Annotated in this window: 54 protein-coding genes and 1 pseudogene (1 of these 55 cut by a window edge); 16 read left to right on the top strand and 39 right to left on the bottom strand. The window is 32.0% G+C overall.

Annotated features, from left to right (window positions below):
* Positions 1 to 1,018, bottom strand: the 5' portion of a protein-coding gene (locus ACTPNM_RS13080; RefSeq protein WP_440122253.1) for an N-6 DNA methylase. The gene continues 440 nt to the left of window position 1, outside the view; only the first 1,018 of its 1,458 coding nucleotides appear in the window; the start codon lies at positions 1,016 to 1,018; its stop codon lies beyond the left edge, outside the window.
* Between the two features lie 277 nt (positions 1,019 to 1,295).
* On the opposite strand from ACTPNM_RS13080, the gene ACTPNM_RS13075 reads away from it, so the two are divergent.
* A complete protein-coding gene (locus ACTPNM_RS13075; RefSeq protein ID WP_440122252.1) occupies positions 1,296 to 1,985 on the top strand; it encodes an SMI1/KNR4 family protein in 690 nt (229 codons plus the stop codon).
* A 1,440-nt stretch (positions 1,986 to 3,425) separates the two neighbouring features.
* Entirely contained in the window at positions 3,426 to 4,184 is a 759-nt protein-coding gene (locus ACTPNM_RS13070) for a diphthine--ammonia ligase (protein ID WP_425659348.1), read from the top strand.
* Here the strand turns inward: ACTPNM_RS13070 and ACTPNM_RS13065 are convergent.
* The 6 genes from ACTPNM_RS13065 to ACTPNM_RS13040 all read right to left on the bottom strand — a co-directional run bounded on the left by ACTPNM_RS13065 (position 4,173) and on the right by ACTPNM_RS13040 (position 9,809).
* Positions 4,173 to 4,556, bottom strand: coding sequence for a DUF6122 family protein (locus tag ACTPNM_RS13065; RefSeq protein ID WP_440122251.1), 384 nt, complete (start codon positions 4,554 to 4,556; stop codon positions 4,173 to 4,175). The genes ACTPNM_RS13070 and ACTPNM_RS13065 overlap by 12 nt on opposite strands.
* Positions 4,557 to 4,567: 11 nt before the next feature.
* Positions 4,568 to 5,128, bottom strand: coding sequence for a PAS domain-containing protein (locus ACTPNM_RS13060; protein ID WP_440122249.1), 561 nt, complete (start codon positions 5,126 to 5,128; stop codon positions 4,568 to 4,570).
* 31 nt (positions 5,129 to 5,159) lie between these two features.
* A complete protein-coding gene (locus ACTPNM_RS13055) occupies positions 5,160 to 5,924 on the bottom strand; it encodes a TIGR02757 family protein (RefSeq protein WP_121147039.1) in 765 nt (254 codons plus the stop codon).
* Between the two features lies 1 nt (position 5,925).
* On the bottom strand, positions 5,926 to 6,477 hold the full coding sequence (locus ACTPNM_RS13050) for a CPBP family intramembrane glutamic endopeptidase (protein WP_121147040.1): 552 nt from the start codon (positions 6,475 to 6,477) through the stop codon (positions 5,926 to 5,928).
* 45 nt (positions 6,478 to 6,522) lie between these two features.
* Positions 6,523 to 7,185, bottom strand: a complete 663-nt coding sequence (locus ACTPNM_RS13045) for an ABC transporter ATP-binding protein (RefSeq protein ID WP_440122247.1) — start codon at positions 7,183 to 7,185, stop codon at positions 6,523 to 6,525.
* An 89-nt stretch (positions 7,186 to 7,274) separates the two neighbouring features.
* Positions 7,275 to 9,809 carry a DUF5916 domain-containing protein gene (locus ACTPNM_RS13040; RefSeq protein WP_440122246.1) on the bottom strand — a complete coding sequence of 845 codons (2,535 nt, stop codon included), beginning with the start codon at positions 9,807 to 9,809 and terminating at the stop codon, positions 7,275 to 7,277.
* A 243-nt stretch (positions 9,810 to 10,052) separates the two neighbouring features.
* Here ACTPNM_RS13040 and sucC point away from each other — a divergent pair, with 243 nt between their 5' ends.
* The gene (gene sucC / locus ACTPNM_RS13035; protein ID WP_440122245.1) at positions 10,053 to 11,249 is read left to right on the top strand and encodes an ADP-forming succinate--CoA ligase subunit beta; all 1,197 of its coding nucleotides are present in this window, start codon (positions 10,053 to 10,055) and stop codon (positions 11,247 to 11,249) included.
* Between the two features lie 143 nt (positions 11,250 to 11,392).
* On the opposite strand, the gene ACTPNM_RS13030 is transcribed toward sucC, so the two are convergent.
* The 15 genes from ACTPNM_RS13030 to ACTPNM_RS12960 form a co-directional block, all read right to left on the bottom strand.
* Positions 11,393 to 11,845 (bottom strand): carboxymuconolactone decarboxylase family protein, encoded by a 453-nt coding sequence (locus tag ACTPNM_RS13030; RefSeq protein ID WP_440122244.1) that lies wholly within the window; start codon positions 11,843 to 11,845, stop codon positions 11,393 to 11,395.
* A 75-nt stretch (positions 11,846 to 11,920) separates the two neighbouring features.
* Positions 11,921 to 12,484 (bottom strand): Crp/Fnr family transcriptional regulator, encoded by a 564-nt coding sequence (locus tag ACTPNM_RS13025; RefSeq protein ID WP_440122242.1) that lies wholly within the window; start codon positions 12,482 to 12,484, stop codon positions 11,921 to 11,923.
* A gap of 194 nt (positions 12,485 to 12,678) precedes the next feature.
* Positions 12,679 to 13,431, bottom strand: a complete 753-nt coding sequence (locus ACTPNM_RS13020; protein WP_440122240.1) for a type IV pili methyl-accepting chemotaxis transducer N-terminal domain-containing protein — start codon at positions 13,429 to 13,431, stop codon at positions 12,679 to 12,681.
* A gap of 99 nt (positions 13,432 to 13,530) precedes the next feature.
* Positions 13,531 to 15,519: an excinuclease ABC subunit UvrB gene (uvrB, locus tag ACTPNM_RS13015; protein ID WP_440122239.1), complete on the bottom strand. Its 1,989-nt coding sequence runs from the start codon at positions 15,517 to 15,519 to the stop codon at positions 13,531 to 13,533.
* A gap of 68 nt (positions 15,520 to 15,587) precedes the next feature.
* Positions 15,588 to 18,437 (bottom strand): T9SS type B sorting domain-containing protein, encoded by a 2,850-nt coding sequence (locus ACTPNM_RS13010; RefSeq protein WP_440122238.1) that lies wholly within the window; start codon positions 18,435 to 18,437, stop codon positions 15,588 to 15,590.
* Between the two features lie 50 nt (positions 18,438 to 18,487).
* Entirely contained in the window at positions 18,488 to 19,336 is an 849-nt protein-coding gene (locus tag ACTPNM_RS13005) for an ABC transporter permease (protein ID WP_440122236.1), read from the bottom strand.
* Between the two features lie 9 nt (positions 19,337 to 19,345).
* Positions 19,346 to 20,242 (bottom strand): ABC transporter ATP-binding protein, encoded by an 897-nt coding sequence (locus tag ACTPNM_RS13000; protein WP_440122235.1) that lies wholly within the window; start codon positions 20,240 to 20,242, stop codon positions 19,346 to 19,348.
* A 126-nt stretch (positions 20,243 to 20,368) separates the two neighbouring features.
* Positions 20,369 to 21,067 (bottom strand): response regulator transcription factor, encoded by a 699-nt coding sequence (locus ACTPNM_RS12995; RefSeq protein ID WP_125068104.1) that lies wholly within the window; start codon positions 21,065 to 21,067, stop codon positions 20,369 to 20,371.
* Positions 21,068 to 21,078: 11 nt separating this feature from the next.
* Positions 21,079 to 22,644, bottom strand: a complete 1,566-nt coding sequence (locus tag ACTPNM_RS12990) for a sensor histidine kinase (protein WP_274641207.1) — start codon at positions 22,642 to 22,644, stop codon at positions 21,079 to 21,081.
* Positions 22,645 to 22,753: 109 nt separating this feature from the next.
* Positions 22,754 to 23,344 carry a dephospho-CoA kinase gene (gene coaE / locus ACTPNM_RS12985; protein WP_440122234.1) on the bottom strand — a complete coding sequence of 197 codons (591 nt, stop codon included), beginning with the start codon at positions 23,342 to 23,344 and terminating at the stop codon, positions 22,754 to 22,756.
* 1 nt (position 23,345) lies between these two features.
* The gene (locus tag ACTPNM_RS12980; protein ID WP_440122232.1) at positions 23,346 to 24,275 is read right to left on the bottom strand and encodes a hypothetical protein; all 930 of its coding nucleotides are present in this window, start codon (positions 24,273 to 24,275) and stop codon (positions 23,346 to 23,348) included.
* 80 nt (positions 24,276 to 24,355) lie between these two features.
* Positions 24,356 to 24,676, bottom strand: a complete 321-nt coding sequence (gene yajC / locus ACTPNM_RS12975; protein WP_099216516.1) for a preprotein translocase subunit YajC — start codon at positions 24,674 to 24,676, stop codon at positions 24,356 to 24,358.
* Complete coding sequence (locus ACTPNM_RS12970) at positions 24,676 to 25,143, bottom strand: DUF1573 domain-containing protein (protein WP_124590302.1); 468 nt, start codon at positions 25,141 to 25,143, stop codon at positions 24,676 to 24,678. Before ACTPNM_RS12970 ends, yajC begins: the two co-directional genes overlap by 1 nt.
* Before the next feature lie 39 nt (positions 25,144 to 25,182).
* A complete protein-coding gene (gene nusB / locus ACTPNM_RS12965) occupies positions 25,183 to 26,121 on the bottom strand; it encodes a transcription antitermination factor NusB (protein ID WP_440122231.1) in 939 nt (312 codons plus the stop codon).
* 77 nt (positions 26,122 to 26,198) lie between these two features.
* Positions 26,199 to 27,299, bottom strand: coding sequence for a Glu/Leu/Phe/Val family dehydrogenase (locus ACTPNM_RS12960; RefSeq protein WP_440122230.1), 1,101 nt, complete (start codon positions 27,297 to 27,299; stop codon positions 26,199 to 26,201).
* Positions 27,300 to 27,453: 154 nt separating this feature from the next.
* On the opposite strand from ACTPNM_RS12960, the gene ACTPNM_RS12955 reads away from it, so the two are divergent.
* Complete coding sequence (locus tag ACTPNM_RS12955) at positions 27,454 to 29,208, top strand: ABC transporter ATP-binding protein (protein ID WP_440122229.1); 1,755 nt, start codon at positions 27,454 to 27,456, stop codon at positions 29,206 to 29,208.
* 82 nt (positions 29,209 to 29,290) lie between these two features.
* Positions 29,291 to 29,653: a PUR family DNA/RNA-binding protein gene (locus tag ACTPNM_RS12950; RefSeq protein ID WP_274641213.1), complete on the top strand. Its 363-nt coding sequence runs from the start codon at positions 29,291 to 29,293 to the stop codon at positions 29,651 to 29,653.
* 382 nt (positions 29,654 to 30,035) lie between these two features.
* On the opposite strand, the gene ACTPNM_RS12945 is transcribed toward ACTPNM_RS12950, so the two are convergent.
* The 3 genes from ACTPNM_RS12945 to ACTPNM_RS12935 are packed head-to-tail and all read right to left on the bottom strand — an operon-like array spanning position 30,036 to position 32,339.
* Positions 30,036 to 31,073 carry a chorismate-binding protein gene (locus ACTPNM_RS12945; protein ID WP_440122227.1) on the bottom strand — a complete coding sequence of 346 codons (1,038 nt, stop codon included), beginning with the start codon at positions 31,071 to 31,073 and terminating at the stop codon, positions 30,036 to 30,038.
* The gene (locus ACTPNM_RS12940) at positions 31,070 to 31,921 is read right to left on the bottom strand and encodes an alpha/beta fold hydrolase (protein WP_440122225.1); all 852 of its coding nucleotides are present in this window, start codon (positions 31,919 to 31,921) and stop codon (positions 31,070 to 31,072) included. The genes ACTPNM_RS12945 and ACTPNM_RS12940 overlap by 4 nt, the downstream gene beginning before the upstream one ends.
* Before the next feature lies 1 nt (position 31,922).
* On the bottom strand, positions 31,923 to 32,339 hold the full coding sequence (locus ACTPNM_RS12935) for a PaaI family thioesterase (RefSeq protein ID WP_440122224.1): 417 nt from the start codon (positions 32,337 to 32,339) through the stop codon (positions 31,923 to 31,925).
* A gap of 58 nt (positions 32,340 to 32,397) precedes the next feature.
* Here ACTPNM_RS12935 and ACTPNM_RS12930 point away from each other — a divergent pair, with 58 nt between their 5' ends.
* The 3 genes from ACTPNM_RS12930 (at position 32,398) to ACTPNM_RS12920 (ending at position 34,276) form a co-directional block, all read left to right on the top strand.
* Positions 32,398 to 32,898: an IS1096 element passenger TnpR family protein gene (locus ACTPNM_RS12930; protein ID WP_440122223.1), complete on the top strand. Its 501-nt coding sequence runs from the start codon at positions 32,398 to 32,400 to the stop codon at positions 32,896 to 32,898.
* A 3-nt stretch (positions 32,899 to 32,901) separates the two neighbouring features.
* Positions 32,902 to 33,522, top strand: coding sequence for an L-threonylcarbamoyladenylate synthase (locus ACTPNM_RS12925; RefSeq protein WP_440122222.1), 621 nt, complete (start codon positions 32,902 to 32,904; stop codon positions 33,520 to 33,522).
* Between the two features lie 85 nt (positions 33,523 to 33,607).
* Positions 33,608 to 34,276 carry a hypothetical protein gene (locus ACTPNM_RS12920; protein ID WP_099216507.1) on the top strand — a complete coding sequence of 223 codons (669 nt, stop codon included), beginning with the start codon at positions 33,608 to 33,610 and terminating at the stop codon, positions 34,274 to 34,276.
* Here ACTPNM_RS12920 and ACTPNM_RS12915 read toward each other — a convergent pair.
* From ACTPNM_RS12915 to ACTPNM_RS12900, 4 genes are all read right to left on the bottom strand, one after another.
* The gene (locus tag ACTPNM_RS12915; RefSeq protein ID WP_440122220.1) at positions 34,268 to 35,266 is read right to left on the bottom strand and encodes a glycosyltransferase family 2 protein; all 999 of its coding nucleotides are present in this window, start codon (positions 35,264 to 35,266) and stop codon (positions 34,268 to 34,270) included. The genes ACTPNM_RS12920 and ACTPNM_RS12915 overlap by 9 nt on opposite strands.
* 289 nt (positions 35,267 to 35,555) lie before the next feature.
* Positions 35,556 to 36,185 carry a hypothetical protein gene (locus tag ACTPNM_RS12910; RefSeq protein ID WP_440122218.1) on the bottom strand — a complete coding sequence of 210 codons (630 nt, stop codon included), beginning with the start codon at positions 36,183 to 36,185 and terminating at the stop codon, positions 35,556 to 35,558.
* Positions 36,186 to 36,564: 379 nt separating this feature from the next.
* On the bottom strand, positions 36,565 to 37,113 hold the full coding sequence (locus tag ACTPNM_RS12905; RefSeq protein WP_440122217.1) for a nucleotidyltransferase family protein: 549 nt from the start codon (positions 37,111 to 37,113) through the stop codon (positions 36,565 to 36,567).
* 5 nt (positions 37,114 to 37,118) lie between these two features.
* A complete protein-coding gene (locus ACTPNM_RS12900) occupies positions 37,119 to 37,562 on the bottom strand; it encodes a type I restriction enzyme HsdR N-terminal domain-containing protein (RefSeq protein ID WP_440122215.1) in 444 nt (147 codons plus the stop codon).
* Between the two features lie 352 nt (positions 37,563 to 37,914).
* Here ACTPNM_RS12900 and holA point away from each other — a divergent pair, with 352 nt between their 5' ends.
* The 5 genes and pseudogenes from holA to ACTPNM_RS12875 all read left to right on the top strand — a co-directional run.
* Positions 37,915 to 38,916 (top strand): DNA polymerase III subunit delta, encoded by a 1,002-nt coding sequence (gene holA, locus ACTPNM_RS12895; protein ID WP_440122214.1) that lies wholly within the window; start codon positions 37,915 to 37,917, stop codon positions 38,914 to 38,916.
* Positions 38,917 to 39,287: 371 nt separating this feature from the next.
* A complete protein-coding gene (gene tssD / locus ACTPNM_RS12890) occupies positions 39,288 to 41,174 on the top strand; it encodes a type VI secretion system tube protein TssD (protein WP_440122213.1) in 1,887 nt (628 codons plus the stop codon).
* Positions 41,116 to 41,730 carry a hypothetical protein gene (locus tag ACTPNM_RS12885; RefSeq protein WP_440122212.1) on the top strand — a complete coding sequence of 205 codons (615 nt, stop codon included), beginning with the start codon at positions 41,116 to 41,118 and terminating at the stop codon, positions 41,728 to 41,730. Before tssD ends, ACTPNM_RS12885 begins: the two co-directional genes overlap by 59 nt.
* A gap of 83 nt (positions 41,731 to 41,813) precedes the next feature.
* A complete protein-coding gene (locus ACTPNM_RS12880; protein WP_274641226.1) occupies positions 41,814 to 42,458 on the top strand; it encodes a hypothetical protein in 645 nt (214 codons plus the stop codon).
* 501 nt (positions 42,459 to 42,959) lie between these two features.
* Positions 42,960 to 43,184 (top strand): annotated as a pseudogene (locus ACTPNM_RS12875) (DNA polymerase III subunit delta); the annotation flags it as partial.
* A gap of 134 nt (positions 43,185 to 43,318) precedes the next feature.
* Here the strand turns inward: ACTPNM_RS12875 and ACTPNM_RS12870 are convergent.
* From ACTPNM_RS12870 to ACTPNM_RS12840, 7 genes are all read right to left on the bottom strand, one after another.
* Entirely contained in the window at positions 43,319 to 43,633 is a 315-nt protein-coding gene (locus tag ACTPNM_RS12870) for a hypothetical protein (RefSeq protein WP_440122210.1), read from the bottom strand.
* Between the two features lie 222 nt (positions 43,634 to 43,855).
* Entirely contained in the window at positions 43,856 to 44,341 is a 486-nt protein-coding gene (locus tag ACTPNM_RS12865) for a GNAT family N-acetyltransferase (protein ID WP_440122208.1), read from the bottom strand.
* A gap of 2 nt (positions 44,342 to 44,343) precedes the next feature.
* On the bottom strand, positions 44,344 to 44,565 hold the full coding sequence (locus tag ACTPNM_RS12860; RefSeq protein WP_440122206.1) for a hypothetical protein: 222 nt from the start codon (positions 44,563 to 44,565) through the stop codon (positions 44,344 to 44,346).
* A 179-nt stretch (positions 44,566 to 44,744) separates the two neighbouring features.
* Complete coding sequence (locus tag ACTPNM_RS12855; protein WP_440122205.1) at positions 44,745 to 45,146, bottom strand: hypothetical protein; 402 nt, start codon at positions 45,144 to 45,146, stop codon at positions 44,745 to 44,747.
* A 247-nt stretch (positions 45,147 to 45,393) separates the two neighbouring features.
* The gene (locus tag ACTPNM_RS12850; protein WP_440122204.1) at positions 45,394 to 46,641 is read right to left on the bottom strand and encodes a hypothetical protein; all 1,248 of its coding nucleotides are present in this window, start codon (positions 46,639 to 46,641) and stop codon (positions 45,394 to 45,396) included.
* 763 nt (positions 46,642 to 47,404) lie between these two features.
* Entirely contained in the window at positions 47,405 to 48,139 is a 735-nt protein-coding gene (locus ACTPNM_RS12845; protein ID WP_440122203.1) for a YARHG domain-containing protein, read from the bottom strand.
* A gap of 38 nt (positions 48,140 to 48,177) precedes the next feature.
* Positions 48,178 to 48,528, bottom strand: a complete 351-nt coding sequence (locus tag ACTPNM_RS12840) for a hypothetical protein (protein WP_440122202.1) — start codon at positions 48,526 to 48,528, stop codon at positions 48,178 to 48,180.
* Between the two features lie 208 nt (positions 48,529 to 48,736).
* On the opposite strand from ACTPNM_RS12840, the gene ACTPNM_RS12835 reads away from it, so the two are divergent.
* On the top strand, positions 48,737 to 50,368 hold the full coding sequence (locus ACTPNM_RS12835) for an ABC-F family ATP-binding cassette domain-containing protein (protein WP_440122201.1): 1,632 nt from the start codon (positions 48,737 to 48,739) through the stop codon (positions 50,366 to 50,368).
* A gap of 299 nt (positions 50,369 to 50,667) precedes the next feature.
* On the opposite strand, the gene ACTPNM_RS12830 is transcribed toward ACTPNM_RS12835, so the two are convergent.
* Entirely contained in the window at positions 50,668 to 51,045 is a 378-nt protein-coding gene (locus ACTPNM_RS12830; RefSeq protein WP_440122199.1) for a DoxX family protein, read from the bottom strand.
* 655 nt (positions 51,046 to 51,700) lie between these two features.
* Complete coding sequence (locus ACTPNM_RS12825; protein WP_440122198.1) at positions 51,701 to 52,570, bottom strand: zinc-dependent peptidase; 870 nt, start codon at positions 52,568 to 52,570, stop codon at positions 51,701 to 51,703.
* An 866-nt stretch (positions 52,571 to 53,436) separates the two neighbouring features.
* Here ACTPNM_RS12825 and ACTPNM_RS12820 point away from each other — a divergent pair.
* Complete coding sequence (locus tag ACTPNM_RS12820; RefSeq protein WP_099216293.1) at positions 53,437 to 53,724, top strand: hypothetical protein; 288 nt, start codon at positions 53,437 to 53,439, stop codon at positions 53,722 to 53,724.
* A 51-nt stretch (positions 53,725 to 53,775) separates the two neighbouring features.
* Here ACTPNM_RS12820 and gcvP read toward each other — a convergent pair whose 3' ends face one another.
* Positions 53,776 to 56,631 carry an aminomethyl-transferring glycine dehydrogenase gene (gcvP, locus tag ACTPNM_RS12815; protein ID WP_440122196.1) on the bottom strand — a complete coding sequence of 952 codons (2,856 nt, stop codon included), beginning with the start codon at positions 56,629 to 56,631 and terminating at the stop codon, positions 53,776 to 53,778.
* 131 nt (positions 56,632 to 56,762) lie between these two features.
* Between gcvP and ACTPNM_RS12810 the strand changes: the two genes are divergently transcribed.
* Complete coding sequence (locus tag ACTPNM_RS12810; protein WP_440122194.1) at positions 56,763 to 57,572, top strand: hypothetical protein; 810 nt, start codon at positions 56,763 to 56,765, stop codon at positions 57,570 to 57,572.
* Positions 57,573 to 57,671 lie beyond the last annotated feature (99 nt).

Below are 57,671 nucleotides of genomic sequence, written 5' to 3'. Positions count from 1 at the left end.
TTAGCACCGTGTTTTTGATAACGATGGCTGCTCGTCCGCCCGCTTTTAAGCTTTTAATAAAGTGCTGCATAAACAGGAATGCGGTTTCTCCTGTTTTAATATCAAAGTTTTGCTGCACTTCTTTACGTTCTTTTCCTCCAAAAGGTGGGTTCGCCAATATAACGTTGTAGCGGTCTTTTTCTTGGATGTCGCGTATGTTTTCACCCAAGGTATTGGTGTGTATAATATTGGGAGCTTCGATACCGTGCAGTATCATGTTCATAATACCAATGACGTATGCCAAGTTCTTTTTTTCTTTACCATAAAAAGTAGCTTCTTGTAAGGTTTTCAAGTTATCGGTATTTTTTTCCATGCGTTCGTACATGTACTCGTAGGCTTCACATAAAAAACCACAAGAACCCGCTGCACCATCATAAACCGTTTCACCCATTTGTGGATTAATTACTTGAATCATAGCCCTAATTAATGGGCGAGGGGTGTAGTATTGTCCGCCATTACGTCCTGCATTCCCCATGTTTTTAATTTTGGTTTCATACAGGTGGCTCAGCTCATGTTTGTCTTTAGAGGTCCTAAACGGTAATTCATCGGCATACTCTAAAATTTCACGTAGGTTGTATCCCGATTGTATTTTGTTTTTGAGTTCAGAGAAAATTTCTCCAATTTTATATTCAATGGTCTGCGGATGTTCGGCAGTATTTTTAAATTCTGCTAAGTAAGGAAACAATTCACCATCCACAAACTGTACTAAATCTTTACCTGTTAAAGCTATATGATGGTCTAGTTTTCCATCAGTATCTTTAGGCATTGCCCAATTATTCCAGCGATATTCTTCTTTTAAAATAAAAGTGTAATCTTTGCCTTCTAAGGCAGCTTCATCAGCTTTATCTTGTTCTAATTCATCTAAGTAACGTAAGAATAGTACCCAAGAGGTTTGCCCTATATAATCTAATTCACTGTCTGCTCCAGAGTCTTTGTAAAGGAGGTCGTCTATGTTTTTAAAAGTTTGTTCGAAACTCATTTATATGTATTACTTGTTTTTTGTGGGTGCTATTTTTTTGAAGCCCTAAAATAACAAAACCCGTACAATTACCCTACGGAAAACCATAAGAAACTGTAAAAATGTGATAAACGTTTAAAAAATGTACGTACCGTAATAGAAAAATGTTTGTTTTTAGAATTTTGTTAGTTTTAAAAAAGTAATAACAAACAAAGTAGAGGTTTCTGTATGTGGTTTTGAAGTATATGTAAAATATAGATTTTTGGTAGATTGCAGCTTACATAAAAACATACATACTATGAAAAATAAGATAGAAGAATTGTTAGCGGTAATTTCAACAAAGTTTCCAGAAATAAGAGAAACATTACCACCAGGAGCTAGTGATACAGCAATAGCGCGTATAGAAAAAGAAACGAACTTACCTATACCGCAATCGTTAAAAGACTTATTAAAAATAACCAATGGAGACGAGAAGTGGGGTGAAAGCCCACACGGATTTTTTAGCTATTTTTTATATAGTTGTAATCGTGTTATTGGTGAGTATAATTTTTTTAAAGAACACGAAAACCAAGCATATCCCGATAGTGTTTATCAAAAGGACTTGGTAAAAAATATTTTGTACAGTGCCAAAAGGTTACCCTTTGCTACAGACGGTTCTGGTCAATACTTGTGTATTGACTATGATCCAGCAGAAAAAGGAACTTACGGACAAATTATTTACTTGCCTTGCGCAGAGCCAGAACCTGTTTCGGTTATTGCTGATAGTTTTGATGATTTTGTAGATTTCCTCATTGAAGAATACAAAAATGATCGATTTTATATTGATGATGAAAGAACCGAATGGGATGAGGAAGAATGGACAGAATGGAAAGAAGACCAACAAAGTGATTATAGCAAAGTAGAAATTATTTTTGAACATAATCATAGAGACGATTGGACGGATATTGCTGATAAATACAATAAAAAGAAAGGAATAGTAAGTAATTAATTATTGTCGTCATTGCGAGGAGGTAGGACGAAGCAATCTTTTTTTCGTTTCCCGTCATTTCGAAGGAAGTTATGACTGAGAAATCTTAATGTTATGAGTTACTCTGATTCATGAGATTACGTCACTTTCCACTTCGACTTCGCTCAGTGTCCGTTCGTAATGACGTTGTTGTTGGTTTCCGTCATTGCGAGGAACGAAGCAATCTTTTTCTCTACTACTGTCATTTCGACTAGGCTCATTATTCGTTTGTATGATATTGTTCTTTTTCCATTGATGAAACAGCACCAAAAAATCTAGTCTTTCGAAACCTTCACTCGAAAATTAACATCCTCGAAACTAAATGAAAAGAACTCACTGTCGCTCAAACAGCTTTTCATTTTTGACGTTTCTTGTGGTGTAATTTTCGGTTTGTTTTCTAAGGACGCTTTTATTACTGTCATTGCGAGGAGGTAGGACGAAGCAATCTGTTTATCGGTTACTGTCACTTCGAATATATGTGTGAGATCTTAAGGTTATGAGTAGCTCACATTCATAAGATTACGTCACTTCACTACGTTTCGTTCGTAATGACGTTATAGGAGGCAGAGAAGAGTATGAATAACCGACCTATTTTTATTTTGCTAGAATTCAAGGTTATGGAGTAGAAGAGAATCCAAAGAGTTTACGGTCTGGATTCGAATACGGAATACAACGTAGAATTCAAAAAAGGAAAAATAAGTCTTAATTTTTTGTTTCGTTTTGTATCAAGACAAAATGAAAGTATATGTTTGTGAGTAACTCATATTCATGGGGTTTAATCACACTTCGCTACAGCTCAGTTCGAAATGACCGTTTTGTTTATAGTAGTATTATTCTTTTTCCATTGATGAAAAAGAACCAAAAAATCTAGTCTTTCGAAACCTTCACTCGAAAATTAACATCCTCGAAACTAAATGAAAAGAACTCACTGTCGCTCAAACAGCTTTTCATTTTTGACGTTTCTTGTGGTGTAATTTTCGGTTTGTTTTCTAAGGACGCTTTTATTACTGTCATTGCGAGGAGGAAGGACGAAGCAATCTTTTTCTCGACTACCGTCACCTCGAATATATGTGTGAGGTCTTAAAGTTATGAGTAACTCACATTCATGAGATTACGTCACTTCACTACGTTTCGTTCGTAATGACGTTATTGTTGGTTTCCGTCATTGCGAGAAACGAAGCAATCTTTTTCTCGATTACCATCACTTCGAATGGATATTTTGTTTCGTTTTGTATCAAGACAAAATGAAAGTATATGTTTGTGAGTAACTCCTGTTCATGAGATTGTTTCATTTTTTACTTCGATTATCGTTTGTCTTGAGTTACAGTTGTAAGGTTTAGTATCCGTTTGTAATAGTGTTACATTATAATAATGAAATAAATGAATTTTACTTTTAGAGTTTTTTTTATGCATATTTGCTGTATGAAAAAAGCCTATTTTAACTGGAGCTCTGGAAAAGACTCTTCATTAGCATTATACAAAATATTACAGCAAAAAGAATACGATGTGCAAAAGTTGATAACGAATGTAAATCAAGATTATCAACGTGTTTCAATGCATGGTTTGCATGAAGATTTGTTAGATGCACAGGCTGAAAGTATTGGGATTCCTTTAGAAAAAATATATTTTCCTGCTGAAGTTACAATGGATTTGTACAATCAGAGAATGAAGGAGAAAACGGCTGAGTTAAAAGATGCAGGGCTTGTAAATGGTATTTTTGGAGATATTTTTTTGGAGGATTTAAGAGCATATCGCGATTCGAAGCTACAAGAGGTCGGAATTACAGGTGTGTATCCGTTATGGAAACAAGATACAAAAGAGTTACTTCGTGAGTTTTTAGCCTTAGGTTTTAAAACAATAACTGTTTGTGTGAATGCCAAATTGTTAGGAGAAGAGTTTGTAGGGAGAGTTATTGATGAAGATTTTATTAATGAACTTCCTGAAGGGGTAGATGTTTGCGGAGAAAATGGTGAGTTTCATACCTTTTGTTATGACGGACCTATTTTTAAGAAACCTGTGGAGTTTGAAATAGGAGAGAAGGTGTTGAAATCGTATACTTTGCATAAAAGTGATGATGACAATTGTTATCAAGATTCAAAGAAAACTAAGAAAAAAGAGGAAAGCACCACTAAAAACTATGATAGAAGTTTTTGGTACTGTGATTTACTGTTAAAAAAGTAATTTGCTTATTGGTTCTAATAAATTTTTTGCTGGGGAATTTTCTAAGCAAGAGCTACAGGCGTTATACATAAATAAACAATCGATAAAATCGGTTAGCATGTGTAGTAGTAACCCTAAACCGATAATGTTATAAGGTCTTTTTAAAAAAAGTAAGATAACATACATTCCTATTGCATAGTAGGAATGGAATATGTGAAAACCAAAACTACATCGGTTAGGATCAAATATAGGACTTGCTAATAAGTGATCTACATCTACCAACATGGTAGCAAGTAGTAATAGTGCAATTTTTTTCCAGTTATTTTTAAAAAATAGATAGGCTATAATTACAGGGAAACCAAAATGTAAAAAGTAGTTAATAAATGTTTGCATTTGCTTAAAGCTTAAACCACTTCTTTTTCTAAAGCTAAAAAATGTGTGATTTCCGAGTTGTTATTGTTATGTAGCGGGATTATATATAGTTCACATTTATAGGTAGATTTATCTTTTCTGTAATTAATGATTACATCTTTAAATGGTTTTCCCTTTAAAAGTTTTGTTTGAATCCTTTTTCTAGTAGTTTCCTTTGTTTTTTCTCCTTGTAAAAAGCGTGGGGTTTTGTTTAATGCAAATTCTTTTTTGTAGCCCGTCATTTTGGTAAAACCATCACTTACCCAAATTATTTTCTTTTGTATATCGGTAAGAACTAACGATTCATAATCGTTTTCTTTTATAATAGATGTAATGTTATTTTTCCAGTTGAAGCTTTTTGAAAATGTTTTTATAAGTTTTAAGTCACTGTATAGTTCTTTTTCAATAAATAAGTCTTGAATTCCCCAACTTAAAAGGTTTACACTTTTTTTAGATGAAGGATTAAGGTTATCAGCAATTTTAATGTATTCTTCTTTGTCTAAATTTGATACATAAATATCTAAAGACATCATTTTATCAAAACTATTTTTCATACCTACTAAATAACTACTTTTTTTAGTAAAACTAAAATTTTTCAAAAACACCTAGGCCAAATAAGGCAAAATCATACTTAACAGGGTCTTTCTTATCAAACTTTCTTAAAGTTACATCAAGTTCTTGAATGGCTTTCCAATCGTTTTGTTTTCTAGTAAGAATTTTTAATTTTCGAGCAATATTTCCTGTATGTACATCTAGCGGACAGTGTAAATGCGCTGGTGAGTGTGTTTTCCAAATACCTAAATCGACTCCAGTTGTATTATCACGAACCATCCAACGTAAAAACATGTTAATTCTTTTGGATGCAGAACCTTTTAAAGGGTCAGAAACATGTTTTAAAGTTCTTGATTGGTGTGGAATTTCAAAAAATACTTGTTTAAAGTTATGAATAGCATGCTGATAATTATCGGCATTATCTTTTGGTTGTAACACAGCTTCTAATCCGCCATGATTTTGGTAGATGTTTTTTAACGATTGAACAAAGAGCTTAAAATCATCAGCATTAAACGTTCGGTGTACAAATCCGTCAAAATCAGCTAAGTCTTCTTCAGAATGATTGAGAACAAAATCGTACGGAGAATTCCCCATTAAATCCATCATTTTATGGGAGTTGTTAATAATCATTTTACGGTTTCCCCAAGCAATAGTTGCAGCTAAAAAACCAGCAATTTCAATATCCTCTTTTACCGAAAATTGGTGTGGAATTTGAATGGGGTCACTATCAATAAAATCTGGATTATTGTATTGTGTTACTTTTTCGTCTAAAAATTCTTTGAGCTCCTTTTTGTTCATTTTATGCTAAATCTCCTGCAAAACTAAGCAAAACAAAGAAAGCATTGTAACAAGCGTGTAATAAGATACTCCATTGTAAACCAAAACGAACCCTGATAAACCCTAAATAACCACCTAATATAGTTTGTGGAGCTACTAGTATTGGTGCTAATAAAAGTACGTTGGTGGTAATATTAAAGTTAGTTAAATGTACCAAACCAAAAAGTAGTGCGAATACATAAAAGGCTATTTTAAAAGTTTTTTTACCATGAAATAAGGTGATTGGTGCTCTAAAAAATAACTCTTCAAATAAAGGAGCTAAAATGATTGTAAGAAAAGCGATAAACCATTTGGTATGCGCTTTTAGTAATTCCTCCATAGCATGTTCATTCATGTTTATCAAACCTAATTCTTGAACAAGAAGAAAAAGAGGCGATAATATTGCACCTGTAATAATGCTTATGAAAAGGAGGTGAAAGAATTTTTGGAATCGATACGAAATATCTTGGTTGGTATCTTCTTCTAAAACAGGTTTTTTTAAATAAGTAACAAGTTCTTGAAAAGTTTCTTTCATGTGAGTGATTTATTAATTAGTAGCAAGAAACTTTAAATAGTTACATTATTCAACAATAATTCCGTCTTTCATTGTAAGCGTTCTATCAGCCATTTTTGCTAATTCTTTGTTGTGTGTAACTAATACAAACGTTTGTCCAAACTCATCACGTAATTTAAAAAACAATTCATGTAAGTTTTTTGCTGAGGTAGAATCAAGGTTTCCTGAAGGTTCGTCAGCAAAAATAACAGAAGGTTCATTAATTAAAGCTCTGGCAACAGCAACACGTTGTTGTTCTCCTCCAGAAAGCTCGTTAGGTTTGTGATTTTCTCTATGTGATAATCCTAAAAAGGCTAGTAATTCTTTGGCTCTTTTTTCGGTTTCTACTTTTCCTTTTCCTCCTATAAATGCAGGAATACAAACGTTTTCTAAGGCTGTAAACTCTGGTAATAACTGATGAAATTGAAAAATGAATCCGATGTGTTTATTTCGGAACGCAGAAACTTTTGTGTCGTTTAAACCTTTGATAGAAACACCATCTACCAATAATTCGTAGCTCTGATCTTTTAATGGTTTATCTAAGGTTCCTAAAATTTGTAGTAAGGTTGTTTTTCCTGCTCCTGAAGGACCAACAATAGCTACAATTTCTCCTTTTTTTATATGAAGATCAACACCTTTTAATATTTCTACCTCTCCGTAATGTTTGTGGATGTTTTTAGCAACAATCATAGTATTATTTTCTAAGTAACGAAAGTATAAAAAAGAAATCAGATACGCTTTAATGCTTATCTGATTTCAAACAATACATAAACGTGTATTTAAATTATGTTTTTAATGTTGTTGTAATCGATAAAATAAACTAATCGAACTGAAAATCTATGCTGCATACTTTGATCAAAAAGTTTTGAGATGTTGTTTTTAAAATCAATGTTTGCAGGAGCAAAATCATGATCTGGCCTTATAGAATTTCTGTAGAAAAAGATTAATTGGCTACCTGGAGCAAATTGCCATTGATAGTTTAGATCTAAGTTCCAACTATTAAAGTTTTTATCGTGCTCTCCTTGGTAATTATTCTTTGTAAGTTCTCCGTTATCTTCATTTAAACTAAAATACTTTCCTTGATATGGAACTTTACTCCAGTTATGTCTAAATGATAATGATACTGCAGATTTTGTACTAAAGGTATATTTTCCTGTTAAAGAATTGTCGTATGTAGCCCAATCTCGTTGACCAAAAATAATATGATCTTTTAATGGTGCTAAAGAAGGTTTTTCTTGCACATCGTCTTCACTAACTTTTGTAACATATCCTTGATCGTTATTCGTTTTTCCATATCTGAAACCATAAATTAAAGAAAATTTGTTTGTAAAACGATATCTTGGTGAAATTCTGAATCCGTAGTCTTCTTTAGGGTTGTAGTTATAAAAGGTATAATACCAATTATAATCTATTGCAAACTTTTTTCTATAATCGGTAGACCCCCAATGGTTCACATTCAGCCTTTCAGGTTTGTTAAAGTAGATACCACTTGTTGTTCCTTGTCTTGGTTCAAAAAAGTCTTTTCGTTCTGTGCTATAATTTAAGTTTCCTCCAAAGCTGAACCGGTTTTTGGTATCAGCCCAAAAAGATAGACCAGCATTGGTACCAACATAAGTTCCTGGGTTGTGCAAAAAGTTAAAGTTATAGTATATGTTGGCCCCGTAATTATTAAATATTCCTTTAGGTTTTAATAAACGGTAACCAACAAAACCGTAAATAGTTTGTTCATTATTACTAAAAAGAATCCCCATATCATTAGGGTTGTAGTCTTTGTTTTCAAAATTGTATCCAATTTCTCCACGCCAATTTCCAGATTGTTTACCTATACTGGTATCAAAAGCGTATCCTGTATTAGGATAGTCTGCATCATCAGAAATATTACTCATTTTAAAGCTACCATCTATGTTATACTTACTTTCTTTGTCTTCAACATGCCAAATCAATCCAGTAACATTTGCATCTCTAAATCTTCCATCACGAGTTACATTGGTATTGATTAAGGTTATCGCAGAGTTTTGATTAAACTGCTGATCTAGTACCATAATATTGTAGTTAGAAAAAGGGTTTACTGTAGTTTTATAGGTGCTAACATTACTAATAGTGTCTAATCCATTAATTGTTTGCTCAGTTCTTTCAACAGTAGCTTCTGTTTTTTCGGTAATAGCGTTAAAAAAACCTACACCTAAACCTCCTTTGGTTCTTCCAGATATTTTTATGGCGTTTAGCATTTGAACTTTATCAGGAACATTTATAACTTCATCGTTTACTTTTTTTCCATCAGTAAATTCTTCATCGTCTCTTCGTTCACCAGAAAATTGATCTATTGGTCTTCCTCCAATTCTTCTTGAATAAAATAGGCGTCCTTTACTAAATAATTCAGTTCCTTCAGTAAAAAACTGACGTTGTTCTGTAAATTGTTGTTCAAAAGGACCAAGGTTTAAGGTAACATTATCAAAACCTACTTGGCTAAAATCAGGAATTAAAGTAGCGTCTAAAGTAAAGTTTTCGGTAATTCCATATTTTACATCCATACCTACACTCCAGTCAAAATCAGTATTACCATCTTTAGTGGTGGTAGTAGCGGATGCGTATGGGTAAAAGTTTAATCGAGTAGGAGGTTTTATGTTGGTGAAGTTTTCATATAAACCATCATATTGTGTCCAGTTTCCTTGTTGGTTATCAATATGATTCCACGTAAATTGAGCATTTAAATTCAATGCTTTTCTGTGGAAGTTAATTCCCCATGATTGAACTGGAACATTAGCAAAACGTAAAGCTCTATAAGGAATCTTCATTTCTACAACCCAAGAGTCTTCATTAATACTAAAATCGCTATCCCATACAGCACTCCAGTTAAAATCTTCATTTCCGTTTGATACTTTTGAGTCTGCTTGCGCACCAGAACTGGTTACAATAAATTCAAAAGGATTTTGTCCATCATCGTTAGGGTTAATGGTTATTAAAAAGAAATCACTGTTACCAATGTTGTCTCTGTTAGTAAACTCAGCAGGTATTTTAGATGGTTCTGGGTCGTACATTTTAGCGCTGATGTAAATAGCATTATCATCGTAAACTAATTTTACTACTGTTTTATGGGTGTCAGGTTCTGCTTTTCCGTTATCAGGACGCATCATTACAAAGTCTTTTGCGGCAGGGACATTTTTCCAGGCAGCATCGTCTAATTTTCCGTCAATTTTTGGAGGTGAATCTACACGTATCACGTCTAGTTTTTTCCTGTTTTGGTTAATTGTTTGGGCATTTGTAACTCCTATAAAGAAGAAACAGGTTGTAATAAATGCTAAAACTTTAAGCATAGTTGATTGAGATATAGTATTAGTTGTTGGGCTAAATTATTATGATTAGGATAAATAAATCACAAAATCATGTTAATTACGGTAAAGACCTGTTAAAAAAAAGAATGTGACACGTTAAAATGTTAAAAAAATGCAAAAATGAAAATTATAATAAAATTGATTTTAATCATAAATTAAAGTACAATTTATAAGGTATTATAAATTGAATTTGTATTTTTGTTCGACTTTAAAAATTCATATCTAATGAACTTACACGAATATCAAGGTAAAGAAATATTAAGCAGTTTTGGCGTTCGTATTCAACGTGGAATTGTTGCAAATACTCCAGAAGAAGCTGTTGAAGCAGCGAAGAAATTAACAGAAGAAACAGGTACTGGTTGGCATGTAATCAAAGCTCAAGTACACGCAGGTGGTCGTGGAAAAGGTGGTGGTGTTAAGTTAGCTAAAAACTTAGATGAGGTAAAAAGTATTACTGATGACATTTTAGGAATGATGTTAGTAACTCCTCAAACTTCAGCAGAAGGTAAGTTAGTTAACCAAGTGTTAATTGCTGAGGATGTATATTATCCTGGTGATAGTGAGCCAGATGAATTTTATATGTCAGTTTTATTAAACCGTGCTACAGGTAGAAACATGATTATGTACTCTACTGAAGGAGGTATGGATATTGAAACAGTGGCAGAAGAAACTCCACACTTAATTTTTACAGAAGAAATTGACCCAGGAACAGGATTATTACCTTTCCAAGCTCGTAAAATTGCTTTTAACTTAGGTTTAAGCGGTGGGGCTTTAAAAGAAATGGTAAAGTTTGTTACTGCTTTATATACAGCATACATCAAGTCTGATTCTTCGATGTTTGAAATTAACCCAGTATTAAAAACATCTGATGATAAAATTATGGCAGTAGATGCTAAAGTATCGTTAGATGAGAATGCATTATACCGTCATAAAGATTATGCAGCAATGCGTGATTTACGTGAAGAAAACCCAATTGAGGTAGAAGCTAAAGCTGCAGGATTAAACTATGTAGATTTAGATGGTAACGTTGGATGTATGGTAAACGGAGCTGGTTTAGCAATGGGAACTATGGATTTAATTAAGCAAGCAGGTGGTGATCCAGCTAACTTCTTAGATGTTGGTGGTACTGCAGATGCACAACGTGTTGAAACTGCTTTCGGAATTATCTTAAAAGATCCTAACGTAAAAGCTATCTTAGTAAACATTTTTGGAGGAATCGTTCGTTGTGATCGTGTTGCTCAAGGTGTTGTAGATGCTTATAAAAATATGGGAGACAAAATTAATGTGCCTATTATTTGTCGTTTACAAGGAACAAACGCTAAAGAAGCAAAAGAATTAATTGATAACAGCGGAATGGAAATTATCTCAGCTACTGAGTTCCAAGAGGCTGCTGATAAAGTAGGAGAAGTTTTAAGTGCTTAAAACTTTTTTTAATTAATTCTTAGTAATATATTTAAAAAAAACCTCACTGTTACAGTGAGGTTTTTTTGTTGGTGTCATATATGTATACCTTGTTAGCGTCTTGTTGTTATTATCTTAATAATTTACAATTTCAAACCTAGTTATTATTCCCATTCAGCTGTTATTTGTTTTGTAGCTACGTTAATACGTGTAAACATATTCATTGTACAGATAAACATTATCAAGGCTGCTCGTTCTTTTTCATCAAAATGTTTTTCAACTCTGAGCCAAAGTTCGTCTGGTACAGATTGATATTTGTTTTTTAATTCAGTAACTGATTCTGTTAATTCCAATGCCGTTTTCTCTGACTCATTGAACATTTTAGAATGTTTCCATTCCAATACGTGCTCAATTCTGTCTCTTGTAGAAGTATTATTTTTGGCTCTAACTATCGATTCACCGATACATAGTTCACAGTTATTCATTTGCCCTACTCTTAAACCAACGTATTCCAGTAATTCAGAGGAAATACCACTTTGGTATATTGACCCCATTATTGTTTGAATTGGAGGGTTAACGTTTAAAATCATTGCGGGATTTTTCATTCTTGATTCCATAATTTATTATTTTTTTTTGTTATGGAACAAAGATCTCTTGAAAACAGCAAACTTCTTTTTACAAATGATAAAAAATCATTTTTGGGCACGTATTCTATTTAATGAAACTTGTGTTATACCCAAATAGTTGGATAGATCTCCTAGGTTTATTCGTTGTAATAGCCCATTATTTTCATCGATAAAGTTTTGGTAACGATTAGCTGCATTTTCTTCGAGCATTTCACTGATACGTTTCATCATTCCCAAAGTAGCAAATGAAAATAGTTTGCTAAACAGAGCTTCAATAGCGTGATGTTTTCTGCATAGATCTAATATTTCCTTTTTGCTTATAGAATAAACGATAGTTTCCTCTAACGCCATAATCATATATTTTGAAGGCTGTCCTGTGAGATAACTACTAATTTCAGTAAACATCATGCCCTCTTTAAAAAAAGTCATTATAAACTCTTTATCCTCTTTATAAAAATGGGATTTTGTAAGTCCTGATTTTATGTAGTAGTAATGTTTACATGCTTGATCTGCCCTTAAAATTAACTCTCCTTTTGAAAAAGTCTTGAGTTCAAATACATTAAGAAAGTCCTCAAAAGCAATAGTGTCTAGTGGTGAAACTCTATTCGTATATTCCAATATTTCTTTCATCTTCCTGTGTAGTTTTATTAATGACAGCTAACGGTCAAGACATCCGTAGTTTGGTTCTGTAACGAATTTAGTTTTTTAAAAAATATGAGTCAAACTAAATTAACTTGCAGTTTTTCTTTTAAAAACCTCAATTTCATTTCGCATTTGGGTAGCAACTAAAAAAGTTTAAAACTCTTGTAGCTTCTATTAATTGTTTAATTTGTTTTATTTACTATTTCATTAATAACTTGGTCTAATTCGTCTGTTGCTTCAAATAAATAGCTTAAACATTTATTTTTTTCTTCAGCAGACATCGATGTGTTATTTTGTATAGCATTTGAGATTCCTAGTATAGTAGCAATTGGTTTTCGTACTTCATGAGATTGTTTCCAGGCAATTTCTCGTAATCTGTTATTTTGAGATACTATTTTATTATAAGAGGGTTTTATAATCAATTGAAACTCTACAAAGATTATAATTATAGTTATAAGAGCTAATACGATTTCTATTATGATAATATTTGAAAGTTTTTGATCTGTTATTTCTGTTAAATCAACAACAATACTTTCCATTAAAGGTAAAAACTCATCGACATTTTTATTTATAAGTATTAATGAAGCATTATTTAGATTTCCTTTTCTAATAATAGAATCGGTGTTGTTAATTATTTTAAGCCCAGTATTTAATTTTGAATATGTATCTCTATTAGTAATTTTTGAAGTTTTTAAGTCTTCACTTCCATTCATAATAGCTAATTGAGCAGTTTTCCAATTATTTAAAGTTGAAATTAACTGATCACGATTGTTATTTTGTAAGACAACATTTCGAAAAGAAAGTTGATTAATACGTTGGCTTAACATCCTTTGTTTACCACCGATATCTATTAAATGAGAGTCATTTTTTTTATCAAAAAGAAAATACTGTATAATAGCTTGATTAATTAATATAGTTCCAAGCATTATTGCCATTAATGTAAAGTATCGTATTTTATTTTTCATAAATTACACCAAACAGTTTTTGGCTTTTTACAATGTTTTTGAATTATTATGATAATAAATACTTGTAAATTACAAATTTTCTTTCAAAACTTCAATCTCATCACGTAATTGTGCTGCAACTAAAAAGTCTAAAGCTTTGGCAGCTTCTTCCATTTGCTTACGTTTGGTACGAATACGTTTTTCTATTTCTTGCTTAGGTAGGTATTCCAACTCTTGTTCGGCAGCTTTTTGCGCCACATTATCATAATGATAGGAGGTAATTGCATTTTTAGAAAGCGTATTGTCTATCTTTTTATTGATCTGTGTTGGAGTAATTCCATGAGCAGTATTGTAATTAATTTGCTTTTCACGTCTGCGATTGGTCTCATCAATAGTGAGTTGCATGCTATTGGTAATTTTGTCCGCATACATAATTGCCTTACCATTTACGTTACGTGCAGCACGACCTACGGTTTGTGTTAACGAACGGTGTGAACGTAAAAAACCTTCTTTGTCAGCATCTAAAATAGCGACTAAGGAAACTTCTGGTAAGTCTAATCCTTCACGAAGTAGATTTACTCCAATCAATACATCAAACAATCCTTTACGTAAATCTTGCATAATTTCTACGCGTTCTAAGGTGTCTACATCTGAGTGTATATAACGGCAACGTACTTGAATTCTAGTTAAGTATTTAGCTAATTCTTCAGCCATACGTTTTGTTAAGGTTGTAACTAAAGTACGTTCATCTTTTTCTACACGCACTTGAATTTCTTCAATTAAATCATCAATTTGATTTAAACTCGGACGGATTTCAATTTCAGGATCTAATAGTCCTGTTGGTCTAATAATTTGTTCTACAAATAAACCTTCTGTTTTTTGTAACTCGTAGTCTGCTGGTGTTGCAGAAACGTAGATTACTTGGTTTTGTAAAGCTTCGAACTCTTCAAACTTTAATGGACGGTTATCCATTGCAGCAGGTAGTCGGAATCCGTATTCTACTAAGTTTTCTTTACGACTTCTGTCTCCACCATACATCGCGTGAACTTGTGGTACAGTAACATGACTTTCATCAATCACCATCAAGTAGTCATCAGGAAAATAATCTAACAAACAGAAAGGACGGGTACCTGCTTCTCTTCCGTCTAAGTAACGAGAATAATTTTCAATTCCAGAACAATAGCCTAACTCACGAATCATTTCTAAATCAAACTCGGTGCGCTCTTGTAAACGTTTTGCTTCTAAATGTTTTCCTATTTCTTTAAAATAATCTACCTGCTTTACCATATCCTCTTGAATTTGATGAATGGCGTTTTGTAGTATGTCAGGTGAGGTTACAAATAAGTTAGCAGGATAAATATTCAGTTTGTCTAATCGCGTAAGAACTTCGTTGGTTTCAATATCGAATGTTTCAATTTCTTCTATTTCATCTCCAAAAAAGTGAACTCTATATCCGTTATCTCCATACGATGGATAAATTGTAACTACATCACCTTTTACTTTAAACGTTCCGCTTTTTACTTCAACTTCAGTACGTGCATATAAACTTGTTACTAAGCGATGTAAAAATTTGGTACGAGAAATTTGTTGATCAACTTCAATGGTGATGACATTTTTTTTGAACTCAGTTGGATTTCCAATACCATACAAACAAGAAACTGATGCTACTACCAATACATCTCGACGTCCTGAAAGTAGGGAAGAAGAGGTGCTAATTCGTAAACGTTCTATTTCATCATTTATGGATAAATCTTTCTCAATATACGTTCCTGTTACAGGAATATAAGCTTCTGGTTGGTAGTAATCATAATATGAAACGAAATACTCTACAGCATTGTTTGGGAAGAACTGCTTGAACTCAGAATACAATTGTGCAGCTAAGGTTTTGTTATGAGCCAATACTAATGTTGGACGGTTAACTTCAGCTACAACATTGGCAACTGAAAACGTTTTACCAGACCCTGTAACACCCAAAAGTGTTTGGTACTTTTCATCTGCTAAAATACAATTTGAGAGTTGCTTAATTGCTTGAGGTTGATCCCCCGTTGGTTTAAATTCTGAGTTTAATTCAAAGTTCATTCAACAAAAATACGGATAGTTTTTTAGGTAAACTATCCGTATTCTTTTGTTATATATTTTAAAGAGTGTTATTTTCTCAGTAAAGAGAAATGTCCAGTTTTTTTTCTCACTTTTCCATTAGAATCAATTAACTCAGCATTATACCAATAGTCGTTTGAAGGTAATTTAGTTCCGTTATATACGCCATTCCATCCTGGATGATTTTTGTCTGTAATTTCACTAATTATTTTTCCAAAGCGATTAAAAATTTGAACTTTAACAACATCATAATAATTATTATTAACTCCTAAAACTTTCCAAGTATCAAAATGTCCATCTCCATTTGGAGTAAAATGACGTTGAAAATAGATAGTTGAAATTTTGTTAGATGTAGTAACTCCACAACCATTTCGATCTCTAATCGAAATTGAATTTAATCCAGGTGGGATTTCAGTAAAAGTGTATGTAAGATTTTCATTTCCTCTACTAAAATCACTGAGATTAGTACTATTTAAAGCATATTCATAGTCTCCTAATCCATCAACAGTAATTTCAATTTTATTACTGTCTGGGTTATCTTGATCGTCCACAGATTTAATATTTACAATCAATGCTTGGTTAGATTCTTTAACAAAAAATGTATTATATCCCATAAAAGGAGAACTGATGTTTGGATGAGTTCTGTAGGCTTCAACTTTATATTCACCTGTAGAGCTTGCGTTTAGAACTGAAGAGTTTTCACCTGAAATTATACTTCCGTTTAGATACCATTTGTAAGTGTCTGTAGCATTTCCTGTATCGGCATTTAATGCAACTGTATTTGGTTGAGGATTTAACCTTGGGTTATCAACACATAAAATAATGTCATTAAGGTTTCCTTGAGGAACTGGAATTTTTTCTACAAAAATTTTAAAGTTACCAACAGATTCACAAGATGCAGCTCCCTTATTTGAAATTCTAACATATACATCCGAATTATTGGTAAATAAATCATCTTCGTAAGGAGGTATAATTTGGTTTGTTTGTAGGGCAGCATCTTCTGCTGTTATATAATATTGAAAATCGTGAGTAACTTCAGATAACGAACCTCCAGAGTTATTGATTATTTGTTGAGTCTTCAAGGAAAAATCAAAAAAACCGTTATTAGTACCAATGCTAAATTTAGCATCAGGGTTAGATGCGTTTTGATCTAATTCATGAATGTATTCATCACTATATCTAGTTAACCCAGTAGGGTTTACCTGTAAGTTAATTAAGTCAGTTTGATAACATTTTGTTGTGTTATTAGTAACTCTAACTATAATAGAGTGATTTATAGCCACTAAATTTGTGTAGTTATTTTTGTTAATAGGTGAAGAAAAATTAGTGTCAGATGTTTCAAAAAACTCAATTGTAACTTCGGAAAGGTTATTTACTAAAGCATTTTCTAGTACTTCAAGGTTAAAAGTTGTAAAACCATCAATAGGTGTACTATCAAAATCACATTGTATGTATGGTTGAATCGTATTAATTGTTGGTTTTGGTTCAAATGTTATTTGGACTTTACCAGTGAATGTTTTTTTACAATAGGAGTTTGATTCTATTTGTATTTCATATAAACCACTACCATAATTAGTATAATCAACTGTTAGAGCCCTAGTATTCGCTATTACTTTTCCATCTTTAAACCAAGTATACGTGTCGTTAGGGTTGTTCTTTTCTGGTACTATATTATACGTTTCCCCAATACAAAAAACTTGATTAGTATTGTTTAAGACTTCGTTAGAACTTAAGTCGATTAACTTTACAGGAGCAAAAAAAGATTGAATAAAAGGTGGTAGTCCTTGTGAAGACAAGGCTCCTTTTAAGTCTATAGCATTTGAAGTAAATTGAATATTAGCAGCGTTGTCTTCTGGATTCTCTATAGCTCCTAAATAACGTCTATCTGGAATAGAAGCATATATTTTTCCGTTTGGAGCTAATTGTAAAGCACCTCTATAGCCTTGTTCTTGATGAACCTGGGTTTTGGTTTGTGCAATGTTAGAATCTAATAGATTATATTGAAAAATTCTGAAAGAGTTACTATTTTCATGATATAAAGAAGCATACAGTTTTGTAGATTCTTGGGAGAATTCAACACCATAAGGAGAACCATCAGTTGGACCATCTGTAAGAATTAGTCCGTTAGAAGATACTTTACCTGTAGCATTATCAAAATCGTATAAAACTAATCTTCCAATACCGTCATTAGTAAAGTCAGCTAAAGCTATTTTTGTTCCATCAGGAGATACTTTTAAATACCCTCTTTTATCTCTTAAAAAATAAGATGAAGATGATGTGACAGGATTTGTAAAGTCTACTCCGTTTATATCAATTTTATAGGCATAAAAAGTATCTTGTACTATAGATAAAATCCATATTTCTTTACAGTCTTTCCCTTGAACTGCTGTTACTTTTTCTGACCATTCTCTATCTCGTCCATTAGACAGATTAATAGGTCCAGAAATAATTTCACCTCCATTTCCTTTAGAAATATCAATAGTGTAAAATTTAAACCCTGGATTGTCAGGGTAAGGTTGATAACCAATAAAATCTGTACCTACTGTAAAAATGTAGTAAATGTTTTTATCTTCCGGGTTTGGAACAATTAGACCAGATTGTGAACTTGATGGATTCCCTTCTAGATTATTAGCTAAGCTACCGTTAGAGTAACGCATTAGTTCATGGTTCTTTGTCCAAACATTAATTCCGTCTGAATAAAATAATAGATTCCCGTTTTCGTCAGAAATAGATGAACAACCTTCATCTGTTCTTAATAAGCCATCATTTAAAGCTACCGGATTATCTGAGTTAAAGTCTAACCCTGCATTGTTTCCAAAATACCAAACATTTGCTTCTTTTTGACTATAAAGTGATATAGAGACAATAATAAAAAACGCTAGAAGTAGTTGTTTTTTCATCAAAATGAATTTAATTATATAAATAAAACAACTAAACTACATAAAACCCTCTATAAATCTCGTTTTTTTAACAAAGCATATGATGAGTAAATAAAAATAGCAGTCCAAATTAATACAATAGCTATATTTAAAAAGCTAACAGAATAATCTTTAGTGAAATTTTCTCCTATTTGATTGGCTACTGACTTTACTGCACCTAATCGTGTAAATGGTTCTTTAATTAAATTAGCCATAGATTCTAGAGGGAAAAATTGCATGATTGAGTTTACAGCTTCATCAATACCAGTCTTTACATTTCTAAATGTCCAGTATAAATAACCTTTAATTAAACTTTCAATAATTAACCAAACAATCATAGCAGCTACAGCAAAGGCAGATCGTTTAATTAAGACTCCTAAAAATAACCCAAAAGAGAAAAAACCTAAAAGCTTAATGAAAAAAGCAAATAAATAATCTAGGTCAGAAAAAATGATTGCAATTTCATTAAAGTCAGAATAGATAGCTCCAAGAATTAATGAGACAACAAAAACAAAAATGGTAGAAATAAGAGCAAAAGCTATAACTGTATAAAACTTTGAAAGGATAAACTCTTTTTTACTCAGGCCATCAATTAAATTTTGTTTTAAAGTTTTGTAACTATACTCGTTAGCCATCATAGAAACGATAACTAATAATAAGAAAAATTTAAAAATAGCTGCCATGTAGGTGTTAAAGTGCCATATATATGGAAAATTGAAAATTCCTTGTTCAGCTAAATGAAATTTTATGGGACCAATATCAAACTTTATTGCAGCAATCAAAGCAATAGAGGTTAATAAAGCGAAGTATATAATTGAAAGAACTTTACTAGCTCTGTTATATTTTAATTTATGAATTTCTATATTTAAAAGTCGTAACATGATGTAAGTTTATTGGTTGTTGGTTAGGTCTAAGAATTGTTGCTCTAAGCTAGGTTTACGTTTTACTAAATGAGAAAGAGAAACTCCTTTATTAAATAAAAACGTATTAATTTCTGAAGCAGATAATTCTGAGGCTAGACTAGCTATTAAAACGCCATTTTCTTCTTTAATACTTCCTATAGCTGAATGATTTTCTAGAACCTGTTTAAGTGTTTCTTGATTGTCTGCTTGAAGTTCAAAAAAGCCATTAGAAGCAGTCATTTCATCAACTCTACCACTGTATAACTTTATTCCGTTTCTTATTACTACTACATGAGAACATACTTTTTCAACCTCGTCGAGTAGGTGAGAGGCAAGCAAAATTGTAGTTCCATTTTTAGCAATTTCTTTAATTATTTGACGAATTTCATGTATTCCTTGAGGGTCTAATCCGTTTGTAGGCTCATCTAAAATTAGGATTTCAGGATCATTTAGTAGTGCAGAAGCAATAGCCAAACGTTGTTTCATTCCTAAAGAGTAAGTTTTAAACTTACTATTTCTACGCTCGTAAAGGTTAACAGTTTTTAGTTTTTCTTCAATTTTATCGTATGAAACTCCTTTAATTTTACAAATTAACTGTAAGTTTTGAACGGCGCTCATGTATGGGTAGAAGTTAGGACGCTCTATAATTGCTCCTACTTTTTTTAAGGCTTCGTGGGTAGATAGTTTTCCATTGAACCAGCTAAAGTTACCAGAGGTTTTATTTACTACATTTAAAATAATACCTAAAGTGGTAGACTTTCCACTTCCGTTAGGTCCTAAAATTCCATAAACAGTTCCTTTTTGAATATCGAAAGAAAGATTATTTACGGCATGAACTTTTCCGTATTTTTTATCGAGGTTTTGAATTGATAAAATTGTTTCCAAGCTATTTTGGTTTTTGTTGATTATATGTATTTGACGATTGATATAAATTATTGTTACAATGTATAAAAAAGAAAAGACTTCTTTTATTAAAGAAGTCTTTTACTGTTATTAAAATGTATGTATGTCTTATTTGTTGTCTATTAATCTAAACCCTTCACCGTGAATGTTTAAGATTTCAACATTTTCATCACTTTTTAAATATTTACGAAGTTTAGCAATGTAAACATCCATACTACGAGAGGTAAAATAATTATCATCTCTCCATATTTTTGTTAATGCTAATTCACGAGGCATTAAGTCGTTTTTATGAATAGCTAACATTCGTAAAAGCTTACTCTCTTTAGGTGAAAGTTTTTGAGCTTCACCTCCTTTGTATGTTAAATGACGTAATTTAGAGTTAAAGTCAAAAGCCCCAATTTTAAATTCAAACTCATCACTATCATTCGTTTTTTCAGTTTCTTTACGTTGTAAAATAGCTTTGATTTTATGTAATAAAACTTCTGAATCAAAAGGTTTGTTTAAATAATCATCAGCTCCTACTTGGTACCCTTTTAAAACATCTTCTTTTAGCGTTTTAGCAGTTAAGAAGATAATAGGAATTTCTTTGTTGGTTGCACGGATGTCTTCAGCTAAAGAAAAACCATCTTTACGAGGCATCATTACATCTAAAATACATAAATCATATTCTGCATTTTTAAACATAATTAAACCGTCTATTCCATCTTTAGCATGTGTAACATTGTAATCATTCAATGCTAAATAATCTTTCAGAACTGTTCCAAAATTAGGATCATCTTCTACTAATAATATTTTTTTACTCCCCATTTCTTAATAATTTATATTAATGGTAATTTAACTGTAAATGTGCTTCCTTTACCTTTTTCACTTTCAACATAAACGGTACCTTGGTGGCTGTCTATAATTTCTTTTACATAAGCTAAGCCTAATCCATGGCCTTTTACGTTGTGTATATTCCCTTTATGTTCTCTATAAAACTTATCGAACACATACTTTTGAGCGTTTCTGCTCATTCCTATTCCTTCATCTTTTATCTTAAAGATAAAGTATTTATTTGTGTTTTCAGTAAATACATCAATTTTTGGTGCATTTTCTGAATATTTTAATGCGTTTTCTAACATGTTAACCACAACATTTGTTAGATGAAACTGATTTCCAAGAACTTCTGTAGAAATGGCTTCAAAATGTGTTGTAACACTCCCATTTTTGTCGTCGGTTAAAAGTTGAATATGTTCAATAGCCTCTTCAATTATGTCGTGCATATCTACAGCATCCTTACTAATTTCAATTTGGTTCTTTTCTAGTCTTGAAATTCGTAATACATTTTCTACTTGTCCATGCATTCGCTTGTTTTCATCGCGAATCATTTGAACATATCGTTTAACCTTTTCTTCATCAGATATGATTCTCGGGTTTTTAATAGCATCTAATGCTAAGTTAATAGTAGCAATAGGTGTTTTAAACTCATGTGTCATATTGTTAATGAAGTCAGTTTTTATTTCAGAGATCTTTTTTTGACGAATAAGTTGATACAACGATGTTGAAAAAGCAGCAATGATAATTCCTATAAAAAATAAAGAAAGTATCAGTACTTTCATCATACCTGAAAGTAGATTCTTTTTCTCGTTGGGAAATTTAACATATAACTTGTATTTACTATTTCCATTTTCATCTTCTAATAACGGATAGTTAATATCTTCTGGTTGTATGTTAAAGTATCCAGACTTTAACTGTGTTGCTAGTCCGTCTTCGTAAACAACATATTTAAAGTCTTGTGTAATATTCATCTTAGCAAACTCTTCTGTAAGTGTATTGCTTAATTCTTTATTACTTATCCTTTGGTTTATAGGAAACACTGCTTTACTTCGTCTAAAAGCATGTTCCATTACTTCGTCATTCCATGTACTATATATTCTGAAAGAAGAGTGGCGGCTTTCATCTAAAAAAGGCTTAAAATCTTTGCTTCCAGATTTTATTATTTGGGAAAAATAAATGTCTTCTTTTCCCGAGTAACGTTTTATAATGATGGAATCATTATCTACGAACTCATTGGGCATTTTTATACTCTCTTCTAAAATAGTACTACCAAAAGAAAACTTTTTATTACTTACAGTGTCTACTTGCTGAAAAAGAAAAGTTGTTATTTCAGCTTCAGTTCTAAGCTTATCGTTTTCAAAATAGTCTTTATAATTTTGCTGAAACTCTAGATACTCTCTCTCTTTTATATTTTCAGAGGTACGAGCTAAAGCAATTTTTACATTGTTTTTAAATTGTTCTTTTTTATTTTTGATAGCATCATTAATCCAATACACTTGAATAGAGATGATTCCTATCAAAGAAATACTCATTAAAACAACAATGAGAATAAAAATTTTCTTACCCATTATTCAAAAATAAATTAATAAAATTTAGGCGTATAATCTTTTAACTTAGATTAACAAAGTTACTATAAAATTAAGATAATTTTAACAGAAAGGATTAACAAAGCGTAAATTAATGCACCTTTTTTGTTAAAGAATTGTGGATTTTTAAGACTTGTTCTTTTGAGTTTGTAAGTGTAAGGTTTTCAATTAAGTAGTTAGATTGAAGTGTTTTTTTAGTTTCACTCCATTGATTTTTTATTCTATTTTTTACATCTTTAATTGTTGAGTTATCTCTTTTCATAACTCTATCAATTCTTATATTTTCAGGAGCGGTAACTGTAATAATTTTATCGCAAAAAGAATCGCTTCCATTTTCAAAAAGAATCGCGTTTTCATATAGGATATATTCTTTATTGCTGTTTTTTTTTATAAAGTTTTGTAAATGCTCATTAACAATCGGATGTACAATGTTGTTAAGGATAGTTAGCTTTTCTTTGTTATTAAAAACGATTGAAGCTAAGTAGGGTCTGTTCAACTCGTTATTAATATACACTTGCTTGCCAAATTCGGCAATTAATTGATTTTTAATTTTTGGAGATGTAACCATTAGTTTTTTAGCTTCATCATCAGCAATATAAATGGCAATATTTTCAAACTCTGAAAACATTTTAACTATGGTAGATTTTCCACTACCTATACCACCTGTTAGACCTACTACCATACTATTCGTATATTAAAAAATCAATTTTATTGGGAACTATCCTTACTAATGTAACCATATCTGGAAGGTCTTTTATTTTAGGAGTAAGATAGTTGATGTCTTTGTTTTTAGACTGTAGGTAATCGCACTCAACTTTAAATAAATCAGGAGTTACTTCATTAAAGTTTTGTAATCCCACTTTATAAATAATTTTAACCTTTTTTGGAAAAACGTTAATCCCTTTAGGGGCATTTTTAACAAATACAGGAACCTCTATTTCTCCTTCTGTGAATTTATCAACATCAATGTTAATTTCAGCTGTAGAGTGACTTGACTTCAGCTGTACATTTTCAGGAAAAATAATAGGAGAGGAGATAGTAGTACTCTTAGATAAGTTTTCCAAAGTTATACTTTCTAAGTTTAGAAATCCGGTTTTAGCAACATAGGTTTCATCCCCCGAAATTAAAACACTATCAGGAACAATAATTACAGGCTTAGAAAGGTCATAACCTAACTGAAAAGAAATATTTAAGTTAGATTTTAAAGGAACTTTTTTTGAACTAAGTGTGCCAATTTTTAAAGGAATAGTGTCTTCTTTAATTTCAATTAATTCAATGCTAGATTTTAGTTGTTCTTGGACTTCAGAAATTAGATCTTTAGATAAGAAGTAGTAACTAGTTCCTGTTTTTCTTGAAGCTTTATCAAGGTTTAGTTTAATAGGTTTGTGAGTAATGCTAGCAACCAATAAATTATACCCGCTACTTTTTAGCTTTAAAGAAAGATTGTTAATAGGTGTTTCTATTAATGTTTTTTGTTGTGGTAATTGCGTATACTCAACATCATATACTATGGTTGTATCATATTCTTTTGACAGATTAATAAGTAGCCAAAAAAATATTGAAGCAGTTAAAAAACCAAAGAAAGTTTTAGGTATGTTAAATTTTGTTTTCAAAAAATAATTTATTGACGCAATCTACATAAAAAACAAAAAAGTGAGCCCATGAGCTCACTTTTTTATAAAGTTGTATACTGTTATTTTTTAGTTTCAGTAATATATTTTTTACTCATTTCCATAGAAATGGCAGAACGTTCAAACTTTATTTTACCAGCTCCTGTTTCAATAGTAACAGTATTGTCGGTATCATTAATTTCAACAATTTTACCATGAATTCCGCTAGTTGTAACTACTTTAGCTCCTTTTTTAATTTCAGTTTGAAATTGTTTTTCCTTTTTCTGACGTCTCATTTGTGGACGAATAATTAAAAAGTAAAAAACGGCAATCATTGCCACAAAAGGAAGCATATTCATTAAACTTTCTTGTGAGCTAGCTTGTAAAAAAATGGTTGTAAACATTATGAGTTCTTCTTTTTAGGAGTTACCATTCCAGAAATCTTAATAACCTCTCTACCTTTTTCTGTATTGGTAGTTAAAGTGATAGATTTAGATTGCTTGTTAACTCTTCCGTTAGTATTAAAGCTAACTTTAATATCTCCCGTTTTACCTGGAGCAATAGCTTCTTTTGGCCATACAGGAACAGTACATCCACATGATGCTTGCGCATTTGTAATAATTAAATCGCTTTTACCAGTATTTGTTACTACGAAGGTAGTTTTAACAACCTCTCCTTCGTTAACAGTACCAAAGTCAAACTCTTCTTTGTCAAAAGAAATAACAGGCGAGCCTAAACCAATAGAGCTATCCCTTTTTTCTGCGTTTTCAACATTTTCTTTTTTAACTTTTGATGAAGCATTTCCTTGTCCGCAAGAAACTAACATTCCAGCTGAAACAACAAATGCTACTATTACTGCTATTTTCTTCATTTTAAAATATTTTTAGTTTGTTGTAAAAATACTAATTTATTATAATAAACCTCTACCAATTTTAACCATCTTGTTTGAACTTAGATAGTCTTTGGCTAATTTATCTAAAACACCATTAATAAAGTAACCACTTTTGTTTGTAGAATAGTCTTTAGCTAATTCAATATATTCATTAATGGTAACTCTGCTTGGAATAGAAGGGAAGTGTAAAAACTCTGTAATTGCCATCTTGATGATAATCATATCAATATCGGCAATTCTATCAGCTTCCCAGTTAGGAGTTTTCTCTTTAATATCTTCTTCATATTTATGCTGATGTAACATTGTTTTTGTAAATAAATCAGAAACAAAAACCTTATCATCATTGTCTTTATACAAACTACCTAATATAAATGGTTTACTGGCTTTTTGTTTGTTTAAAGATTTAAGAATCCAAGTATTCACAAAAGGAATATCATCAACCCAAGAAATCATTTTGTCCTCAAAATAATCAGCTAATTTTTCATTAGGAGCTACTATTTCTCTGAAAAAATCAATAACAAAAGCTTTGTCTACATTATAAGAATCTTCAACAGTGTCCATGTACTTTTTGTAGATGTCACTTTTCTGTAATTCATCTAATAAGATTTTTACGTATTCATCATCAAGATCCCAATAATTTAGCTTATTAAGCTCAACATACCCTTCTAAACTTACACTTTCGTTAAGCGAGTTTAAAAGTTTATTATCTATAAATTTTGTATTTGGATTGAGTTCTTCTTTGGTAGCTAGTATTTTCTTTTTAGAAAGCTCTATTCTCTTACGAGCTAATTTTTGTACTTCAACTAATAATTGAAGGTTTAAAACGTACAAATCGTACATTTTTTGAATGCTATGTTTTAAGAATTTTTCTTCCTTAACTAAATCATCGCTATGCGATTGTTGCATCGCATAAACCGATTGCATTACTTTAACACGAATATGTCTTCTGTTAATCATTCTAAAGAACTTTAAAAAAAAGAGCGATAGAAACTATTTCTAACGCTCTGCAAAAGTAAAACTTTTTTATTTTTTATCTAGCTATTTTGCTCTTTTTTGCGAGCATCAATTCTCGCTTGTGCAATATTGAAAGCAGCTTGATGTGTAGTTATATTCTCTTTTTCTGATAAATTGAAAATATCTAATGTAGTATTGTAAATGTTTTCAGTTCTTTTTAAGCTTTCTGCTTTATCGTAACCAACAACCTCTGCATATACATTAATAATTCCACCAGCGTTAATTAAGAAATCAGGAGCATAAGCAATTCCTTTTTCTCGTAACATTGTACCGTGTTTTAACTCATTAGCTAATTGGTTGTTAGCTGCACCAGCAATAACTTTAGCTTTTAGTTGAGCAATACTTTCATCATTAATAGTAGCACCTAAAGCACAAGGAGCGTAAATATCAACATCTAATCCAAAAATGTCATTACCTAACACCACGTTAGCACCATATTTTTTACTTAACTCTTCTAAACGAGCTTCGTTAATATCATTTAAAATAACTTGCGCTCCTTCATCAGTAATATGCTTTACTAAAGTTTCACCAACATGACCAACACCTTGAACTAATACTTTTTTACCGTCTAAGTTCTCAGTTCCAAACTTGTATTTAGCAGCAGCCTTCATACCCATATAAACACCATAAGCAGTTACAGGAGAAGGATTTCCAGAACCTCCAATACTTTCAGAAACACCTGTTACATGTGGAGTAACTTCACGAATAATATCCATGTCACGAGTTTCCATTCCAACATCTTCAGCAGTAATATATTTTCCGCTTAAAGAATTAACAAACTCACCAAATTTACGCATTAAAGCGTCGTTTTTTTGAGTTTTAGCATCACCAATAATAACTGCTTTACCACCACCAAGGTTTAATCCAGTAATAGCAGACTTGTAAGTCATACCACGAGACAAACGTAAAACATCGTTTAAAGCTTCCCATTCACTTTTATATTGCCACATTCTAGTACCTCCTAAGGCAGGTCCTAAAGTTGTGTTATGGATACCGATAATTGCTTTTAAACCTGTATCTTCGTCGTTGCAAAAAACGATTTGCTCGTGATTGTCAAAAGATAACTGACCAAACACTGGGTCATTCTTAAGATCTTTAGTATCAATGATTTCTGATGTCATTTGTTTTGTTTTTTAATTTGAGATGATTTGGACAATCTCAAAAATTCGATGGCAAAAATAAGAAATCGTTAAAACATAAGCAAAAAAAGTGGTCTCAATTAAGGTATCTTTAACAAGGCCCTTTATAAAGTTTAATTTTTATAATAGAATAGAATTGAAAGCATTACAATACTTAAATAAGTACTTTGTTAAATACAAATGGAGGTTATTATTAGGAATTTTAATTACGATATTATCAAAAATACTAACACTAAAAATTCCTGATTTTGTTGGAGACTCATTAAATGTTGTAGAAGATTATCAGTTAGGAAAAATAGCTGAATTGTCAGAAGTAAAAAGTATACTTTTTAAGAACATTTTACTTATAATAGGAGTAACCTTACTAGGTGGTTTTTTTACTTTTTTAATGCGTCAAACTATTATTGTAATGTCTCGATTAATTGAGTTTGATTTAAAAAATGAGATTTACCAACAATACCAACGACTATCACTTAATTTTTACAAACAAAATAGAACGGGAGACTTAATGAACCGTATTAGTGAAGATGTGTCTAAGGTTCGTATGTATTTTGGACCAGCTATTATGTATTCATTAAACATGTTAGTTTCATTTGCAGTTGGATTTACCCAAATGTATGCAATATCACCAAAACTTACTTTGTATACAATGATACCTTTTCCAGTATTATCGGTATCAGTTTTTGTATTAAGTAGGCAAATAAATAAACGGAGTACAGTAGTTCAACAGTACCTCTCAAAATTAACTACTTTTAATCAAGAGTTTTTCTCTGGAATTAATGTGGTAAAATCATACGCAATAGAAAGTGCTGTGATTAAAAATTTTGATACGCTGGCAGATGCTAGTAAAGACAAAAACATTAACTTATATAAGGTACAGGCATTATTTTTTCCATTAATGATTTTATTAATAGGAATTAGTAACATTATTGTTCTATATGTTGGTGGTACATTATATATCAATGGAGAAATTCAAGTAGGAGCCATTGGTGCTTTTGTTATGTATGTAAATATTTTAACATGGCCAGTAGCAGTAGTTGGTTGGGTAACTTCAATGGTACAGCAAGCAGAAGCTTCTCAAGAAAGAATAAATGAATTTTTAGAACAAGTTCCTGAAATTAAAAATACAAATGAAGAAGAAACTGTAATAGAAGGAGAAATAGAGTTTAAGCATGTTTCGTTAACTTATGAAGACACAAATATTACAGCTTTAAAAGATGTGAGTTTTAAAGTAGAAAAAGGAGAAACATTAGCGATATTAGGAAAAACAGGAAGTGGAAAGTCGTCTATTATTAATTTAGTTTCACGTTTGTATGATACTACAGAAGGAACTGTGTTAATGGATGGAAAAGATATTAAAACCTGTAATTTATATGATATAAGAAACCAAATAGGTTTTGTACCGCAAGAACCATTTTTGTTTTCAGATACCATTGAAAACAATATCAAATTTGGTAAAGAAGATGCTACTGAAGAAGAAATTATTGAAGCGGCTAAAAATGCAGTCATACACGATAATATTATCGATTTTAAACAAGGTTATAAAACTATTTTAGGAGAACGTGGCGTTACACTTTCAGGAGGGCAGAAGCAACGAACTTCTATTGCAAGAGCAATTATAAAAGATCCTAAGATTTTAATTTTTGATGATTGTTTGTCAGCAGTAGATACTGAGACAGAAGAAAGAATTTTATCAAATTTAGAACGTGTTTCTAGTGATAAAACAACGATAATAATAAGTCATAGGGTATCGTCAGCAAAAAATGCAGATAAAATAATTGTATTAGATAACGGAAAGATAATTCAGCAAGGTGTTCATAATCAATTAGTAAAACAAGAAGGTTATTATAAAGAGTTGTATGAGCAACAGCTTTTAGAAAAAGAAATATAGCATTTCGTATTGTCAAGTCAAATATTTTGTTAGATTTGTTGAGAAAATTTAAGTAAACAACTATTATTTTAAGTAGCGAATTATGAGCGAGAGAGTAGAACAAGAGGAAATCTTTTCACAGGTTTTAAGAGCAGGAAGAAGAACATATTTTTTTGATGTTAGATCTACAAAGGCAGATGATTATTATTTAACAGTAACAGAGAGTAAGAAGTTTACTCACGATGATGGTTCTTTTCATTATCAAAAGCATAAAATTTATTTATATAAAGAAGATTTTAACGACTTTAAAGAAATGTTGAATAAAGCAACAGACTTTATTGTAAACGAAAAAGGATCTGAGGTAATCAGTGAACGCCATCAAAAAGACTATAAAAAGGAAGAGAACGTAGCAACAGAAGCAACTTCAACAGAAAGTTTTACTGACGTTTCTTTCGACGATATTTAAACAGAAGAAACTGTTTTGCATAGCTCTAAACACAAATTGTACAATTTGTGTTTAGATACTAGATTGTGCAGGAAAAAATCAATTCAAATTCAATTTACACTAGAAAAACCGCCAGTTGTTGCACAGCAATTGGTGGTTTTTTATTTTTCACATTAGTGATTTTATTTTGTTTGGTAGTTTTGATGCGAATTCAACCAGCTGCTTATAAGTTAAAGTTCTACCTACTCTACTATTAAGTTTATCTTCACGCTGGTTAACCCTAAGTAATTTTTGTTTCATAGGAAAGCGAGTTTTGAGTTCTCCTAAATATAATAAAAAAAACTGAATATCAGTAGGTTATATTTTGTTTAAGTTGAAATATTTTATCAGGAAGTTATTTTTCTTATAAAACTTTTTTCATGGTAGTTGTTTTCGCAACCGTTTCTTGCCATTCTTTTGCAGGATTGCTGTCGCGTGTAATTCCACCACCAACATAAATATTTACAGTTTTATTAGAAACCTCCATACAACGAAGGTTAACAAACAAATTACTTTCTTTGTCATTAATATTTAATTCTCCTAAAAAACCAGAGTAAAAGCATCTATGGTAGTTTTCATTATCTAAAATAAACTGTTTTGATGCCTCTAATGGCAATCCGCAAACAGCAGGAGTAGGGTGCAAGCTTTTAATTAAAGAAGCAGTATTAGTTTTTAATTTACCGTTAAGTATAGTTCTTAAATGAAGTAATTTACCCGCTTTTATAGTTTCAATATCAGATGTTGTAATCTCAGAAGAAATATCAGATAACCTATCAGTGATGTAGTCAGTTACAAATTGTTGTTCTTCTAATTCTTTTGGCTGCCAAGTAACATTAGTTGTGTCATTGTAAACTTGTGTTCCGGCCAAAGCCATAGTAGTAAAACTTTTATCTTGAATACTAACTAAAGTTTCTGGGGTGGCACCTAACCATAAGCCAACTTTAGGATGGTACCAAACATATACAAAAGCAGTAGGATAGTTACTCAGAAGTTTTTGAAAAGTTTTAATAAGATTAAAGTCAGATAACTCAACTTTTTCTTTTCTAGATAGCACCACTTTTTTAAATTCCTGGTTTTTAATAGCAGCTATTCCTTTTTCAACTAGTTGAATGTGATTTTCTTCGGAAGCAGTATCAGGACTGTGATTTGTATTGTTAGCTAGAATATTATCAATAATAACCTCTTCTTCAGTGTAAGTAGATTGGTTTTTAGGAATCAAAACAGCTTTTTCCTTACTATCAAACGGAGCAAAAATAAATCCACTCTCATTATAATTTTCAGAGGTAATTACATCGTTGTTTTGTTGAAACCATCCTTTTACTTTAGAAGTATTAGGTTTTCTATAAGTAACAAAAGGTAATTTTTTGTCTAAAGTCTCTTTTATATTTGAAAAAATACTCAATCTAGTTGTTGTATTAAATGTTCTTTAATTGCGTCAAATTTACTCCAAATAAATCCATGACCAGCATCAGGTATACTAATTAACTCAAACTGATTTTTTGGAAATTGTTCTTTTAAAAATAATGAGTTTTCAAAAGGTACAATCCAATCATTAGTTCCATGAATACTCACTATGGTGTTTGGTGTAGATTTCCAATTGTTTTCAAAAAGTTGTAAATCTTGTTTATGAGATAACTTTTCTCTGCTAGCTTCTTGCCAAATAGGAGGAACCAACCATCGAGTAAGCTTCCACTTATATAAATTTAAAGACCATGGCATAGGTTCTATTTCGCTATACACTGCTGGAGCCAACAAAATCACTTTTCGAATTTTTTGTTGTATAGCCAAAGCAATAGGACCGCCGTAAGAGTAGCCTACTAGTATTGTTTTGTTGGGGTTGTAATCTTGTAAAATACTTCTTAACATATCACGTTCAAAAGCAATGCTTTCTTGAACTGGTTTTTTGTCTTGATAATTATACCCAATCCTGTCGTATGAAATCATATTTGCTTTACTAAGCAATACACTATCTTTCATATATTTTACGAAATCAGTAGAAGAACCTATGGCTCCATGGACAAAAATAAGAGTAGGTAAAGTAGTATCTTTTGTAATAGAAAGTTTTCTGTATTCAAACTCTTTAAAGTTTTTATGAGTGAGTATAGGGGTGTGAGAACTACCCGAAAACTTTTCAAGTACTTTTGCATCAGATTTTGGAGCAGAAAAATTCCAGAATAAGTAGTACAAAATAAGGAAAAGCACAAAGAGAGCAATTCCAACAAATTTCAAGATTTTTTTTAGCAATTTCATGCTATTGTTTGTCTAAGACAATATTGGTAATCTTACAAAGTGAAATCAAATTATCATCTTCATCAACAATTCTGACTTCCCATAAATGTGTAGTTCTGCCTTTATGAATAGCTTTAGCAGTAGCAAAAACATGTCCTTGTCGTTTACTTTTTACATGATTGATGCTAAGCTCAATTCCTTTTACAATTTTAGAAGAATCTCTTAAGAAAAAAGCAGAAGCACAACTACCTACCGATTCTGCTAGGGCTGCTGTTGCTCCACCATGTAATAATCCATAAGGTTGATGTACTTTAGGAGTTACAGGCATTTTAGCAGTAATAAAATCATCTCCTACATCAACAAACTCTATTTCTAAAGTTTCCATTAATGTATTTTTGTTATAACTGTTTAAGGTTGTAAGAGATGCTTGCTTATTCATGGTAACTAAAAATTATCACCCAAAAATACGTATTTTTGTACTGACAAAAAATGATAGAATGTATAAAGTACGCGTAATTTTAGATACGAAAGAAGATGTAATAAGAACCCTATTGGTAAATGAAAAAGCTTCGTTAGAAAACCTACACTTTGATATTGCAAAAGCGTTTGGTTTTAATGGACAAGAAATGGCATCTTTTTACCGTACCGATGAAGATTGGAACCAAGGCGAAGAAATTCCACTATTTAATATGTCAGAAGCAGGAGATGGAATTTCAATGGCAACATGTATTTTACATGAAACCTTGCCAAATCAACACGATAAGTTAATTTATGTGTATGATTTTTTACAAATGTGGACGTTTTATGTAGAGTTGATAGAACAATCAAATGAAGTAGTAACTGAAACAAAAATGATTTTATCTGTTGGAGAAATTCCAGAAGAAGCCCCAGAAAAAGAATTTAAAGCAGATGACCTTTCAAAAAATATAGACGATGAAATTGATGATGAATTTAATAACTTTGAAAGCCTTGATGATTTTGACTTTGATAATTACTAAGCTATGGCGCAATTTATAAAATTGTATAACGACAACCCCAATCCAAAAGAGATTGAAAAAATTGTAAAAGTTTTACAAAATGGTGGGTTGATTATTTATCCAACCGATACTGTTTATGGTTTAGGTTGCGATATTACCAATACTAAAGCACTAGAAAAAGTAGCGAGAATAAAAAAAGTAAAGCCAGAAAAAGCCAATTTCTCATTTGTTTGCAACGATTTAAGTCATTTATCCGATTACGTAAAACAAATAGATACTGCAACTTATAAAATTTTAAAAAGAGCCTTACCGGGGCCGTATACTTTTGTGTTACCTGGTAGTAACTCACTACCAAAGGCCTATAAAAAACGTAAAACAGTAGGTATTCGTGTGCCAGATAATAATATAGCAAGAGCTATTGTAGCAGCTTTAGGGAACCCAATTGTATCTACGTCTATACATGACGAAGATGAAGTATTAGAATACACAACGGATCCTGAGTTAATCTTCGAAAAATGGCAAAATCTTGTTGATGTAGTGGTTGATGGAGGATACGGAGATAACCATGCATCTACAGTAATTGATTTAACAACCGACGAGCCAGAAGTACTTCGTGAAGGAAAAGGAAGTTTAGATATTTTGTAATTAATAAACTTAGTTTAAATCTTAAAAAATCACTTTTCAATTAAAAGCACAATTCCTATCTTAGTACAGAATAGAAAAAGGATATATGTTTTTACTGGATAGATTCCCTAACGACAGCGGACCAATATATCAAGAAACCATAGCAGGCAGATTGCCTGTTGAACCTTTCAATACCTTTAGTAACTTAATTTTTATAGTACTACTGATTTACTTCGGAAGAAGAATTTATCAAAACCCTAAACAATACCCATTTTTTCTGTTTGCCATTCCAGTAATATTTATCAGTTGGATAGGAGGCACCATGTTTCATGGCACAAGGAGTCATGAATTTTGGTTGTTGTTAGATTGGGTTCCTATTATGATTGTATGTTTAGGAGCTATTATTTACTTCATAGGAAAAATTAAAAAGAAATGGTGGCAACGATTAGCAATAATTGTAGCTATACTTTTAGTATCTATTTTACCAAGGTTTTTACCAATACCTTCAGGGTATAGAACATCGTTTGGATATGCAGTAACAGCATTTGCAGTAATAACTCCGTTAATTTGGTATGCTTACAAAACACATTGGAAAAACGTAAAGTATATAATGTATGGAGGAATGGTATTTGGAATAGCGTTGCTATTTAGAACATTGGATAATAAAGTAGAGTTACTACCTATGGGAACGCACTGGTTATGGCATACTTTCGGTGGAATAGCAGTTTTCTTTCTGCTATATTATATCTATAAAGATGAACAAGAATTAACGTAGTTCAGTAAACTTTTTTCTTTCTTTAGCGTAATACTGCCAAACTACAGACTTGTGCTCGTAGTAGTTTGATTTTTTAGGAGATTCTTTTCTCTTTTTTATGAACTTAGGAAGATGCGCATAAAAACTAAAATGAGCTTTTAAAATAGCAAACAAATGGTTAGGTTTTCCTTCCAATAAAAATTTAAGGCTTGCCAATCCGTCTAAGACCAAACGAGAAAAAATAATTGGAAACAATTTTGTAGAAGGTAAGTTTTTAACCAAGTTGAGTAAACTATTCCTAAAATTTAAAAATGTTTTTCTAGGGTTCAACGTATCTAATGTAGCACCACCTACATGATATACAGTTGATGCTCCCACATACTTTATAGTGTGTCCACTGTTTTTAGCACGCCAGCACAAATCAATTTCTTCTTGATGTGCAAAAAAGTCTTCATCAAAACCGTTGAGTTGATGAAAAACTTCTGAACGAATAAAAAAGCAAGCTCCCGATGCCCAAAAAATTTCAGAAGTATCGTTAAACTGTCCGTTATCTGTTTCCAAATCGCTAAACAAACGACCGCGACAATATGGGTATCCGAAAGCATCAATAAAGCCTCCACCAGCACCAGCATATTCAAACTTCGATTTATCTTTAAAATCTAAAATCTTTGGTTGAATAATCGCAGTGTTAGCTTCTTTCTTAAAAGTATCAATAATAGGAGTTAACCAATTCTTGGTAACTTCAATATCAGAATTTACCAAACAATATACATTAGCATCAATATGTTGTAATGCGTCGTTGTAACCTTTTGCATAACCACCGTTTTCGGTATTTTTTACAATCTTAACAGTAGGAAAATACAGCTTAATAAATTCAATGGAATCATCCGTAGAAGCATTGTCAGCGACATATACTTCCGCTTCTTCAGAACTAAAATTCACGACAGAAGGTAAAAACTGCTCAAGCAATTTTTTCCCATTCCAGTTTAATATGACGATAGCTGTTTTCAAGACGGCAAATTTACAGTTTAAAAATGAAATTACATTAAAAACCTCTCGTCATTCCGAACGAGGTACGAGGAGGAATCCCATAAGGAGAGTAATTTTTATGTTTAAGATTTCTCCTTCCGTTACACTCCAGTTCGAAATGACATTATAGTAATCGTCATTGCGAGAGGAACGAAGCAATCTGTTTGTTGAGAGTGAGATAGCTACGTCGTTGTCACTCCTCGCTATGACGTTTCACATTTCCGTCATTCCGAACGACAAAGGAGGAGGAATTCATTAAACAGCATAACTTCTATTCTAACTCTACAGGTATATATGTTACATTCTCTAAACTAAAATTAAAAGGCTCAGAACCTCCGCCAGTCATTACAATATCAGCGCTTTGAACCTCAAATAAATTTATTTCCGTGTTTATTTTTGAAATAATAGCAGAATTAAGAATTTCTCCTTCTACAATTTCAGAAGCAACACCTATATAAAGTTTAGGATTGAATTTAAAAACAGCTTTTTGACCTGGTGCAAGATTAGTTTTTATAGCTAATAGCTTACCATCCTTATAACAATTAGCATCAATAGCACTTCGTGTTAGGTTGTTTCGTACTTCTACTTCATCTATGTTAGAAGCGAAGTGTTGGGATGGTTGTAAGGTGTATCCAGATGCTCTTTCAACCATTTCAAAAGCACTTCCATCATAAGCGGCTAATTTGGGTGTGTAGTTTCCGTAAGAATCAGCAGCAGCAACTTGAAAGTTAGTAGAGTAATTAATAGGGTGGCTTTCCCCGTGACTTGGATTTTTAATCACTTTCCATGCAATATGACGTTCATCAAAATTGCTCGCAACATTCTTTTGAAAAATTACAACATCACTATTATTCGCATCATTTGATTTGTTTACAAAGTTTAATTTAATAGAGTTACTCATAAAGTCAATTTTAAAGTTTGGTATAAAGTTGTTTTGTTATGTGAATTTAAGAATTTGATAGTAAAAAAGATAAACAAATGTTATAAGTGCATAATTTTTTGTGTTTAAATATATGTTGAGAGTCATTAAAGAAATTAGCGTCATTGAGAGTATAAGAGAGGGATTTATAAGGAGAGTAACTTCCAAACTTAAGATTTCTCAGTCGTAACCTCCTTCGAGATGACGTTATAGCGATCGTCATTGCGAGAGGAACTTGTAGAGAATGGGATAGCTACGTTGTTGTCACTCCTCGTTATGACGTTTCACATTTCCGTCATCCCGACCGTAGGGGAGAAACCGTAAGGTTCAGCGAAGCTAAATCTAATGAGGAGCGTACCTCTTACCTTTCAATAATCAACTTATCCCAAGTATCTTTCCATCCTTTGTTTGTAACCCTATTACGATACGTTATCAAATCAAAATTAGGAGTAGGTTTAACCACAAGGTTAAATAAATCGTCTAGGCCATGCGGAGCAATAAACTCTATTTGATTATTTGTATTTAACTGAACAGCAATGGCAGTAGCTGTTTCGGGCCAATAAGAAATGGCTTCGTAACAATTTTTATAAGGAGAATGACCGTTTCGAAGATGCATCCTTGCTTGATTTTTTACCGACCAATTCACAGTGGGATTAATAGTTTTGAGCTGTTTTTCAAGAGCTAATTCACGAGTCTTAGTAATGTCGTTTTCATTAAAATAAATAACATCAATATCGTTTAAAGAAGTTCTTTTATTATTGTGTTTATAATCCCAAACTTTATTTCTAACAAAACCAGCACCAATCCAACAGTCGGGTAGGTGTAGGCTACGAACAGCTTCAAGAATACTAAGCACCCAAGTATCGCTCTTAATAATAGTTACCAGCTCAGTAGTAAAATCTGTTTTCATAAAGCTTATTGGTACTCAGGGATATCTCTTAAAAAGACATAGGTTTCCTTCTCTTTATCGAGCATACAAAAAAAGTGTTGCAGTCCGTTGGTAACGATGAGGTAATCGGCATTGAGTTTTAAGTTATAACGTGCAATTTGATCAAAGGTATCTTGCGTTATTTTTATATGCGGAGCCTTACATTCTACAATAATATTCGGATGTCCGTCTGAAGAAAAAATCACAATATCTGTACGCTTTTTAAGGTTGTTGATAACCAATTGTTTTTCAATAGCAATAAGCGAAACAGGATAGTTTTTTTCTTGAATTAACCACTGAACAAAATGCTGACGTACCCATTCTTCAGGAGTTAATACCATATATTTTTTTCTCAAATTATCAAAAATAAGCGTCTTATTTTCGTTACTTTTGAGCTTGAATGTATAGCTAGGAAGGTTGAGCTTTTGCATAACCCAAAAGTAAGAAAATTATAAGTTATTTCTAACGGAGAAGAAGGAGAAGCCGTCATTTTGACCAGAGGTAGAAATCTCATTCAGCGGAGTAACTCCCTTGTTTAAGATTTCTCAGTTGTAACCTCCTTCGAAATGACATTATAGTAATTGTCATTCCGAACGACGAAGGAGGAGGAATCTCAAGAGGTGTGTTACTCTTATTGTTAAGATTTAGCTTCGCTGAACCTTACGGTTTCTCGTCGCTCATAAAATCGCTCCGTCGAAATGACTAAGAGTGTTATTAAGGAATGAATACTTAGCTACAACATTTTAATAACAATAACACCAAAAGAAGGCAGAAGAAAGACACATGAACGAAATTAAATCTATCATATCCGATATAAAAGGAGGCAACATCAAACCCATTTATTTTTTAATGGGAGAAGAACCGTATTACATCGATAAAATCTCAGATTATATTGAAGATAATGTGTTAGATGAATCTGAAAAAGGATTCAATCAAGTAGTTATGTACGGTCGAGATGTGTCGATAGAGGAAATTGTGTCGTCGGCAAAACGTTTTCCGATGATGGCAGAAAAGCAGGTGATTATTGTTAAAGAAGCCCAAGATTTAAGTCGTTCGATTGATAAAATAGAGTCATATGCTGCCAATCCGCAACCGAGTACCGTATTGGTGTTTAACTACAAATACAAAAAGCTCGATAAACGTAAAAAGGCCTACAAAGCCATAGCAAAAAGCGGACTCATTTATGAAAGTAAAAAACTGTATGATAATCAAGTAGCCGATTGGATACGTCAGGTGTTGGGCGGAAAAAAGTTTAATATTGAACCGAAAGCTGCACAAATGTTGGTGGAGTTTTTAGGAACCGATCTGAGTAAGATTAGCAACGAATTAGATAAACTAACCTCAGTATTGCCTGCACAAACCATTATTACCGATAAGCATATTGAGGAAAACATTGGTATTTCTAAAGACTTTAACAATTTTGAGTTGCGTAAAGCTGTAGGACAGCGAGATGTGGTGAAAGCGAACAGAATTATCAATTATTTTGCACAAAACCCAAAGAACAATCCATTGGTAATGACCATTTCTTTACTAAATAGCTTCTTTACACAGTTATTAATGTACCACGGATTAAAAGACAAATCGAAAGCTTCGGTAGCTAAAAACTTAGGAGTAAACCCTTATTTTGTGGACGACTATGTAAATGCTGCCCGTAACTACCCGATGCGAAAAGTATCACAAATTATAGCCTTATTACGTGATGCCGATGTAAAAAGCAAAGGAGTAGGAGCCAACCAAACCCATGTAGATATTTTAAAAGAATTACTGTTTAAGATTTTGCATTAATAGTATTGTGTACAAACCTTATCATTAAAGAAGTAAAGAACTACGAGTAAAAATGTAGTAAAACGATATTTTACAAACAAAATTCTAATAATGTGGCAATCAAATTAAGTTACCTACTCTCTTTTTTCATAATTAAAGGTATCAAATAGACAACTACTCGAATAAGGAGATAAAAAAATACGTACTACTTTGTCGCTTTTTAAGCACATAAAATTGTATGTATAAGTACAAGTTGCGTACAAACAAAGTTGGTTGTTCTTAAAAGACAGTGTTTTACGGTAAAAAGCTTAAAAATCAATACACTAATTGTATGATTTTGGAGATATTTTATATCTTTAACTCAAAAAATTGTACCACCCTAAAAAAAATCTATGAACATAAAAGCAAAGCTTTTTGTATGTGGTGAGGAACGAGAATTGCTTACTGCTAACTTAAATTACAACAGACTTACTGATTGGAACGGTAAACCTACTTCTGCCTTAATGGGAGGAACTATCTCAGTAACTTTTGAATCACAAATGTATGACGACTCTTTTGCAGAGTGGATTAAAGCAGATAGAACCGAAAATCCAAAAGTTGAATATCCCGCTAATTTATACTTATTAAGAGATGGTAAAATAGTCTTTTACAAAGATGAGTTTGATGGAATAGAACTATTTCAATACAACTTTCAAGATGGTGTACTTGTAAATTATTACGAAGCTTTTGACAACCAAAAAGGTATGTATGTTACGTTAACCATTTCACCTGCGATGCAAGACTATCGTTTTTTTAATAATAGTACAGACTGGAGAAGAAAAAGTCCTACTCGTTATATAAAACACTGGCAAGAAAGTTTTATACCGCCTATAAAAGAAACTCCTTATAAAGCGAAAGAAACTAATAAATCAGAAAAAAAACCTCAAATAATTAGTGGATGGTGGACTAAAAATAAAAATGACAGATTAAACCTAAAAAAAGCAAAATTAGGAGACACAGTTTATTTTCATATAGAAACTAAGAATATAAAGGATGGTGAGGAAATAGACTGTAAATTATATGATTTAGATAAGTTTTTTTCAGATGACTATTTAAACCCTGACGATGATGAATTCGATAAGAAAGAAATTCATAAAAAAGCTATTGTAAAAAATAATAAGGCGACTATTGAACTTTTTCTTAACCAAAAATGGGAACAAAATCTTGTAGAAGATAGAGCTTACGATATTGAACTTTATTGGAGAGTTACTTATAAAAAAATAACTAAAAATTTACCGAATAGAGAAAATCTTTATCTTAATGTAGCTTTTTCCGATCGAACACTGTTTTTTAAACCTTCTATTGCAGGGGGTAAATTACCACAACTTATTGCTAATGATGGAAGCCCTTTATTTTTGGCAGAACTTAAAGGTGCTACAACTGATGAAGTTGAGGGCATTGCTAAATCAAAAATTAAAAAGAAAATTAAAAAGAAAGCTGAAAAACTTGTAAGTAGTGCTGTAGCAGGTTATAATAATGCTATTGAAAGTAGAGTAACTACCATTGCATTGGCGAAATTAGCCAAAGGTAATATGGTAGACACAAATGGTAAAATACATACTAAGTCTAGAAAAATTTATCAATACACCGAAGAAGTATTTAACAAAGAAGTAATTGTAAAAAGAGGTAGACGTTTTAATAACGGTGTTGTAAAATCAGCAGCTAACCAAGCACATTATTTTGCAACTAATGGTACTAATGTAGAAATACTAAATACATTACGTATAAGACCACTAATGAGTGCAGAAGACGCATCTGAAGCATTTAGTAAAATATTTAGTTTGGTTGATTTCTCTATGATGAGCTTAGAAGAAATAACGGATACACCTTTAAACGTACCTGATTTTTTGTTAAAACGTTTTTTACCCAAAACTCCCATAGTAGGTATTAGTTTATGGCTTGAGTTTTTAGGATATGTAGCATTAGTTGAACATGAGAAGCAAGAAGCTATGGTTGACCAAATAATGCAAGAAAAACTTGAAAGAGCAAAAACAAAAGGATTAGATGCTTTAAGAACATTTCTACATGTTTATGAAACAGAGTATGATTTAATAGCTGTTTCAAATAAAACTTTATCAGCATTGTTATTAGGAAAATTTAGAACCTTAAAAAAATTAAACGATTATGAAAGTGAACAAAAGTTTAGTACAAAAAATGTACAAATATTGCATAAAGCTGTTTATGGAGAAGAAAAAGGAAGATTTGATTACGTTATCGAGTCTATATTTATTGATAAATAGAGGGAAATATGTCTTTGTTACTTTAATATTTATTGCTTGTTCAAGTAATAAAAAAGTTTCAAGTTTTAAACCCTCAAGTCCAGTTATTGTGATGATGAGTAAACCCCATAAAAAAGTTTATAGAATAGACATTCCTTTTGGTATTAAAATAAAAAACAGTTCATCTTCAAAACTATCTTTTGTTACCATTAATTATAATTATTTCCTTAATAAAAAGGGTATTGGAGAAGATTTATTTATCTATAATGATGCTGAAGAATTAGTTGAAATAGAAAACAATCAAATAATGAGTATATCACCTTTTTTAACTAATAAATATATAATCTATTCACGATATCAAATAGACTCATCTGAGGTCACTCAAAAAGAGTTAAAACCTTACATATTAAAAATGTTGAAAAATAACTTAGATACCTTCCGTATAAAATCAGTTTTAGAGTTTAAGAAAAAACATGCAACATTATTTGAAAAGTTAACAAAAGGAGATAGTATTTCAATTCAGTTTTTAGATAATGGAAAGTTAGGAGAGTATGTTACTGTTCCTGCAAAATGGTAACAGAGTTTTTTAAGCTTTAACAACGAGGATAAAAAAAGTAAACTATCTACAAAAAGAATTAAAGTCCCTATTAAAATTAATTAATGAAGTTAACTATTTACTTATTTATAATCTTAACAACATTTACTTGTGCCAACCCTAAAAAAGATCTTGTAGTAAAACAATCTCAATCAGTCAATTTTCCTGTAATTTTTGGGACTTACAAGTCAGAAATAGAAGAGGTAGCTTATATTAAGTTACCTAATCAAATTGAATTAAAAAACACATCTTATGTCAACTTAAACTTAAGTAGAATAACATATGAATCAAACTATAAATCTTCTTATAGCCGCCCTCAAATGTATTTATATTCGGTAGAAGGAGGCTCTCTAAAGTCTGCTGGAAATTATAATAGAAAAATAATATTTGGTAAGAAAAGTCTTAATTACACCTATTATGTCAATTACATTATAGATACAAGTACTGTTACTCAACAATTATTAAGACCATTACTAGATAAAAAGAAAAACAAAGATACTATACATATAAGTATTGTTGATTTCAAGAAAAACAATCAAGAACTATTTAAAATGCTAACTAGTAATGACACTATTTTTACTAGATTTTTTCTAAGACATGGCAGCAGAGAAGAAAAAATGACAGTTGTCGATCCTAGTACAGGAGAACCTCAAACCATTACATCAATAGAAAGTAAGCACGAACGTATTAAAATACCTGTAAAGTGGTAATCAAGTATTATGAAAAAAAATAGTGCGAATATAATTTCATCTATCATAGCCAGTATTTATTCCACAATACTAATAATTAATATTATTAATTGTTCTAAAGCTCTTCAAAATAAAAAAATTATAAGTTCAGATAATGGAATGGCAATTTTTACACCTTTATTAGTCCTTCTTTTTGTTTCTTTCATGGTACTATCTTTTTCTAAATGGAAAAAGGTGGTAGTTTATGTTGGTTTGGTAGGTGTTTTAAGTATAATACTTATGAGGTTATTTTATTACTTTGATCGTAATTATACTTACAATCATGAATTTAGCTATACTATATTTAATTTTTTCGGTTGGTATAATCACAATTCAGAGTATGATAAATACGACCACTTATATTTAGGGATGGAAGTCGTTATATATCCTGTTATTTTAGTTTTTTCTTACCTGTTAATTCACAGTACTCTTAAAAAGTTTATTAACAGAATAAGTAATCGTTTTTCTATATATGAATTTTAATACCACGGATTAAAAGACAAATCGAAAGCTTCGGTAGCTAAAAACTTAGGAGTAAATCCTTATTTTGTAGACGACTACGTAAAAGCTGCCCGTAACTACCCTATGCGTAAAGTATCACAAATTATTGCTTTATTACGTGATGCCGATGTAAAAAGCAAAGGAGTAGGAGCCAACCAAACCCATGCCGATATTTTAAAAGAGTTACTATTTAAGATTTTGCATTAACGGTCTCTGCTATGAGTAGTTGCATGGGTTAGCACTTAACTTTGCAAGTACATACCAAGCTGAAAATCAATGAGGATTTTCAGAAGTAGGCGAGAACCAGCAATTACTTATAAAGATTGTAGTGGGTGCTTTTATTATTCTTTATCACCGTTTATTGAAAGTTCATTTTCGTAATGTTCAATGGCGTCTTTTAAAGAAGTATAACTGTGTCTAAAGTCAGTAACGATTTCTCCATCATAACTCATGAAGGTAGAACGCACAGAAAATAGTTCAATTTCCTTATTCGACTTTTTAATTCCTCTGAATGTCAAACTTATTTTCTTTGTTCCGTCATTTCTTTCAAATTCTCTGTTATATGATGATGAGTTGTTTTTTTTCCATATCAAGTGTTCTTTTTTAGAGACTTCTTTTGACTTTTTCTTGTCATCAAGTATGAAATACTTTATCATAAATTATTATCTTTTTTATCTGTGCTTATTTTCAATTTCATATACTATTTAATCATTTTGATTTAGTTTGTATTTACATTATGCACAACGTGTTTGTGTAAGATTAGTTGCGTGATTTATGCACCTAATTTAGTAAATACAAAACAAATAGAAAATCCGCGAGGATTTTCGTAAGTAGGCTTGTACCAAGCAATTAATTTTATACGGTGTTGTAACCAGTTTTTATTCGAATTTTAAAAATAATCCTAGATAATTTTCGTGAATTTCACTTTTCCAAGGTTTTCCATATTGCTTAAATCCGTTTTTCTCTAATATTCTAACCATTGCTGGATTTTGTTTAGTTTCGGTTGAAGCCATTAAATTACCTGTTCCATATTCACGTATTAGGGTTTTTACTAGAAATCCTGCAATTCCACTTCCAGAATAATCAGACTCTGTATAAAGATAACCAAGTTCCCAATCAAACTCTTTTTCAATATATGGAAGGTTAGCTTTGTTTAAATCAAAATCAGTTCTCGTTTTTGGCTTAATTCCTCCAATAGCTATTGGTTGTTTGTCTTTGGAAACTATACATATTAATTTGCATCTATCAGCTTTTGTTTGCAAATCACCTTTTACTTTATTCTGTTTTTTCAGTAAGTCAGCAAATATTTTTCTATCTGAATCCTCAATGTTTTTTTTGAAAACTATTTTAAATTCCAAAATCATATTTAATCAACTAAATCAAAAGTTACAATTCCAGCTCCAACACTTGCAATTTTCATTAATTCAGTTGTAGTTTTTTTAGAAGCATTTTTTACTGTTATTTTTCCATTATTTGAATTTGCGATTGATACAATTTTCATAATTTCTGTGGTTGTTTTTTTTCCGCCATCTATTATTAGATTTCCTCCTACAGATGCGATTTTCATTAATTCGGTTGTGGTTTTCATATTAAGTTTCTCGTTTTGTTAAATTGGCTACAACTTGTTTATATAGATGTATAATACATTGTTATATAACCATTTTGGTAGGCTTATGATTGTTTATACTTTTTACGAACCTAAAAAAAAACAGATACATATTCTTACGGAATCCCATAAGCTCAATTACTTAAGTAATAAAAGTTGTTTTAGCTATCATAAAAGCTTGCACGGGTCGCTGATATCAAGGCGTGCTCCGTTGACACCGCGGCATGGGTCGCTGATATCACGGCGTGCTCCGAAGACACTACGGCACGGGTCGCTAATATCACGGCAAGCTCCGTTGACACCACGGCACGGGTCGCTGATATCACGGCGTACTCCGAAGACACCGCGGCATGGGTCGCTGATATCACGGCATACTCCGAAGACACCGCGGCATGGGGCGCTGATATCACGGCGTACTCCGAAGACACCGCGGCATGGGTTGCTGATATCACGGCATACTCCGAAGACACCACGGCATGGGGTGCTAATACTAAGATAATAGATAAATTAATAACACTCGTAAAAAAGCTGACAGCATTGCTAGCCGTAGCCTCAAATCCCAACAGACTTCATAAAAGCACTCGGTGTAAGCATTAAAAAAGGTCAAGAAAAAGCTATCAACCAATACTTAAAAGTAGAATTTTGTTAGTTGTAGTGTGAGTTAGCAGCCGTATATATAAAGAAACGAACAAAATTCTATGTTGTATTGGAAACATTACTAGCCTTTTATGGTTTGTAAAGAGTATCTAGAACAAAGTTTGAAAAACTAAAGGATTTTTAGGTTAGTTCACTGTTGCGTATTCGATTTTTCTAATGTCTATTATCACATAAAATTAATATAGGTAACTCATCCTTATCTAAAAAGTGAATTTGAGGGCATCCAAAAGATTCCCATATAAACCCAAAAGTTACAGGTGGTTTGTTTTTAAACAACCGTCCTATATATTGATGGCTTTCATTATACTGTGGTTTTTCTTCTTTTATTTCAAGAGGGGCTTTACTGCTAGATTCCCCTTCTGATTGATAAATATGATAAGAATCTTTTGTATCAAAATTTTTGAATATTAAATCAGACCAGTTATTATACCCATTTTTCATTTTAACAAAAGAACGTATGTTTTCATATTTAGAGGTGTACTTTTTGTAAACTGTATCATTTATCCAACTTTTAGAAATTAATTTGTTTTTGATGTTGTTATTAATCATTTCTAAACTCATTTCTTTAAAGACAAGTGGTTTCAATCCTTTCTCAATAAAAGGATTTTCTTTTCCAATTATAGCAAATCCATCATGATTTGATTTACCTAAATTAAAACCAATTTGATAATCCCATTGGTTATAATTTTCTTCTTTATATTCTTCTTCTATTTGTGAGTATAAACTAATACAAGCAATTAAAGGTGTTTTTTTAACGAGGTGCTTTTTAACCAATCCAGAGGCAATGTTATAAATAAAAATAGTATCCTTTTCAGAATAATTCATTCTTTTAAGGAATTCAATTCGCTGCTTTTTATTAAAATGTATAGTGTCTTTTAGTAAATCTTTTTCATGGATAAAATTTTCGGGCATATTAAAGCTCTCAGAAACATTAACAAAAGCTTGTCGTATATCTAATTTATTAGATGGTTTAAGCTTTAATTTAGAATAAGCATCAGCATAATATAATTTTATATTTGAAAAGGAAGGTTCGCTATTTGATACATAATGACTAAAAATAAAAACAGTATCTTTTTCGTGTTTTACTGCAACCCAAGTTCCTTTTACCTCTTCATAATTGTCAATTATTTTTTGTGTTTGCTCAGTATCAAAAAGATATTCAACTTTTTCTCTCCAAGAAAATTTGCCTAAAATATTTCCATTTGGAAAATCCCTATAATTCAATCCAGAGGGAGCAATAACATATTTGTATTCAAAATGTTTAGATGTTTCTTTTTTCTTTATAACTGAATCCTTAGATAATTCTGTTAATTCAATCTTGCTTTCCGTAGCACGTTTTTTACAACTAAAAACAAAAAGGGTACTAGATAAAAGTAGTACTAATTGTAAATAAAATTTCATTCTTGTATTAGTATTAATATAGGTTATAATAAGATGACTATAATTATTTATGAAAATTATTGTGTATAGCTTTTTGACTGTTTTTTATCTTCCTATTTATTTTTTTAAAGAAAAAAAAGAAAAGACCAAAGACAATAGATTCGAGTACAAGAAATACAACTATTCTATTAATCAATGGGGATGAATCTGAAAAAATTACATCAATTAGAACAATTGAGTGTAGTATAAAACTGGTAGCAAAGAAAGATTTTAAAAAAATACTCTTCTTAAATAAGAAAGAAAGAGAAGAGTTAGCAAATATATTGGCAAGTAGAAGAACAAAACCAAATACCATATCTCTCCTTCCAAATCCACTTATAGCATTAAATAAGAAAAATAGACATACTATTATGCCTACTATCAATACCCTTATGTCATGTAAATTACTCTCTTTCTTTTCTATCATAGTTTAATTTATTAAGTGCAAAAAGTTTTTATACGTAATAAAATTACTATTACATTCCTTTAATGGTATAATAAGCAGAAGTGTTAGCAATTTTTGTTTCAAATATAGTAAAATCAATAAAGTGTCTAAGTGAAACGTTTAATAAGTTTATCCATGGTTTTTGATAATCTTACTACCGCTTAAAATATTTTTGTAATCTGGATAGATTGATTAATTGTTACAAAAAAAGGATTTGAGTGAATCAAAATCATGTGATGTTTTAAAAGAATTACTGTTTAAGATTTTACATTAATAGTTTCGACTATGAATGCATACAACTTACTTAGAATTATTGTTGTTGGTTTTTATATTCTCAGCATTTAGGATTCTTTTTATATTTTCTTTTTCTATTTCAGTCAAAAAAGAATCTACATTTTGATAATATCCTGAATACCATTTTTGTTTATTGAAATACCCTGACATTTTTTTTGTCTTAAACTCATAATGATATCTAGCAAAAATTTCATTTCGCATAATTTTAAGTTCTTCTTTATTCATTTTGTTTAGATAATCAAGGCTTATAACTGTGGTTTTGGTATTAAAATAGTTTCCTATTTCATAGAACTTGGAATAGCTTCCTATTTCATAGTCTCCTTCCTCTCCTGTTTGTATAGGTGGATTAACTAATTTTAATCCTTTATATTTCTTATTACCAATCTCAAAAAACACAAATTCGCCATTGGATTGGTCTGAATAAAAATGGTTCCCTCTTATTTTTACATTGGTGAAATTTTCATATGATTTAAACCAACCAACTATTTTTGAATTTTTAATCATCCAATTTCCTTTTTCTAACTGAACACAAACCATATCATTAGAAATAGATAAATGTAAAGAAGATTCTGCTTCTGATTCTCCAAAAGAATATACACCTGAATAGTTTTTAAGATTTTCTTCTTCCCAAGTTCTTAATGCTATATTCTCTTCTTCTATCATAGCTTGAGTTCCAAAAACTTGTGCTTTAGCTGTTGTAATTGAAAAAAACAGAATTAATATAATAGTTACTATTTTCATGTTTTTTATATAAGGTGTTGATGGTAGTTTATTTTCGCTTATTCAGGTATAAATGCCCCACATCCTTCTAAAGAAACTCCTGTTTGTTTGGCAAGAATAAACATATTTCCTGTTTTACCTTGTAATTCTGTTAAAGTCCACTTCTTTTTTATGTCAGCCTCAATATTCCAACCTTTTAGGAAAATCAGAGTTCTGGTTTTCTCAATTCTATGAGGTATACTCTCGTCTGATAATACTTTAGAAAGAAGTTCGGTATTTTCTTTACATGTAGAGTAGAAGTGAAAATTCACAACTAATTCAGTCTGAGAATCTATTCCGTTTTCTTCCCAAATTTGCCACATTTTTTCATTTCGTTCAAAATGGGCGTTTAGTTCGTGTTTATTACTCATTTTTTGCTGCTTTTAAATTTTCGCCAACCAGTTATATACCAACCTTAGTTTCTTTTACCTTGAATATTAACATTAGTACGGGATATAATGAAGTTTTAGCAATTTTTATGTTCATTCAAATATAGCAAAATCAACAGGTTACCTAAAACAAAGTTTTTCACAAACTTATACACCATTTTTGCTAATTTCGCCGCTTAAAATTATTTGTATGATTACGGTAGATCAATTAACGGTTGAGTTTAGTGGTAACAACTTGTTTAGTGACGTTTCGTTTGTAATAAACGAAAACGATAAAATTGCCTTAATGGGTAAAAATGGTGCAGGAAAATCCACCATGATGAAAATTATAGCAGGAGTTTCTAAACCTACTAAAGGAGGCGTTCGTAGTCCGAAAGATACCGTAATCGCTTACTTACCTCAGCATTTGTTAATGGAAGACAACTGCACGGTAAAAGAAGAAGCGTCCAAAGCATTTGCATCTATTTTTGCTATGAAAGCTGAAATGGACGACCTCAACAAACAATTAGAAACCCGTACCGATTACGAATCGGATGATTATATGAAAATCATCGAGCGCGTATCAGATTTAGGGGAGAAGTACTACGCGTTAGAAGAAATAAACTACGAAGCAGAAGTAGAGAAAGCTTTAAAAGGGCTAGGATTTAAACAAGAAGATTTTGAAAGAGCAACTTCAGAGTTTAGTGGAGGTTGGCGTATGCGTATAGAGCTGGCGAAAATCTTACTGCAAAAACCCGACTTAATTTTGTTAGATGAGCCTACCAACCACGTAGATATCGAATCGGTAATTTGGTTAGAAAACTTCTTATTAAACAAAGCCAAGGCGGTAGTAGTAATTTCGCACGACAAAGCGTTTATTGATAACATTACCAACCGAACCATTGAGGTAACGATGGGAACCATTCACGATTACAAAGCCAACTACTCACACTATTTAGAGTTGCGTAAAGAACGTCGTGCACATCAGTTAAAAGCTTACCAAGAACAACAAAAATTTATTGCCGATACCAAAGCGTTTATCGAGCGTTTTAAAGGAACCTATTCAAAAACGAATCAAGTAGCCTCGCGTGAACGAATGTTAGAAAAATTAGTTCCTGTAGAAATAGATGAGGTAGATACTTCAGCCTTAAAACTACGTTTTCCACCGTCACCACGTTCGGGAGACTATCCTGTAAAAGTGGAAGGATTGACGAAGCAATACGGAGACTTAACCGTATTTAAAGACGCAAGTTTCTCTATAGCTCGTGGAGAAAAGGTGTCGTTTGTAGGAAGAAACGGAGAAGGAAAATCAACCATGATCAAAGCAATTATGGGAGAAATTGATTTTGAGGGTGAATGTGGTTTAGGGCACAATGCCAAAGTAGGATATTTTGCACAAAATCAAGCTTCGTTGTTAGATCCTGAATTAACAATTTTCCAAACCGTAGATGAGGTTGCTGAAGGAGACATCCGAACGCAAATCAAAAATATATTAGGACGTTTCATGTTCTCGGGAGATGATTTAGAAAAGAAAGTAAAAGTACTTTCTGGAGGAGAGAAAACCCGTTTAGCAATGGTAAAACTATTGTTGGAGCCTGTAAACGTGTTGATTTTAGATGAGCCTACAAACCACTTAGATTTAAAATCAAAAGAAGTAATCAAAGAAGCCTTATTACACTTCGACGGAACGTTGATTTTAGTATCGCATGATCGTGATTTCTTACAAGGATTGTCTCAAAAAGTATTTGAATTTAAAGACCAGCGTGTTATTGAACACTTTGAAACGATTGATGCATTCTTAGAACGTAATAACATCAAAGCGTTAAAGGAGATAGATTTATAAAAACGTCATTGCGAGTGGAACGAAGCAATCTGCTAGTCAACGAATAGATTACTTCAGTCGTACCTCCTTCGTAATGACGTCTTGTTTATTGTCATTTCGACCAGATGTGAGAAACCGTAAGGTTCAGCGGAGCTAAATCTTATTAATGTGATTAACTCTTATTATTGAGATCTCTCACGTTCCGCGTTGCTCCAGTTCGAGATGACAGAATGTTTCGTCATTGTGAGTAGAACGAAGCAATCTGCTAGTCGACGGAGAGATTACTTCAGTTATAACCTCCTTCGCAATGACGATAGTCCTTATTTTACCATAGGTTTATAAGCATCACAGTTTTCATAAATAACCCAAAGATTAATAGCAAATAATGCTATAGCAATAGGAAGTCCAGATGGAGCTTGAAAAATGTTAGTTAGCATAATTCCTATCATTACAGGAAAAATAGCTACAGCTCCTAAGGCTCTAGTTTTTGGAATAATGAATAGAATACCTCCTAAAATTTCAGCAATACCTACTAGGGGCATTAGCCAACCAATTTCCATCATAGCTGTCATAGCACTCATCATCTTTTCGGGTAAATCTTCAGGCATTGGCATGTAGTTTAAGAATTTGTTTAATCCTGAATTGATAAACATTAATCCGAAAAGTAGACTTAATACAAATAGAATTTTTTGTTTCATAGTAGTTAGTTTGGGGTTAGTGATTTGTTTTTTAGTTGCTTAAATATATGAAAATATAAAATTGATAACAAAATGAAAGTGAGTATCTTACATTGTTGAGATTTCTTGTCGCTCATAAAATCGCTCTGTCGAAATGACGTCTAAGTTATTGTCATTGCGAGTGAAACGAAGTAATCTGTTAGTTGATGGAGAGATTACTTCAGTCGTACCTCCTTCGTAATGATGTCTTGTTTATTGTCATTTCGACCAGATGTGAGAAACCGTAAGGTTCAGCGGAGCTAAATCTTATTAATGTGAGTAACTCTTATTATTGAGATCTCTCACGTTCTGAATTGCTCCAGTTCGAGATGACAGAATGTTTCGTCATTGCTAGTGGAACGAAGCAATCTGTTAGTTGATGGAGAGATTACTTCAGTCGTACCTCCTTCGTAATGACGTCTTGTTTATTGTCATTGCGAACGAAGTGAAGCAATCTGTCAGTTGAAGAAAAGATAGCCGCGTCGTTATGACTCCTCACTATGATGTTCAGTAAGTGTCATTCTGATTAATTTTATGTCATTCCGAACGGATGTGAGGAATCTCAAGAGGAGAGTAGTTCTTATGCTTAAGATTTCTCAGTCGTACCTCCTTCGAAATGACGAGTAGAGGAGAAGGTCTAGTTCACTCCGCAACACTTCTTGTATTTCACACCGCTATCACAAGGACAAGGATCGTTTCTGGAAATATCCAAACGTTTTAAATGCAGGTTCATGTCGTCCATATCTTGTTTAAAGATTTGCTCTAGCAACGCATAAAGCTCAGGATGTTTTCTGGCTAATAACTTCGGACGTTCAAAAAAGTATTCGCTTGCAACCGAGAAAAACTCCGCTTTGTTAGTCCCACCATACGGATTGATATCGGAAGCATCGTTGTATATTTCTTCAATTTTTTTGTTGATTAAGTCTACCCATGGAATACTGTATTGCTTTTCTAATAATACATGTGGTACTCCGTCAATATTGCCATCTAGTTTATCAATTAAATGTACAAACTCATGGATGGCAGTATTCTTTTTATCAGTTTCATTTTCAAAACCTAAATGTAAAGCAGGTTTAGATAAAATCATTTTTCCTTCTAAATACCCGTTACCTACCATTCCTAAAATTCTTCGGTTGTTTCCTTCGGTTTCAAAATGCTCGTTAAACATAGCAGGATATAAAATAATTTCTTTGATGTTAGGATAGCGCCATTCAGGAAAATTAAAAATAGGAATTACAGCACTAGAAGCGATCAGTAATTTGTCGGTAATTGTAACCGTAACATCAACGCCAATAACCTCATGGTTTAATAGGAATTCAAAAACTTTAAACTCGAACAATTCTTTTTCATCAGGAGTGAGTGCGTTGTAAAAGGCAACTTTTTTAGTTAAAATAACTTTCCACTTAACAGGGAATGGAGTTGTTGGTTGTTTCCACTTAGTGGTTGAGGTGTTTTTTTTGAATACAAGAAAAATACCTACGAGTATAATTATAGATAGATAAGTCATTTAAAATAGCGTTGTGACTAGTAGTAATTTTTTTCAAATATATAAAAATAGGGTAGAGTGGGACATTTTGTTGTGATGTCATTTCGACCAGAGGGAGAAATCTCATGAGGTGAGTAATTAACTCCTATTCTTAAGATCTCTCGTCGCTCATAAAATCGCTCTGTCGAAATGAGGTCAAGGTTATCGTCATTGCAAGTGAAACGAAACAATCTGTTTATTGTGTGCCGATAAAAAGATAGCCACGTTGTTCATTTCGACTTCGCTCAATGAGCTTCCTAGCTATGACGTTCGGTTTTATTATTACAATTAACTTTACGTCATTCCGACGATAGGAGGAAGCTCATGAGGTGAGTAACGAACTCCTGTTCTTAAGATTTCTCGTCGCTCATAAAATCGCTTTGTTGCAATGACGTCTAGGTTATCGTCATTGCGAGTGAAACGAAGCAATCTATTAGTCGAGAGTAAGATTACTTCAGTCGTAACCTCCTTCGTAATGACGTTGGTTAAGTGTCATTCCGAACGGATGAGAGGAATCTCATGAAGTCAGTAATTTTCATTATTGAGGTCTCTCACGTTCCGCGTTGTTTTAGTTCAAATGACGTTTTATTTATAGTTATTGTAAGGGAAACGAAGTAATCTTCTTTAGTAATGGTATTTAAGTTTTTGGTTTTGAGTGTTTTGTAATTGTTTATTTGTTTTACTGAGTGTTTGTTAAAAGATAGTAGGTTATTTTTTATATATGTTAAAATTTGTGTTGTTTTATTTAATTATTTGTAAATAAAGTTTGAAATATATACATTGGCAGCAAGATTAATGTATTGTATTTATACATACTATTTAACTAGTAACCTTAAATTCCCCAATATATGACTACAAACTTAAATTTTCAGACTGTAGCAAAAGAACAAATCAAGTTCTTGAAATTTCCAAAAGAAGAGGTGTTAAACAAAAAGAAAGCAATGGTAAATCGTATTTTAGATTTACAACGAGCACTATCTTTAGGAAACTTAGAAAGAGAAAAGGTAAAAATATTTTTTATGGATATGGATGGCTTAAAAAAAGTAGAAACTACTGTTTGGGGTATTACTGATACTTCAGTAATTCTAAAACAGGCAACCATTATTCCGTTAGAAAGAATTGTAAGAGTTGCATAAATAAAAAAGACCTCGAAATTTCGAGGTCTTTTTTTATAGGTGTTATACTTATTAAGCTTCCGCTTCCATATAATCTTCAATAGGATTACAAGAACAAATTAAGTTACGGTCACCAAAAGCATCGTCTACACGACGTACTGAAGGCCAAAACTTATTGTCTGCAATATACTCTAAAGGAAATGCTGCTTGTTTACGAGAGTATGGTAAATCCCATTCATCAGCAGTTAACATTTCTTGCGTATGTGGTGCATTTTTAAGCGGGTTGTTAGGATTTTCCTTACTCGCTTCGGCAATCTCTTTTCTAATAGAGATTAACGCATCACAAAAACGGTCTAATTCAGCGACACCTTCCGATTCGGTTGGCTCTACCATAATTGTACCCGCTACAGGGAAAGATACGGTAGGCGCGTGGAATCCGTAGTCCATTAAACGCTTTGCAATGTCAGTAACTTCAATTCCGTTTTGTTTAAACTCACGACAATCTAAAATCATTTCGTGTGCTGCACGGTTCATTTCTCCTGTATATAAAGTGCTAAAGTGTCCTTTTAAACGCTCTTTAATATAGTTTGCGTTTAAAATTGCGTTCTTAGTAGAGTTTGTTAACCCGTCGGCACCTAACATAGTAATGTATCCGTAAGAAATTAAACATACCAATGCAGAACCCCAAGGAGCTGCTGAGATAGCAGTAATGGCATTGTCACCACCAGTTGCTATTACAGGGTTGGTAGGTAAATACGGAACTAATTGAGGAGCTACACAAATTGGTCCAACACCTGGTCCACCACCACCGTGAGGAATCGCAAATGTTTTGTGTAAGTTTAGGTGACAAACATCGGCACCGATAGTTGCAGGATTTGTTAATCCTACCTGTGCGTTCATGTTTGCTCCGTCCATATATACTTGTCCGCCATTATCGTGAATAATTTGAGTAATCTCTTTAATAGCCTTTTCAAATACTCCGTGAGTAGATGGGTAAGTTACCATTAAAGCAGCTAAATTATCAGCGTGTTTTTCAGCTTTTGCACGTAAATCTTCTACATCGATGTTTCCTCTTTCATCCGTTTTGGTAACTACTACTTTCATACCCGCCATAACAGCTGATGCAGGGTTAGTTCCGTGAGCAGATGCAGGAATTAAACAGATGTTTCTATTGGTGTCTCCATTTGCTTCGTGATATGCTCTAATAGTCATTAATCCAGCAAATTCACCTTGTGCACCAGAGTTAGGTTGTAAAGAAGTACCTGCAAAACCAGTAATAACGTTTAATTGGTTTTCAAGGTTATCTAACATTATTTGGTATCCTTCCGCTTGGTTTAAAGGTACAAATGGGTGGATATTTCCCCATTGAGGATTACTCAACGGTAACATTTCAGAAGCAGCATTTAATTTCATGGTACAAGACCCTAAAGAAATCATTGAGTGATTTAATGCTAAATCTTTACGTTCTAATTTTTTGATATAACGCATCATGTCAGTTTCTGATTGATACGTATTGAATATGTCGTTATCTAAGAAAGAAGTTGCTCTTTTTACATCTGCAGGAATTACGTCAGCTGAAGTAAATTCAGTAACTAAAATATCTTTGATATTGAAAGCTTGTTCGAAACAGTCAACAATTTCGTTGATTTCTTTTAAACCAACAGTTTCGTTTACAGAGATTGAAACATGCTCTGCATCGATGTAGTTAAAGTTGATTCCGTTAGCTTCTGCTACTGGACGTAACTTGTCTGCTTCAACTTCAACTAAAATAGTATCGAAATAAGCGCTGTTTTTTTGTTTGAAACCTAAATCTGTTAAAGCTTTTGCTAAGGTTACAGTGCTTGTGTGTACACGATCTGCAATGTATTGTAAACCATCTTTACCGTGGTATACAGCATACATACCCGCCATAACAGCTAATAATACCTGTGCAGTACAAATGTTTGAAGTTGCTTTTTCACGTTTAATGTGTTGTTCACGTGTTTGTAATGCCATACGTAAAGCACGACCACCGTCAACATCTTTTGTAACTCCAATAATACGACCAGGAATACTACGCTTGTAAGCTTCTTTAGTAGCAAAATATCCAGCGTGAGGTCCTCCGTATCCTAAAGGAATACCAAAACGTTGCGTAGTACCTACAACAACATCAGCACCAAATTCAGCAGGAGCTTTTAATTTTACTAACGATAAAATATCAGCAGCTACAGCTACTTTAATGTTATTGGCATTACAGCTAGCAACGAAATCGGTATAATCATATACTTGTCCGTGCTTACCAGGATATTGTACAATAGCTCCAAAGAATTCTTCAGAGAAGTTAAACTCTTGGTGGTTACCAACAACTAATTCAATTCCAATAGGAATAGCACGTGTTTGTAATACCGATAAGGTTTGTGGTAAAATTTCTTCTGAAACAAAGAACTTGTTTACGTTAGCTTTCTTTTGTGTTCTTTCACGAACATCAAATAATAAAGCCATAGCTTCAGCAGCAGCAGTACTTTCGTCTAATAACGAAGCATTCGCTAACTCCATTCCTGTTAAATCACAAATCATAGTTTGATAATTTAACAAGGCTTCTAAACGTCCTTGTGCTATTTCAGCTTGGTAAGGAGTATAAGCAGTATACCATCCTGGGTTTTCTAAAATATTACGTTGGATAACACTAGGTAAAATAGCTTCGTGGTATCCTAAACCTATATAACTTTTAAAAACTTTGTTTTTAGCACCTAATTCATTGATGTGATTTAGGTATTCATATTCGCTCATGGCAGGAGCTAAATCAAGCTCTTTTTGTAAACGAATATCGTCGGGAATAGTTTCATAAATCAATTGGTCTAAACTCTCAATGCCAATTGTTTGAAGCATTTGATCCTGATCTTTAACACGAGGACCTATATGCCTAAGTTGAAATGAATTTGTGTTCATTATTGTGTTGTTGTTTTTCGTGCCTCAAAAATAGTGAAATTGGTTGATTTGATACTACATATTTTTTTGTTAAAAACAATATTTTATTAACCAAAACAGCTGGTTATAAACATAAAAGTTATTTTTGTTAGATGAACCTTTTTAAAAAAGCACTCGATTTTTATATAAATTCTAGTATCCATGTAGCCTTAGCGGTGTTTTCTTTGTTTAGAATTACAGAATTATATTTTGGTTTTTTATACGATGAGTCACTGAGTTTTTTTGTGTTTTTTGCCACAATTACTGGGTATAATTTTGTTAAATATGCAGGAGTTGCGAAACTCCATCACCGAAGTTTGACTAAAAACCTGCAAATCATTCAAATATTTTCATTGATTTGCTTCTTGTTAATGTGCTATTATGCATGGTTATTACCTCTAAGAACATTATTGTTTTTTGTGCCTCTAGGAGTTTTAACTTTTTTATATGCAGTACCTTTTTTAAGTGGATTCCAAAAAAACTTACGAAGTATTGGTTATTTAAAAATAGTAGTAGTGGCTTTAGTATGGGCTGCAACTACGGTGTTGTTACCTATATATGCCAGTGAAACTCCTTTTACAACCGAGGTGTACCTATCTGCAATACAACGTTTTTTATTGGTGGTAGTATTAATCCTTCCATTTGATATAAGAGATGTGCAATATGATGCTATTTCTTTGCAAACAATCCCTAAAAAGATAGGTATAGAGTACACTAAGAAGTTTGGGGTTGTTTTGCTTGGATTATGTTTGGTGTTGGAGTTTATGATTAGCCCGAATACTCATTTCCGAACTGTTTTTTTAGTATTGTTTACTGTACTACTATTTCTGTTGATGAGAACAAAAACAAATCAGTCTAAATACTATAGCTCTTTTTGGGTTGAAGGCATACCGATTTTTTGGTGGTTATTTTTGTTAGTTTAAAACTGAAGTTTTTTAGAAGTATTAGAACTTAAAAAGTAATAGCTTGTAAGTAGCATATTTTTTATAGTTAAAAACTGAAACTTAAGGGTTTTGTAATAT

It is taken from the genome of Tenacibaculum sp. Ill, from assembly GCF_051938915.1.
Classification (GTDB): domain Bacteria; phylum Bacteroidota; class Bacteroidia; order Flavobacteriales; family Flavobacteriaceae; genus Polaribacter; species Polaribacter larymnensis.
The sequence above is the reverse complement of the archived record's forward strand: the minus strand, read 5'-3'. Positions and strand labels throughout refer to the sequence as shown.

Bases quoted from the DNA above. Each gene is read 5' to 3' on its own strand.
- ACTPNM_RS12885 (WP_440122212.1), top strand. From the start codon at position 41,116: ATGGAGAAGAAAAAGGAAGATTTGATTACGTTATCGAGTCTATATTTA.
- ACTPNM_RS13040 (WP_440122246.1), bottom strand. From the start codon at position 9,809: ATGCTTAAAGTTTTAGCATTTATTACAACCTGTTTCTTCTTTATAGGA.
- ACTPNM_RS12940 (WP_440122225.1), bottom strand. From the start codon at position 31,921: ATGAAATTGCTAAAAAAAATCTTGAAATTTGTTGGAATTGCTCTCTTT.
- ACTPNM_RS12860 (WP_440122206.1), bottom strand. From the start codon at position 44,565: ATGAAAACCACAACCGAATTAATGAAAATCGCATCTGTAGGAGGAAAT.
- ACTPNM_RS12820 (WP_099216293.1), top strand. From the start codon at position 53,437: ATGACTACAAACTTAAATTTTCAGACTGTAGCAAAAGAACAAATCAAG.
- ACTPNM_RS12920 (WP_099216507.1), top strand. From the start codon at position 33,608: ATGTTTTTACTGGATAGATTCCCTAACGACAGCGGACCAATATATCAA.
- ACTPNM_RS13030 (WP_440122244.1), bottom strand. From the start codon at position 11,845: ATGGAATCAAGAATGAAAAATCCCGCAATGATTTTAAACGTTAACCCT.
- ACTPNM_RS13075 (WP_440122252.1), top strand. From the start codon at position 1,296: ATGAAAAATAAGATAGAAGAATTGTTAGCGGTAATTTCAACAAAGTTT.
- ACTPNM_RS12930 (WP_440122223.1), top strand. From the start codon at position 32,398: ATGTATAAAGTACGCGTAATTTTAGATACGAAAGAAGATGTAATAAGA.
- sucC (WP_440122245.1), top strand. From the start codon at position 10,053: ATGAACTTACACGAATATCAAGGTAAAGAAATATTAAGCAGTTTTGGC.
- ACTPNM_RS13060 (WP_440122249.1), bottom strand. From the start codon at position 5,128: ATGAAAAATAGTTTTGATAAAATGATGTCTTTAGATATTTATGTATCA.
- ACTPNM_RS12870 (WP_440122210.1), bottom strand. From the start codon at position 43,633: ATGATAAAGTATTTCATACTTGATGACAAGAAAAAGTCAAAAGAAGTC.
- ACTPNM_RS13065 (WP_440122251.1), bottom strand. From the start codon at position 4,556: ATGCAAACATTTATTAACTACTTTTTACATTTTGGTTTCCCTGTAATT.
- ACTPNM_RS12960 (WP_440122230.1), bottom strand. From the start codon at position 27,299: ATGACATCAGAAATCATTGATACTAAAGATCTTAAGAATGACCCAGTG.
- ACTPNM_RS13010 (WP_440122238.1), bottom strand. From the start codon at position 18,437: ATGAAAAAACAACTACTTCTAGCGTTTTTTATTATTGTCTCTATATCA.
- ACTPNM_RS12825 (WP_440122198.1), bottom strand. From the start codon at position 52,570: ATGACTTATCTATCTATAATTATACTCGTAGGTATTTTTCTTGTATTC.
- ACTPNM_RS12850 (WP_440122204.1), bottom strand. From the start codon at position 46,641: ATGAAATTTTATTTACAATTAGTACTACTTTTATCTAGTACCCTTTTT.
- ACTPNM_RS12990 (WP_274641207.1), bottom strand. From the start codon at position 22,644: ATGGGTAAGAAAATTTTTATTCTCATTGTTGTTTTAATGAGTATTTCT.
- ACTPNM_RS12995 (WP_125068104.1), bottom strand. From the start codon at position 21,067: ATGGGGAGTAAAAAAATATTATTAGTAGAAGATGATCCTAATTTTGGA.
- ACTPNM_RS13045 (WP_440122247.1), bottom strand. From the start codon at position 7,185: ATGATTGTTGCTAAAAACATCCACAAACATTACGGAGAGGTAGAAATA.
- ACTPNM_RS12830 (WP_440122199.1), bottom strand. From the start codon at position 51,045: ATGAAACAAAAAATTCTATTTGTATTAAGTCTACTTTTCGGATTAATG.
- yajC (WP_099216516.1), bottom strand. From the start codon at position 24,676: ATGTTTACAACCATTTTTTTACAAGCTAGCTCACAAGAAAGTTTAATG.
- ACTPNM_RS12905 (WP_440122217.1), bottom strand. From the start codon at position 37,113: ATGAAAACAGATTTTACTACTGAGCTGGTAACTATTATTAAGAGCGAT.
- ACTPNM_RS13005 (WP_440122236.1), bottom strand. From the start codon at position 19,336: ATGTTACGACTTTTAAATATAGAAATTCATAAATTAAAATATAACAGA.
- nusB (WP_440122231.1), bottom strand. From the start codon at position 26,121: ATGATTAACAGAAGACATATTCGTGTTAAAGTAATGCAATCGGTTTAT.
- ACTPNM_RS12810 (WP_440122194.1), top strand. From the start codon at position 56,763: ATGAACCTTTTTAAAAAAGCACTCGATTTTTATATAAATTCTAGTATC.
- ACTPNM_RS12970 (WP_124590302.1), bottom strand. From the start codon at position 25,143: ATGAAGAAAATAGCAGTAATAGTAGCATTTGTTGTTTCAGCTGGAATG.
- ACTPNM_RS13025 (WP_440122242.1), bottom strand. From the start codon at position 12,484: ATGAAAGAAATATTGGAATATACGAATAGAGTTTCACCACTAGACACT.
- ACTPNM_RS13050 (WP_121147040.1), bottom strand. From the start codon at position 6,477: ATGAAAGAAACTTTTCAAGAACTTGTTACTTATTTAAAAAAACCTGTT.
- ACTPNM_RS12925 (WP_440122222.1), top strand. From the start codon at position 32,902: ATGGCGCAATTTATAAAATTGTATAACGACAACCCCAATCCAAAAGAG.
- ACTPNM_RS12840 (WP_440122202.1), bottom strand. From the start codon at position 48,528: ATGAGTAATAAACACGAACTAAACGCCCATTTTGAACGAAATGAAAAA.
- ACTPNM_RS13055 (WP_121147039.1), bottom strand. From the start codon at position 5,924: ATGAACAAAAAGGAGCTCAAAGAATTTTTAGACGAAAAAGTAACACAA.
- holA (WP_440122214.1), top strand. From the start codon at position 37,915: ATGAACGAAATTAAATCTATCATATCCGATATAAAAGGAGGCAACATC.
- ACTPNM_RS12900 (WP_440122215.1), bottom strand. From the start codon at position 37,562: ATGCAAAAGCTCAACCTTCCTAGCTATACATTCAAGCTCAAAAGTAAC.
- ACTPNM_RS12880 (WP_274641226.1), top strand. From the start codon at position 41,814: ATGAAGTTAACTATTTACTTATTTATAATCTTAACAACATTTACTTGT.
- ACTPNM_RS12845 (WP_440122203.1), bottom strand. From the start codon at position 48,139: ATGAAAATAGTAACTATTATATTAATTCTGTTTTTTTCAATTACAACA.
- ACTPNM_RS12935 (WP_440122224.1), bottom strand. From the start codon at position 32,339: ATGAATAAGCAAGCATCTCTTACAACCTTAAACAGTTATAACAAAAAT.
- tssD (WP_440122213.1), top strand. From the start codon at position 39,288: ATGAACATAAAAGCAAAGCTTTTTGTATGTGGTGAGGAACGAGAATTG.
- ACTPNM_RS12835 (WP_440122201.1), top strand. From the start codon at position 48,737: ATGATTACGGTAGATCAATTAACGGTTGAGTTTAGTGGTAACAACTTG.
- ACTPNM_RS12865 (WP_440122208.1), bottom strand. From the start codon at position 44,341: ATGATTTTGGAATTTAAAATAGTTTTCAAAAAAAACATTGAGGATTCA.
- coaE (WP_440122234.1), bottom strand. From the start codon at position 23,344: ATGGTAGTAGGTCTAACAGGTGGTATAGGTAGTGGAAAATCTACCATA.
- ACTPNM_RS13070 (WP_425659348.1), top strand. From the start codon at position 3,426: ATGAAAAAAGCCTATTTTAACTGGAGCTCTGGAAAAGACTCTTCATTA.
- ACTPNM_RS12950 (WP_274641213.1), top strand. From the start codon at position 29,291: ATGAGCGAGAGAGTAGAACAAGAGGAAATCTTTTCACAGGTTTTAAGA.
- ACTPNM_RS12910 (WP_440122218.1), bottom strand. From the start codon at position 36,185: ATGAGTAACTCTATTAAATTAAACTTTGTAAACAAATCAAATGATGCG.
- ACTPNM_RS13020 (WP_440122240.1), bottom strand. From the start codon at position 13,431: ATGGCAATAATGCTTGGAACTATATTAATTAATCAAGCTATTATACAG.
- uvrB (WP_440122239.1), bottom strand. From the start codon at position 15,519: ATGAACTTTGAATTAAACTCAGAATTTAAACCAACGGGGGATCAACCT.
- gcvP (WP_440122196.1), bottom strand. From the start codon at position 56,631: ATGAACACAAATTCATTTCAACTTAGGCATATAGGTCCTCGTGTTAAA.